General features: G+C 52.7%; 59 protein-coding genes and 1 tRNA gene (3 of these 60 cut by a window edge). 28 read left to right on the top strand and 32 right to left on the bottom strand.

The window, feature by feature from the left end:
• Positions 1 to 145, top strand: partial view of a leucyl aminopeptidase gene (locus PMIT1303_RS08800; protein WP_063398464.1) — the 3' end only. The gene continues 1,328 nt to the left of window position 1, outside the view; 145 of the gene's 1,473 nt are visible here — the last part of the coding sequence; its start codon lies beyond the left edge, outside the window; its stop codon occupies positions 143 to 145.
• Positions 146 to 449: 304 nt separating this feature from the next.
• On the opposite strand, the gene PMIT1303_RS12940 is transcribed toward PMIT1303_RS08800, so the two are convergent.
• From PMIT1303_RS12940 to PMIT1303_RS08840, 9 genes are all read right to left on the bottom strand, one after another.
• Positions 450 to 662 carry a hypothetical protein gene (locus PMIT1303_RS12940; RefSeq protein WP_074159227.1) on the bottom strand — a complete coding sequence of 71 codons (213 nt, stop codon included), beginning with the start codon at positions 660 to 662 and terminating at the stop codon, positions 450 to 452.
• Positions 663 to 774: 112 nt separating this feature from the next.
• Positions 775 to 1,446 carry a peptide-methionine (S)-S-oxide reductase MsrA gene (gene msrA, locus PMIT1303_RS08805; RefSeq protein WP_063398387.1) on the bottom strand — a complete coding sequence of 224 codons (672 nt, stop codon included), beginning with the start codon at positions 1,444 to 1,446 and terminating at the stop codon, positions 775 to 777.
• The gene (gene lpxB, locus PMIT1303_RS08810; protein ID WP_063398388.1) at positions 1,443 to 2,621 is read right to left on the bottom strand and encodes a lipid-A-disaccharide synthase; all 1,179 of its coding nucleotides are present in this window, start codon (positions 2,619 to 2,621) and stop codon (positions 1,443 to 1,445) included. The genes msrA and lpxB overlap by 4 nt, the downstream gene beginning before the upstream one ends.
• Complete coding sequence (lpxA, locus tag PMIT1303_RS08815) at positions 2,621 to 3,472, bottom strand: acyl-ACP--UDP-N-acetylglucosamine O-acyltransferase (protein ID WP_063398389.1); 852 nt, start codon at positions 3,470 to 3,472, stop codon at positions 2,621 to 2,623. The genes lpxB and lpxA overlap by 1 nt, the downstream gene beginning before the upstream one ends.
• Positions 3,473 to 3,477: 5 nt before the next feature.
• On the bottom strand, positions 3,478 to 3,933 hold the full coding sequence (gene fabZ / locus PMIT1303_RS08820) for a 3-hydroxyacyl-ACP dehydratase FabZ (RefSeq protein ID WP_197459805.1): 456 nt from the start codon (positions 3,931 to 3,933) through the stop codon (positions 3,478 to 3,480).
• Positions 3,930 to 4,787 (bottom strand): UDP-3-O-acyl-N-acetylglucosamine deacetylase, encoded by an 858-nt coding sequence (gene lpxC, locus PMIT1303_RS08825; protein WP_063398390.1) that lies wholly within the window; start codon positions 4,785 to 4,787, stop codon positions 3,930 to 3,932. Before lpxC ends, fabZ begins: the two co-directional genes overlap by 4 nt.
• Positions 4,787 to 7,075, bottom strand: coding sequence for a BamA/TamA family outer membrane protein (locus tag PMIT1303_RS08830; RefSeq protein WP_063398391.1), 2,289 nt, complete (start codon positions 7,073 to 7,075; stop codon positions 4,787 to 4,789). The genes lpxC and PMIT1303_RS08830 overlap by 1 nt, the downstream gene beginning before the upstream one ends.
• 69 nt (positions 7,076 to 7,144) lie before the next feature.
• Positions 7,145 to 7,873, bottom strand: coding sequence for a phosphoribosylaminoimidazolesuccinocarboxamide synthase (gene purC, locus PMIT1303_RS08835; protein ID WP_063398392.1), 729 nt, complete (start codon positions 7,871 to 7,873; stop codon positions 7,145 to 7,147).
• Positions 7,870 to 8,868, bottom strand: coding sequence for a hypothetical protein (locus PMIT1303_RS08840; RefSeq protein WP_063398465.1), 999 nt, complete (start codon positions 8,866 to 8,868; stop codon positions 7,870 to 7,872). The genes purC and PMIT1303_RS08840 overlap by 4 nt, the downstream gene beginning before the upstream one ends.
• Before the next feature lie 101 nt (positions 8,869 to 8,969).
• Between PMIT1303_RS08840 and purD the strand changes: the two genes are divergently transcribed.
• Positions 8,970 to 10,286, top strand: coding sequence for a phosphoribosylamine--glycine ligase (gene purD, locus PMIT1303_RS08845; protein WP_063398393.1), 1,317 nt, complete (start codon positions 8,970 to 8,972; stop codon positions 10,284 to 10,286).
• 24 nt (positions 10,287 to 10,310) lie between these two features.
• Positions 10,311 to 12,368 carry an ATP-binding protein gene (locus PMIT1303_RS08850; RefSeq protein WP_063398394.1) on the top strand — a complete coding sequence of 686 codons (2,058 nt, stop codon included), beginning with the start codon at positions 10,311 to 10,313 and terminating at the stop codon, positions 12,366 to 12,368.
• 57 nt (positions 12,369 to 12,425) lie between these two features.
• On the opposite strand, the gene kaiC is transcribed toward PMIT1303_RS08850, so the two are convergent.
• The 3 genes from kaiC to PMIT1303_RS14360 all read right to left on the bottom strand — a co-directional run bounded on the left by kaiC (position 12,426) and on the right by PMIT1303_RS14360 (position 14,563).
• Positions 12,426 to 13,892: a circadian clock protein KaiC gene (gene kaiC / locus PMIT1303_RS08855; RefSeq protein ID WP_369818718.1), complete on the bottom strand. Its 1,467-nt coding sequence runs from the start codon at positions 13,890 to 13,892 to the stop codon at positions 12,426 to 12,428.
• A gap of 102 nt (positions 13,893 to 13,994) precedes the next feature.
• Entirely contained in the window at positions 13,995 to 14,354 is a 360-nt protein-coding gene (gene kaiB, locus PMIT1303_RS08860; RefSeq protein ID WP_063398396.1) for a circadian clock protein KaiB, read from the bottom strand.
• On the bottom strand, positions 14,351 to 14,563 hold the full coding sequence (locus PMIT1303_RS14360; protein ID WP_369818719.1) for a hypothetical protein: 213 nt from the start codon (positions 14,561 to 14,563) through the stop codon (positions 14,351 to 14,353). Before PMIT1303_RS14360 ends, kaiB begins: the two co-directional genes overlap by 4 nt.
• A 458-nt stretch (positions 14,564 to 15,021) precedes the next feature.
• Between PMIT1303_RS14360 and rplU the strand changes: the two genes are divergently transcribed.
• The 4 genes from rplU (at position 15,022) to PMIT1303_RS08890 (ending at position 17,588) form a co-directional block, all read left to right on the top strand.
• On the top strand, positions 15,022 to 15,423 hold the full coding sequence (gene rplU, locus PMIT1303_RS08875) for a 50S ribosomal protein L21 (protein WP_063398399.1): 402 nt from the start codon (positions 15,022 to 15,024) through the stop codon (positions 15,421 to 15,423).
• A gap of 42 nt (positions 15,424 to 15,465) precedes the next feature.
• Positions 15,466 to 15,732 carry a 50S ribosomal protein L27 gene (gene rpmA / locus PMIT1303_RS08880; protein ID WP_011825214.1) on the top strand — a complete coding sequence of 89 codons (267 nt, stop codon included), beginning with the start codon at positions 15,466 to 15,468 and terminating at the stop codon, positions 15,730 to 15,732.
• Positions 15,733 to 15,795: 63 nt separating this feature from the next.
• Complete coding sequence (truB, locus tag PMIT1303_RS08885) at positions 15,796 to 16,773, top strand: tRNA pseudouridine(55) synthase TruB (RefSeq protein ID WP_063398400.1); 978 nt, start codon at positions 15,796 to 15,798, stop codon at positions 16,771 to 16,773.
• Positions 16,774 to 16,844: 71 nt separating this feature from the next.
• On the top strand, positions 16,845 to 17,588 hold the full coding sequence (locus tag PMIT1303_RS08890) for a YebC/PmpR family DNA-binding transcriptional regulator (RefSeq protein ID WP_063398466.1): 744 nt from the start codon (positions 16,845 to 16,847) through the stop codon (positions 17,586 to 17,588).
• A gap of 141 nt (positions 17,589 to 17,729) precedes the next feature.
• Here the strand turns inward: PMIT1303_RS08890 and PMIT1303_RS08895 are convergent, their stop codons facing one another.
• From PMIT1303_RS08895 to PMIT1303_RS08905, 3 genes are all read right to left on the bottom strand, one after another.
• Positions 17,730 to 20,696: an autotransporter outer membrane beta-barrel domain-containing protein gene (locus PMIT1303_RS08895; protein ID WP_063398401.1), complete on the bottom strand. Its 2,967-nt coding sequence runs from the start codon at positions 20,694 to 20,696 to the stop codon at positions 17,730 to 17,732.
• Positions 20,697 to 20,989: 293 nt separating this feature from the next.
• Positions 20,990 to 21,826 carry a glucosamine-6-phosphate deaminase gene (locus tag PMIT1303_RS08900; protein ID WP_063398402.1) on the bottom strand — a complete coding sequence of 279 codons (837 nt, stop codon included), beginning with the start codon at positions 21,824 to 21,826 and terminating at the stop codon, positions 20,990 to 20,992.
• Complete coding sequence (locus PMIT1303_RS08905; RefSeq protein WP_369818720.1) at positions 21,827 to 23,272, bottom strand: SpoIID/LytB domain-containing protein; 1,446 nt, start codon at positions 23,270 to 23,272, stop codon at positions 21,827 to 21,829.
• A 96-nt stretch (positions 23,273 to 23,368) separates the two neighbouring features.
• On the opposite strand from PMIT1303_RS08905, the gene rnz reads away from it, so the two are divergent.
• A complete protein-coding gene (rnz, locus tag PMIT1303_RS08910; protein WP_063398467.1) occupies positions 23,369 to 24,325 on the top strand; it encodes a ribonuclease Z in 957 nt (318 codons plus the stop codon).
• Between the two features lie 120 nt (positions 24,326 to 24,445).
• Positions 24,446 to 24,907: a photosystem II cytochrome c-550 gene (gene psbV / locus PMIT1303_RS08915; RefSeq protein ID WP_231901428.1), complete on the top strand. Its 462-nt coding sequence runs from the start codon at positions 24,446 to 24,448 to the stop codon at positions 24,905 to 24,907.
• A gap of 1,261 nt (positions 24,908 to 26,168) precedes the next feature.
• Here psbV and PMIT1303_RS08925 read toward each other — a convergent pair.
• The 4 genes from PMIT1303_RS08925 to serA form a co-directional block, all read right to left on the bottom strand.
• A complete protein-coding gene (locus PMIT1303_RS08925) occupies positions 26,169 to 26,624 on the bottom strand; it encodes a hypothetical protein (protein WP_011825201.1) in 456 nt (151 codons plus the stop codon).
• Positions 26,625 to 26,700: 76 nt separating this feature from the next.
• The gene (locus PMIT1303_RS12945) at positions 26,701 to 27,000 is read right to left on the bottom strand and encodes a ferredoxin (protein WP_011130797.1); all 300 of its coding nucleotides are present in this window, start codon (positions 26,998 to 27,000) and stop codon (positions 26,701 to 26,703) included.
• Between the two features lie 164 nt (positions 27,001 to 27,164).
• A complete protein-coding gene (prmA, locus tag PMIT1303_RS08935) occupies positions 27,165 to 28,070 on the bottom strand; it encodes a 50S ribosomal protein L11 methyltransferase (RefSeq protein ID WP_063398407.1) in 906 nt (301 codons plus the stop codon).
• Between the two features lie 14 nt (positions 28,071 to 28,084).
• Entirely contained in the window at positions 28,085 to 29,671 is a 1,587-nt protein-coding gene (serA, locus tag PMIT1303_RS08940; protein ID WP_063398408.1) for a phosphoglycerate dehydrogenase, read from the bottom strand.
• 103 nt (positions 29,672 to 29,774) lie between these two features.
• Between serA and PMIT1303_RS08945 the strand changes: the two genes are divergently transcribed.
• From PMIT1303_RS08945 to PMIT1303_RS08965, 5 genes are all read left to right on the top strand, one after another.
• Entirely contained in the window at positions 29,775 to 30,341 is a 567-nt protein-coding gene (locus tag PMIT1303_RS08945; RefSeq protein ID WP_063398409.1) for a hypothetical protein, read from the top strand.
• On the top strand, positions 30,338 to 31,129 hold the full coding sequence (locus PMIT1303_RS08950) for a photosystem II S4 domain protein (protein ID WP_063398410.1): 792 nt from the start codon (positions 30,338 to 30,340) through the stop codon (positions 31,127 to 31,129). The genes PMIT1303_RS08945 and PMIT1303_RS08950 overlap by 4 nt, the downstream gene beginning before the upstream one ends.
• Positions 31,130 to 31,207: 78 nt before the next feature.
• Positions 31,208 to 31,279 (top strand) — tRNA-Val (locus PMIT1303_RS08955).
• A 27-nt stretch (positions 31,280 to 31,306) separates the two neighbouring features.
• A complete protein-coding gene (gene murD, locus PMIT1303_RS08960; RefSeq protein ID WP_063398411.1) occupies positions 31,307 to 32,689 on the top strand; it encodes a UDP-N-acetylmuramoyl-L-alanine--D-glutamate ligase in 1,383 nt (460 codons plus the stop codon).
• Positions 32,690 to 33,096: 407 nt separating this feature from the next.
• Positions 33,097 to 34,095, top strand: a complete 999-nt coding sequence (locus tag PMIT1303_RS08965) for a hypothetical protein (RefSeq protein WP_063398412.1) — start codon at positions 33,097 to 33,099, stop codon at positions 34,093 to 34,095.
• 615 nt (positions 34,096 to 34,710) lie between these two features.
• On the opposite strand, the gene PMIT1303_RS08970 is transcribed toward PMIT1303_RS08965, so the two are convergent.
• The 4 genes from PMIT1303_RS08970 to PMIT1303_RS08985 all read right to left on the bottom strand — a co-directional run bounded on the left by PMIT1303_RS08970 (position 34,711) and on the right by PMIT1303_RS08985 (position 37,442).
• Positions 34,711 to 35,199, bottom strand: a complete 489-nt coding sequence (locus PMIT1303_RS08970; RefSeq protein WP_063398468.1) for a hypothetical protein — start codon at positions 35,197 to 35,199, stop codon at positions 34,711 to 34,713.
• Between the two features lie 214 nt (positions 35,200 to 35,413).
• On the bottom strand, positions 35,414 to 35,686 hold the full coding sequence (locus PMIT1303_RS08975) for a DUF4090 family protein (RefSeq protein WP_063398469.1): 273 nt from the start codon (positions 35,684 to 35,686) through the stop codon (positions 35,414 to 35,416).
• Positions 35,687 to 35,816: 130 nt separating this feature from the next.
• Positions 35,817 to 36,740: an AEC family transporter gene (locus PMIT1303_RS08980; protein WP_063398413.1), complete on the bottom strand. Its 924-nt coding sequence runs from the start codon at positions 36,738 to 36,740 to the stop codon at positions 35,817 to 35,819.
• 66 nt (positions 36,741 to 36,806) lie between these two features.
• A complete protein-coding gene (locus tag PMIT1303_RS08985; RefSeq protein WP_063398470.1) occupies positions 36,807 to 37,442 on the bottom strand; it encodes a 2OG-Fe(II) oxygenase in 636 nt (211 codons plus the stop codon).
• Between the two features lie 158 nt (positions 37,443 to 37,600).
• Between PMIT1303_RS08985 and PMIT1303_RS08990 the strand changes: the two genes are divergently transcribed.
• Positions 37,601 to 38,077: an EVE domain-containing protein gene (locus PMIT1303_RS08990; RefSeq protein ID WP_063398414.1), complete on the top strand. Its 477-nt coding sequence runs from the start codon at positions 37,601 to 37,603 to the stop codon at positions 38,075 to 38,077.
• Between the two features lie 149 nt (positions 38,078 to 38,226).
• Here the strand turns inward: PMIT1303_RS08990 and PMIT1303_RS08995 are convergent, their stop codons facing one another.
• From PMIT1303_RS08995 to PMIT1303_RS09010, 4 genes are all read right to left on the bottom strand, one after another.
• Positions 38,227 to 38,493: a DUF2811 domain-containing protein gene (locus PMIT1303_RS08995; protein WP_041375048.1), complete on the bottom strand. Its 267-nt coding sequence runs from the start codon at positions 38,491 to 38,493 to the stop codon at positions 38,227 to 38,229.
• Between the two features lie 364 nt (positions 38,494 to 38,857).
• On the bottom strand, positions 38,858 to 39,235 hold the full coding sequence (locus tag PMIT1303_RS09000; protein ID WP_063396429.1) for a DUF1818 family protein: 378 nt from the start codon (positions 39,233 to 39,235) through the stop codon (positions 38,858 to 38,860).
• Positions 39,236 to 39,239: 4 nt separating this feature from the next.
• A complete protein-coding gene (locus tag PMIT1303_RS09005) occupies positions 39,240 to 39,467 on the bottom strand; it encodes a DNA-directed RNA polymerase subunit omega (protein WP_041374697.1) in 228 nt (75 codons plus the stop codon).
• Positions 39,468 to 39,515: 48 nt separating this feature from the next.
• A complete protein-coding gene (locus PMIT1303_RS09010; RefSeq protein WP_063396306.1) occupies positions 39,516 to 39,800 on the bottom strand; it encodes a hypothetical protein in 285 nt (94 codons plus the stop codon).
• Positions 39,801 to 39,840: 40 nt separating this feature from the next.
• Between PMIT1303_RS09010 and PMIT1303_RS09015 the strand changes: the two genes are divergently transcribed.
• Positions 39,841 to 41,466, top strand: coding sequence for an Hsp70 family protein (locus tag PMIT1303_RS09015; protein ID WP_063398415.1), 1,626 nt, complete (start codon positions 39,841 to 39,843; stop codon positions 41,464 to 41,466).
• 131 nt (positions 41,467 to 41,597) lie between these two features.
• Here PMIT1303_RS09015 and pyrR read toward each other — a convergent pair whose 3' ends face one another.
• Complete coding sequence (gene pyrR / locus PMIT1303_RS09020) at positions 41,598 to 42,149, bottom strand: bifunctional pyr operon transcriptional regulator/uracil phosphoribosyltransferase PyrR (RefSeq protein WP_011825184.1); 552 nt, start codon at positions 42,147 to 42,149, stop codon at positions 41,598 to 41,600.
• Between the two features lie 163 nt (positions 42,150 to 42,312).
• Between pyrR and gpmI the strand changes: the two genes are divergently transcribed.
• The 4 genes from gpmI (at position 42,313) to PMIT1303_RS09040 (ending at position 45,868) form a co-directional block, all read left to right on the top strand.
• Positions 42,313 to 43,935, top strand: a complete 1,623-nt coding sequence (gene gpmI, locus PMIT1303_RS09025) for a 2,3-bisphosphoglycerate-independent phosphoglycerate mutase (protein WP_063398416.1) — start codon at positions 42,313 to 42,315, stop codon at positions 43,933 to 43,935.
• Between the two features lie 57 nt (positions 43,936 to 43,992).
• Positions 43,993 to 44,223: a preprotein translocase subunit SecG gene (gene secG, locus PMIT1303_RS09030; RefSeq protein WP_011825182.1), complete on the top strand. Its 231-nt coding sequence runs from the start codon at positions 43,993 to 43,995 to the stop codon at positions 44,221 to 44,223.
• A gap of 737 nt (positions 44,224 to 44,960) precedes the next feature.
• Positions 44,961 to 45,251, top strand: coding sequence for a hypothetical protein (locus PMIT1303_RS09035; RefSeq protein ID WP_156486986.1), 291 nt, complete (start codon positions 44,961 to 44,963; stop codon positions 45,249 to 45,251).
• Positions 45,252 to 45,367: 116 nt separating this feature from the next.
• A complete protein-coding gene (locus PMIT1303_RS09040; protein ID WP_063398418.1) occupies positions 45,368 to 45,868 on the top strand; it encodes a hypothetical protein in 501 nt (166 codons plus the stop codon).
• Positions 45,869 to 46,084: 216 nt separating this feature from the next.
• On the opposite strand, the gene groL is transcribed toward PMIT1303_RS09040, so the two are convergent.
• A complete protein-coding gene (gene groL, locus PMIT1303_RS09045; RefSeq protein ID WP_063396312.1) occupies positions 46,085 to 47,719 on the bottom strand; it encodes a chaperonin GroEL in 1,635 nt (544 codons plus the stop codon).
• A gap of 81 nt (positions 47,720 to 47,800) precedes the next feature.
• Positions 47,801 to 48,112: a co-chaperone GroES gene (gene groES, locus PMIT1303_RS09050; protein ID WP_011130818.1), complete on the bottom strand. Its 312-nt coding sequence runs from the start codon at positions 48,110 to 48,112 to the stop codon at positions 47,801 to 47,803.
• Positions 48,113 to 48,340: 228 nt separating this feature from the next.
• Between groES and atpD the strand changes: the two genes are divergently transcribed.
• The 3 genes from atpD (at position 48,341) to PMIT1303_RS09065 (ending at position 50,998) form a co-directional block, all read left to right on the top strand.
• Complete coding sequence (gene atpD, locus PMIT1303_RS09055; RefSeq protein ID WP_011130819.1) at positions 48,341 to 49,807, top strand: F0F1 ATP synthase subunit beta; 1,467 nt, start codon at positions 48,341 to 48,343, stop codon at positions 49,805 to 49,807.
• An 84-nt stretch (positions 49,808 to 49,891) separates the two neighbouring features.
• Complete coding sequence (gene atpC, locus PMIT1303_RS09060) at positions 49,892 to 50,293, top strand: ATP synthase F1 subunit epsilon (protein WP_063398419.1); 402 nt, start codon at positions 49,892 to 49,894, stop codon at positions 50,291 to 50,293.
• Positions 50,294 to 50,326: 33 nt separating this feature from the next.
• Positions 50,327 to 50,998, top strand: coding sequence for a transaldolase family protein (locus PMIT1303_RS09065; protein WP_063398420.1), 672 nt, complete (start codon positions 50,327 to 50,329; stop codon positions 50,996 to 50,998).
• Positions 50,999 to 51,101: 103 nt separating this feature from the next.
• Here PMIT1303_RS09065 and PMIT1303_RS09070 read toward each other — a convergent pair whose 3' ends face one another.
• Positions 51,102 to 51,641, bottom strand: a complete 540-nt coding sequence (locus PMIT1303_RS09070) for a 30S ribosomal protein PSRP-3 (RefSeq protein WP_063398421.1) — start codon at positions 51,639 to 51,641, stop codon at positions 51,102 to 51,104.
• A gap of 65 nt (positions 51,642 to 51,706) precedes the next feature.
• On the opposite strand from PMIT1303_RS09070, the gene PMIT1303_RS09075 reads away from it, so the two are divergent.
• Positions 51,707 to 52,492 (top strand): TIGR01548 family HAD-type hydrolase, encoded by a 786-nt coding sequence (locus tag PMIT1303_RS09075; RefSeq protein WP_074159228.1) that lies wholly within the window; start codon positions 51,707 to 51,709, stop codon positions 52,490 to 52,492.
• Positions 52,493 to 52,692: 200 nt separating this feature from the next.
• On the opposite strand, the gene PMIT1303_RS09080 is transcribed toward PMIT1303_RS09075, so the two are convergent.
• Entirely contained in the window at positions 52,693 to 53,970 is a 1,278-nt protein-coding gene (locus tag PMIT1303_RS09080; RefSeq protein ID WP_063398423.1) for an aminopeptidase P N-terminal domain-containing protein, read from the bottom strand.
• On the opposite strand from PMIT1303_RS09080, the gene PMIT1303_RS09085 reads away from it, so the two are divergent.
• Complete coding sequence (locus PMIT1303_RS09085) at positions 53,914 to 54,222, top strand: hypothetical protein (protein WP_063398424.1); 309 nt, start codon at positions 53,914 to 53,916, stop codon at positions 54,220 to 54,222. The two genes, PMIT1303_RS09080 and PMIT1303_RS09085, sit on opposite strands and share 57 nt — an antisense overlap.
• The gene (locus PMIT1303_RS09090) at positions 54,219 to 55,214 is read left to right on the top strand and encodes a CNNM domain-containing protein (protein ID WP_063398425.1); all 996 of its coding nucleotides are present in this window, start codon (positions 54,219 to 54,221) and stop codon (positions 55,212 to 55,214) included. Before PMIT1303_RS09085 ends, PMIT1303_RS09090 begins: the two co-directional genes overlap by 4 nt.
• Positions 55,214 to 56,533 carry the 5' portion of a GTP-binding protein gene (locus PMIT1303_RS09095; RefSeq protein WP_063398426.1) on the top strand. It continues 3 nt past the right edge of the window, so 1,320 of the gene's 1,323 nt are visible here — the first part of the coding sequence; it begins with the start codon at positions 55,214 to 55,216; the stop codon falls past the right edge of the window. The genes PMIT1303_RS09090 and PMIT1303_RS09095 overlap by 1 nt, the downstream gene beginning before the upstream one ends.
• Position 56,533: a 1-nt sliver of a nicotinate-nucleotide adenylyltransferase gene (locus PMIT1303_RS09100; RefSeq protein WP_011825165.1), read on the top strand. 584 nt of this gene lie beyond the right edge of the window; a 1-nt sliver of its 585-nt coding sequence is all that appears in the window; its start codon straddles the right edge of the window (only 1 of its three bases is visible, at position 56,533); its stop codon lies beyond the right edge, outside the window. The genes PMIT1303_RS09095 and PMIT1303_RS09100 overlap by 4 nt, the downstream gene beginning before the upstream one ends.

Here is a 56,533-nt window from a genome sequence, read left to right on the forward strand (position 1 = left end):
AGAGTTTGTTGAAGCCTCCATCCCATGGGCCCACATCGACATCGCCGGAACGGTCTGGTCTGAAAAGGGCCGTGGCCTCAATCCATCTGGTGCCACCGGCTACGGGGTTCGCACTTTGGTGAATTGGATTTGTAGTCAGTCTTGAGTCAAGAGGCTTTGCATTCAACTCAGCAAAAAATGAGCTGAAGAAGGAATCACAACACGAGTACAACGTTGATCGCTCAAGGTCGCGCAGGGTTGGCAATGCTCATCCCTGGAGCTAGCAACCTATGCAAAAAATTGATCAGCAAAGAGTTTTCGCTTGCTTGATCAGAATCGGGACCCTGAATTTTGATGCGGGATATTGAACTGGCTTGAATGACGAAAGGCCTTGACCTGGTATTCGATAGCGATCTCATCAAAGAAGCTTTGAGCATCAAAGCCAAAGGGAGAGGGAAAGACCGCCTAACTCATGAGGCTGCAACATTCATCACCCCATTCCTGGCATGAATCCGCTCTGAAAGCGAAAGGGTCTTGGGGCATTCCAACGCATGAATCTGCCAACGTGCTCGTTCAGAAAAAGACTCCAAAACCCTTTCCAAGTCATCGGAAGCCTGCTGCGGAGAAGGATACGGGCCAACATGCCGAGTCACTAGTCCATCCTTAACGGTCAGCAGATACATACATCTCCTACTTAAATCTCCAGTAGATGTTAAGCAGCTTTTTCAGCAGTAGGGATGGGTGGAAACCCGCATCTTCACTGCGCACTACCCGATTTCAAAGGTCATCCTGATTTTATTTTTTCCTTAGATTTGCTTGATCTGGGCGCTGCCATGGCAAGCCGGTTCGTGCGTTGTCACCCCATAGCTGATCTAGCCGACGGTCGCGGCCACAGCTGTATCGATAGAAGTTGTATTTGATGCTATTGAGCTCCGCGTAATTCTGGTGGTAATCCTCAGCCAGCCAGAATTCGCTTAAAGGTTTGATCTCAACTCTCAGATTGCTCATGGGCTCGGCCAGCTCCAAAGCCGCAGCATCAGCACTCTCACGAGCCTCGCTGGCCTGCTGATCATCTCGGGTGAAGATCACAGGTCGATAGGAGTCGCCTTGATCACAAAATTGGCCATCACCATCAAGAGGGTCAACATTGCGCCAATAGCTGCGTAGTAGCTCTGCATAGCTGATTTGAGCAGCATCAAATCGCACCCGTACGGCCTCTTGATGACCTGTGGTCTTAGAGCTGACCTGGCTGTAGGTGGGGCGCGGCAAATCACCACCTGTGTAACCACTCTCAGCAGAAATCACACCGGTTAATCCCTCCAGATCATGCTCAAGACACCAGAAGCAGCCCCCGGCAAAAACGGCTTCCTCGACTGACGCCAAAACTTGAAGCGGCAAGCCAAGTAAGGAAACACAGAGAAAGATGGCAATCCACCATCTCCTCAAAGGTCGAAACGTTGTCTTCATGTCTTTGTTAAATCAAGGATTTCCTTGGCTGCCCTATCGGTAACACCTGGAACGCCAAGCGTCTGCCGCAATCGCCGATAGCCCTCGAGCATCTCATTACGCTGGGCAGGATCCTCCAATAAAGGGATAGCGGCCTGCACAAGTGCTTCTGCAGTCAACTCATCCTGTAGTAATTCCGGCACAAGCCGTTCCTTCAGCAACAGATTCACCGGCGAGATATGGTCCACCCGAAAGCGCAAAAAGTGTCGAGCCACAAATGCTGTGATCCGACTCACCTTGTAGCCCACCACCTGAGGAACGCCACGCAAGGCCAGTTCCATATTGACGGTGCCTGATTTGCCGAGGGCAAGATCAGCCGCCGCATAAAGCATTGGTTTGAGTTCATCGGTCTGCTGAGCCGAAAGGACTCGCCCTCGAACTGCCGCTGCCTCAAGAGCCTCCTGCAAAGACGTCTCAAAACTTGCTAATCCTGCAGGAACAATTACCTCAAGGGATGGGTCACGCTGCTGCAGCAAAGCTGCTGCCTTGGCGAGAGTGGGCATCAAGTAACGAAGTTCCTGTTGCCGGGAAGCCGGTAAAAGCAACAACAATCTTTGGCCAGGCTTCAAGCCAAGCCGCTCACGCGCCAGCTGACGATCAGGCAGCACACTCACCGTATCGAGTAAAGGATGACCGACCCACGTCACCTTGGCCCCCCGCTGGGCATAGAACTCTGCTTCAACGGGAAAGATCGCCAAAATTCTGTCGGTGAAACTCAGCAGCTGAGTCGTGCCGCCATCGCCAAAACGCCAAGCCCATTCCTGAGGAGCGATGTAGTAAATGATCGGCACCCTGGGAAACCAGCGCCGCAACTTGTGCCCCAAACGCACGTTGGCCCCCATGTAATCGATCAGCACCACGGCATCGGGTGGTCGCTGCTTGAGCACGTGATCCACTCGAGACTGAAGTCGCAAAGTGGGGAGGACCAGAGGCAGGGCCTCCCAAAGTCCAATCGCACCCATCGGAGCCGTATCAGCAAGCAGTTCTGCACCAGAAGCCTGCATGCGGGGACCTCCAAGGGCCATCAACTCAAGCGGTAATGAACGCCGTTCAACCTCCTTTTGGAGAGCTTGAATCAAGAGACTTCCCTGCAAATCACCAGAGACCTCGCCAGTGCTGATCAGCAGGCGCACCATCAGCGACTCAATGACATCGCAGGCATAGGACCGCGACGTCCCTTCTCAATCGAGGCCTCCAGAAAGGCACAGAGGTGTGCAGCCGCTGGCATCAACTGCTCTTGTCGAGCAAGCCGCAACCCCTCAACAAAGACATGATCAGATCGAAACAGCAGATTCCAAATCTCCTGCAACTGGCCAAGCTCTCCTCCCTCTTGAGTCTTCAGACCACTGCGCCGCAGGCCAACGCGATTAAGACCCCTCAATCGACCTGGATGCCCTTCGGCGAGGCAGTACGGGGGTACATCGCGATCAACCCTTGTCATGCCTCCAACCATGGCAAGACTGCCAATGTGAACGAATTGGTGAATTCCCAAGCAGCCGCCGATCACGGCCCGGTCTTCGACCACGACATGACCAGCCACTTGTATTCCATTCGACATCACAATCCCATTGCCCAGCTCACAGTTGTGACCAAGGTGGCAATAGGCCATCAACAAGTTGTGATCACCGATCCTGGTCTGTTCACCTTCCTCCGTGGCCCGGTTGATGGTGACGTATTCCCTAATTGTGTTGGCATCGCCAATCACCACCTCTGTGGGTGCGCCGCGATACTTGAGGTCCTGTGGCTCAAGACCAAGGCATGCACCAGGGAAAACCCGGTTATTGGCACCAAGGGTCAAACGGCCATCGAGCACCACATGGGGACCAATCCAGGTATCAGGACCAATCTTCACGTCAGGTCCAATCACTGCTCCCGGCCCAACAATGACGCCGGAAGCGAGCTCAGCACGAGGATCCACCACAGCCGCAGGGTGAACCTGAGCCTTTTTTTCGGCAGTGATCGCTGAGAGTTTGCGCACCTCGCTCATGATCCTCAGTCCACCAAGGAAAACATCAACTCACCAGAGCAAACCAGCTGGCCCTCCACCCTGGCTTCCCCCCTGACTTTGCCAAAGCGCTGCCGCTTCAAGCTAAGCAGCTCGCAGCTAATCGTGAGCTGATCTCCTGGCACAACCGGACGGCGAAAACGAACTGCATCGATACCTGCAAACACGAATAACCCCTTGGGCAGATCGGGCATCTGGGCCACGATCAAACCACCCACCTGGGCCATCGCCTCAACAATCAAGACCCCAGGCATCAAAGGACGACCAGGGAAATGACCCTGGAACTGAGGTTCATTGAGGGTCACATTTTTGATCGCAACAGCCCGCTGGCCAGGTTCATGGAGCACAACACGATCAACCAGAGCGAACGGATAACGATGAGGCAGCAGCCCCATGATCTGCTCACTTGTCAACACAGCAGTATTAGGAGAGGGATCGGTCAAGAGACAGTCACAGGACAGACGGCAAGGAGAGCATTCGCCAGATCGTTATGGAGTCCATGGGACCCCCGATAGACGAGAACCTGAGCCTGAGGGAATCCCACAAGAGCAAGGTCTCCTATCAAGTCCAAGAGCTTATGGCGCACTGGTTCATCAGCAAATCGCAGTGGAGGATTCAACCAATGATCACCATCACAAACCAAGGCATTGTCTAGGGCCCCCCCCTGGATGAGGCCCGCCGCCAAGAGCTGATCCACCTGTTCGCGAAACCCAAATGTTCTCGCCGGAGCAATCTGTTCAGTAAACCCCTCTGGAGTGAGCTCAATCGCCAGCATCTGATGACCAATAGCAGCTTGTGGGAAATCAATCACACCAACAACATTGAAGCGTTCGGCAGGTGTCGCTGTGATCACACTGCTACCGCGATGACACACCAAAGCACGCTCAAGCACGAGCGGATCGGCACGAGGGGTTGCAGCAGGAGTAAGGCCCACCTCTGCTATCGCCTCCACCCAGCCCAGAGCTGAACCATCAAGAAGCGGTATTTCCTCACCACCGACCTGGATCTCCACATGGGTCAAGCCACAGCCCGCCAAGGCCGCAAGTAGATGTTCCACCGTGCCTAAATGGCGGTCGCCCAGTTCCAAAGTGGTGCAAAGCTGACTATTGCGAACCTGATGTGGCCCCAAAGTGACTGGTGGGTCGCTGTTGTCCAGCCAGGAGACATGAAAGCCAACTTGCGCCGAAGGCTGTAAACGCACTTCGGCGACCTCCCCACCATGAAGCCCAATCCCTCGTCTTGAGACAGCTCCGCCTAGGGTCCAAGCACGGTCATAACTCGTGGGCCAAAAAGCCACTAGAACTTCCAGCCAACCCCGAGATTAAAGCGCCACTCATCGGTGAAATCCTGTGTTGCCACCTCAAGGCGCAATGGCCCTACTGGAGTGGTAACAATCAGACCAGAACCGATCGAAAAACCAGAACCAGGCTTGTCGAGAAGTTTGCCTGGCTTACCAGGAACATTCTCTTGGGAACCTAAGTCAGTACCGCCATCAACGAAAACCTCACCAGAAACGATATTCCAAATCGGGAATCGATATTCAATCGTCGCTTCAACAAAGCTTCGTCCTACAGATAAATCACAATCACTCCAACCTCTTACGGAATTAGATCCACCAAGACAGAAAGCTTCATAAGGAGGCAGATCGCCTAAAACTGTGCCTGCCTTAACCTGAAAAGCAAGGGCCTGAGGACAATTTTCCGGTTCCCCTGGCTTAGGACGGCAGCCCTTGGCAAGTTTCAACCAATTAACTGGAATGAAATGTGTATAGCTAGTCCGAAGACGGTTAAAGGTCGGTGAATGCTCCCCAACAGATACAAATTGCTCAGTGCCGAAACTAAAGAAGTTGCCAGAAGTTGGATTACGAGGATCATTCAAATTATTATAAGTAGCCGCAACTCTTACACCAAGAAGATTGTTTTCATCTGCACAATCAAAGGCGATACAAATCACATCATCATCAGGCACACGGTCATCCTTAATGTCATCATTTGCCACACCATAAGGACGGCTTTCGCCAGAGAAGTTGATCGGTCTGACCTTCTGAATATTCAAGCCAGCCAAGACATTCCATGGTGCTTTCTTGTATGGATCACCACCATTAAGAGGTCTTGCGAAAATTATATTGCCACCAATTCTTTGCAAAGCAACAGAATTCCCTTCATAGTCAAACCAACTAGCATTTGAGTCTGCGTTCTCTGCATCAGAAACTGAATCAAATTTCCTTCCCGCAGGATTATTCTTTTCATCTATATCATATGCGTAACTAGAACCACCATCATAGTAATCTTTAAGGGTGCGAATATTGCCATTATTTTGGCTCTGAAAAACTTGCGGCACCTCACGACTTAAAAATAAAGAGGTACGAAATGACGTACGGTGAGCATCACCCTTAATCCATGGATCCGTAAATGAAATGCTTCCTAAGCCTCCATACTGACCGTAGGTAATGTTCAATGCCATATTCCAGGCACGACCAAGAAGATTGCTGTCTTGAAGTTGTATCTGGCCAAAAACACCCTGACTCTGGCTATAACCCAGACCACCTGACAACGAACCGGTGGACTGCTCAACAATGCCAAGAATGATTGTCACATTGCCAGGTTCACCAGCAACCGGTTTCAAGGTGACTTTGACATCACTGAAAAGAGATGTGCCATAGAGACGCTTAATATCAGCCTCAAGCTGATTTCGATTAAACACTTCGCCAGGCTTGATTGATATCTCTCGTGTAATCACCCAGGGCTTGGTCTTGCCATTAATCGGCTCACCCTTCTCATCGGTGGAATCACCTTCCTTATTGAGGAACTGCACTTCCACCCCTGCCACCGTGCCCTGGATCACCTTGAGCTGCACCACTCCCTGTGGAGAAACGCGCGTGGGCCCGGTGACCCGAGCCAGGGAATAGCCCTCGTTTGCGTACCACTGCTGCAACTCCTTCATACGAGCCTGCAGTTCATTGAGATTGAGAGTCCTGCCGTAGTCGGGGCTGAATGTTTCCTCAATCACAGATTCAGAAAGCTCAACATCAGGTGGATCAAGTTCCACTTTGGTGAGCAATGGATTGGGCTGCACCTGCACCACGAGCTGAACCCCTAAAGGGCCGTCACTCGGCTCAATGCGCACATCAGAGAACCAGCCCGTTGCGTAAATCGCATCGAGATCACGTTTGAGCTCATCTCGAGTCACACGACTACCGGGACGCACAACCATGGCGTCATAAGCGGCGAGTTCTACACGCTCTTGCTCCGGATGGCCTGCAATCCCTTCGATGATCACCTCGGTGATCAAGACACGAGGCTCCTCAGGCAGCTGTTCAGATGCGTTGAGAGGCAGCTCTTGCTGCTCAGCAGGGGTGACCTGAATCTGCTCGACCTCCAGGCTTTGCTCGACGACGCCTTCAGGAGTGGCCACCTCGTCCACCTGAACATCATCGTTGACCAAGATCTCCGTGGCTGGGGGCTGAGTGTCCTGCTCGGGTGTCTGAGCGCGCGCAGGAGCAGCAAGAAGCGGCAAGGCCAGAACCAGGCCAAATGCACCTCGCCGCAAGGCATCCGAGGGTCCGCTAGATAGGAAGCTGGCCATGGGTGATAGGAATCCGGCTACAAAGCCGCCAAATGTGCGCTGACATTACCTGCAGTTGAAGGGATTAGCTCATACCCCTTGGACCCGTTTGAGGATCTCCCCGTAGGCTTCAATCACTCCACCAAGGTCCTGGCGGAAGCGATCCTTATCGAGGATGCGGGCCTGGGGATCGCTATTTCGATGGTCCCAAAGCCTGCAGGTATCAGGACTGATTTCATCCGCCACCAGCAGAGTGCCTGCTCTGTTGAGTCCAAGTTCGAGCTTGAAGTCCACCAACAACAGGTCCAAGCTCTCAAAAAATGACAGCAACAGCTGATTCACCCGACGGGCCAACTGTTCGATCTCTAAACGCTGCTGCGAACTGATCAATCCAAGCAGCTGCAGCCTTGATTCGCTCAGCAGGGGATCTCCCAAATTGTCGTCCTTGTAGTAGAGGTCCAACAAAGCGGGCGAAAGCTCAGTACCGGCCTCAATCGGCGTTTGTTGACAAAGCGATCCAGTCGCCACGTTGCGAATCACAACCTCCAGGGGAATCACATCAACATGCTGAACAAGCATCCAGGTTTCGGCGGCCAGGCCGAGGTAGTGGGTGGGCACACCCTCGCGCTCAAGCATCTCGAACAGTCGTGCCGAGATCTGACAGTTCAGTCGCCCCTTGCCCTCGAGTTCAGCCCGTTTGAGTGCATTAAACGCCGTGGCGTCATTCTTGAACTCCACCAACACACGATCGGGCTGATCCGCAGCGAAGACCCTTTTGGCCTTGCCCTCATAGAGCAGAGGGCCGTGATCTGGCGTCATTTGAATTCTGATGGAACTGAAAAAGGAGGCGCACTTTGATGCGCTTCAACAGCAGCATGGCCGCCAGGCTGACGCGGCGAGCGCAGCTCTTGCTCTAGCAAAGTTGCAGCATCCTGCTGATCTAGATCCCCCCGAACCAACTCCCACAGGGTGTAGCGATCATCGAGGCGATTAGCGAGACGCTCTAGACGCTGTCGGGGCCTTAAGCCGTCACCACCCGCTGCTAAATCGAACTTCAATTGCAATCGCAGCAAGTCTTCTGCCAGCCCCCAAGCTTGATCTGCAGCCGCCTGGTCAAGGGCTGATTCCAACAGTGATGAGTGCTGATCGTTGCCTAGACCTTGAAGCAACTCAGCGGCCAGAGCAAGACGGCGGGCCCCCAATGCGTCACGCTCACGGCCAGCCAACAGCACCATGACCGCCTCAGCCGAACGATCCATGGAAAGCTCATGTTCCACCAAGAGATCAAGAGCAGCGCGTGTCAGCGGCAGGCCATCATCTCCATAGCCAACGGTGAGCTGCTCAAAATTCAAGGCCGTGAGATCGCCATTTGCCAGGCGTCGCAGAGCAAGGGCCGCCTGGGCATGATCCAAAGATGCGTTGGCCGCCTGCCAGGAGAGCAGCAACCAAGCGCGACGCTGACTGCCTGGCGCTGGGCTGATACGACTGAGCACCGTCTGCGTGCTAGCTGGAGCCTTGCAGACCATCAGCGCTTCAGCATTGGCGATCACAACCTCAAAGGGTTGAGGTGCAGGAGCAATGTCGATCAGGCGATTACGAAGTTCCTGCAGACGCAAGTTCAAGCCAAACAGGGCTGCGTCAGCACAAGCTGTGTTGAGCTCTGGTATCGCCCCATCGAGCAACACTTGCCGATAGACCAGTTCAGCCATGGGCTCCCTAGCAGGAGCACGGAGGTCAGTCGCAGAATTAAGAGGCGCAGCCTGACTGACGGCAGCCAGCAGCAGCACAGTCAGCGGCAGCGAATGAATCCCCATGGAGTTGAGTCGTTCAACAAAGATGGAAGAGGGCAACGGATTTCTCTGACGAGATCCGGCCTGCTCAAACCTAGGAGTCTTCCCCGTCCCTGCTTGTTCCTATGGCCATGTCCAGCACCCGTCCCCACCCCCTCCCTCCTTTAGAACGGCTGCTTGTGGTTGGCAGTGGTGGACGTGAAAACGCCCTTGCATGGGCACTACGACGCTGTTCCGGCATAGAAGAGGTCTGGGTCACACCAGGGAATGGGGGCACAAAAGAGCACCAGGGCTGTGGGTGCCTGGCGATCGCAGAAACCGACGTCAATGGCCTGATTGATGCCTGCCAATCGCTTCAGATCGATCTAGTGGTAATAGGGCCGGAAGCTCCACTGGCCGCTGGCGTGGCTGACGGACTGCGCAAGGCCGGGCTAGCTGTATTTGGGCCAGGGGCCGAGGGTGCCCAGCTGGAAGCCAGCAAAGCCTGGTCCAAAACCCTGATGGCTGAAGCCGGCGTGCCAACAGCAAAACACTGGACAGTGAGCACAGCAGCAGAAGCTCTGAGCGTGCTGAATCAAGTGCAACAACCCTTGGTTGTTAAGGCCGATGGTTTAGCAGCAGGCAAAGGGGTCTGCGTGGCCGACAGCATCGAAGCAACCACTGAAGCAATCCAGGAGGTCTTCAGCGGCCGATTCGGAGCGGCCGGTTGCCAATTGGTGCTTGAAGAGCGACTAGAAGGGCCAGAAGTATCCGTCTTCGCACTCTGCGATGGCCAGCGATTGTTATTGCTGCCTCCTGCTCAGGATCACAAACGTCTAGAGGACGGCGACAGGGGGCCTAACACCGGGGGCATGGGGGCTTATGCCCCTGCTCCCCTGCTCGATGCAGCAGGACTCGACCTTGTGCGCAGGGTTGTCCTTGAGCCAACCCTGGCGACCCTGAAGCAGCGAGGCATCAACTATCGAGGTGTCATCTATGCGGGATTGATGCTCACCCCCTCTGGTCCGCAGGTGATTGAATTCAACTGTCGCTTCGGCGATCCCGAATGCCAGACGCTTATGCCACTGATGGGTCCAGAGCTGGCAAAGGTTCTGCAGGCTTGTGCCCTTGGTTGCCTCGATCAAGCACCAGAGCTGTTGATCGTGGACCGCTGCAGTGCATGTGTCGTGGCTGCAGCAGCGGGCTACCCCAATGCACCTCGCAAGGGTGACCGCCTCAACATTCAGCTACAGCCAGGCCCATCCCTACAGCTTTTCCATGCTGGCACCCGCTGCACTGAAGAGGGAGATCAACTGACCAATGGCGGCAGAGTGTTGGCGGTTGTGGCTCAAGCAAGCGATTTTGATCAGGCCTTCTCAAACGCCTACCAAGGTCTTGATCAGGTGTATTTCGAAGGGATCACTTACCGCCGGGACATCGGTCACCAAGTGCGCCAGTCCTAGGGTGAAGAGACGCTGAATGGGTTGATGGCCAGCAGTACTTCGCAAGCCATCGCAGAGTGGGCTCCCCCAGGAGATGGCCAACCCCCACCAGAGCCACCCGGCTGGGGGGAACGCATCTATCTCTGGTGGGCAGAATTCAGCCTGCAAACCAAGTTGTTGGCAATCGCCACACTGGTGGTAAGCCTGCTGATGACAGGCGTCACCTTCTTCGTCCTCAACGGCATCCAAAGGGATGCAGGGATGAATGACACGCGTTACGCCAGGGATCTAGGACTCCTCCTTTCTGGAAACGTCACTGAACTTGTCGCCCAAGGACGTGACAGGGAACTGGCAACTGTTGCCGAACAATTCTGGCGCTCGCGCAGCCTTCGTTACATCTTCTTCGCCGACCCAGATGGCTTGATCTATCTGGGCATCCCCATTAGCGCTTCCCCTGTCAGCGGTGATAACGATCTGCAGCTCAACCATCGCTTGGAACTGCCAGCAGAGCTTCCATCACGACCAGAAAACGCACTGATTCGCCAGCACCTCACCCCTCAAGGTCAACTCACCGATGTCTTCGTTCCACTGGTGTGGAAAGGCGATTATCTGGGGACCCTGGCTCTCGGGGTCAACCCCAACGACACAGCACTTGCCAGCGCGGCTCTCACGCGACAGGTGACGATTGCCGTCTTCATCTCCATCTGGGTGCTTGTGATTCTCGGCGCCGTCTTCAATGCTCTAACGATCACGCAGCCTGTGAAGGAGCTTCTGCGAGGTGTAAGGGCCATTGCTTCCGGCAATTTCGAAGCTCGAATCGCTCTACCGATGGGAGGAGAACTGGGAGAACTCCTGAATGGCTTCAACGCAATGGCCTCCCAACTGGAGGCCTATGACGCCGCCAATATTGAAGAGCTCACTGCTGCCCAAGTGAAGCAGCAATCGCTGATTGCCACGATGGCCGATGGCGCTTTACTGCTCGATGAAGTTGGACAAATCGTGCTGGCCAATCCAACAGCACGGCGGCTATTTCGCTGGGAAGGTCGCAATCTTGAGGGCCAGGAACTGCTCAATGAGTTACCAGAGATCATCGCAAACGAACTGCATGATCCCCTTCAATCTCTGCTGCGCAATATCGGTGAAAGCAACGATCTGCGTTGCAGTCTTGAAGAACCATCACGCACACTTCGCATCGTGTTGCAGTCAGTACGCGATCAAAGCGGTGAAACCCTTAAAGGCATCGCAATCACAGTGCAGGACCTCACCAGAGAAGTGGAGCTCAATGCAGCCCAAAGCCGCTTCATTAGCAACGTTTCACATGAACTTAGAACACCACTGTTCAACATCAAAAGCTATGTAGAAACACTGCATGATCTCGGCGATCAACTCAGCGAAGAAGAAAAGAAAGAATTTTTAGGTGTTGCTAATTCCGAAACCGATAGGCTGGCTCGACTCGTTAATGATGTGCTCGACCTTTCGCGCTTGGAATCCGGACGAACCGTGCAGTTCGAGCCCATGGATCTTCGCCCTGCCATCGAGCAAACCCTACGCAACTATCGGCTTAATGCAGATGACAAGCAGATTCATATTGAGCTCAATACGGATGATGAGCTGCCAACAATCCTTGGAAATTGGGATCTACTACTCCAAGTGCTCGACAATTTAGTTGGCAATGGGCTCAAGTTTAGTCGTGCTGGTGGAAGCCTGATGGTGCGAGCCTACACATGGCCTGATAGCTGCAAAATGTCTCCAATCGAGAGCAGTAAATCAGCACCACATTGCGAATTTTTCTCACCACTCCCCAAGCTCCGCGTAGAAGTTGCGGACACCGGCCATGGCATCAATCAGGATGACCAACAGCACATTTTTGATCGCTTCTATCGCGTGGAAAATGCCGTGCATACAGAAGCTGGCACCGGTCTTGGGCTATCAATCGTGCGCGGCATCATCGAAAAGCATGGCGGCCAAATACGAATGGCCAGTGAGGTTGAGCTGGGCACAACCTTTTGGTTTGATCTACCTCTTGAGCAAACAGATGCCGACGAGCTTATCGTTCAGTCAGTACGAACAACTCGACAAGAAGAACAAGGTTTAGAACTCTAATTCAGCCAACAACCTGAATCAGCTAGCGTTCCTAAGGCCCTTGGCATCGAAGCAACATTAAGCGCGTTCGTCGTTAGTAATACGATGAGGAGCACCACTGAAGATCCGTTCGAAGTTAGAGAATGAGTCTTTAATCTGTGGGCCATTATCAGTAATCACATACTCACGAATTCTCTTATCATGCCAGGAGCCACGCATCTTGAATACATTCACAGCTCTGGCCATCTCGCCGCGGATCTCCACATACTGAAGCAGCAGAATAGTATCGGTGATTGTGGAGATATGGGAGTCGGTAATCGAATGACTTCCCATAAACTCTTCAGCTGTATTGGTAAAGAATCCAGCTATTTCTTCTTGCTTTGCATAACCTGTTACTCCGATCACAAACTGCCTAAAGGCATTGAGGCTCACGCCACGTGCAAGGGCAGAAAGTGAATCAATGGCCATCCTCGATGGTTTGAATTGTCCAATCGCCGATTTAATAATCTGCAGATGATCTTCCAGACCGGTCGACTCGGGATAAGCACAAATAATCTTCAACAGGCCTTGACTTTCCATCTCTTCAAAATCAATCCCCCAACTGGTGGCATTACGCAGCAGTTGGGCTCGCGACTCCTCATAGGCAAACAGAATCGCGCGTTCCTTATTTCGGAAAGCATCCTCAATAAACTTCGACACCAAAAGGGTTTTACCAGTCCCCGTTGCACCAGTAACAAGAATGATCGAATCCTTGAAGAACCCTCCACCACACATCTCATCAAGATGAGGAACACCAGAACTAATCCGCACGTTGGAGGAACGCTGCGTAAGCCGCATTGCGCCTAAAGGAAAGACGCTGACGCCGTGGGTGCCCATGGTGAATGGAAACTCACCCTTCATGTGAGTTGTGCCACGTAACTTGAGAATCTCAACGGTACGTCGACGCTTCTCAGTCTCAAGAACATTGCGTAGGATGACGACGTTATCGGAGACAAACTCCTCTACCCCATAGCGTGCAATTGGGCCATATTCATCAATCCGTTCTGTGGTCATTACGGTGGTAACACCAATCACCTTAAGACGTGCAATCAAGCGAAAGATTTCCCTACGCACCACAGAAATAGCGTCGTACTGTTGAAAAACGGCTGTCATGGAATCGATTGCGACCCGTTTCGCTTTATATTTAACGATGGCGTAATTAATCCTTTCGATTAAACCTGAAAGATCAAAGCTACCTGCAACATCCTGACCATCAGGATCCGGGGAAGCATCGAGTATGAATAATTTATCCTGGTCTACCATCTCCTGAAGATTCCAACCAAAGCTGGCGGAATTTCGCAAAATATCTGATGGAGACTCCTCGAAGGTCACGAAGATTCCCGGCTCATCGAATTGTGTAATCCCGTTGTGCAAAAAATGAAGTGAAAAGACTGTCTTGCCTGTACCCGACGTGCCACTGATCAGCGTGCTACGCCCCGTCGGCAAGCCGCCATGACAGATATCATCAAAACCTTCGATCCCAGTAGGTAGCTTCTGCACCTGCATCTGGGAGGAGCCACCGGCACTACTAGAAGACTGCATAGCTAGGACGTTCTACTCAAACGCTAGAGAGAATTAGCCATGGAACAAAGCGCTGCACCGCGAGCCTTAAGAATCTGGCGATGCAATGTCATCGTCTGCCAACGTATCCAGCGTCGATGAGCCGAGCATCTCCTCAGAGATCTCGTCATAGAGGAGGTCCAGACCAATCAAAACCCGTTCGCGATCGGAGAGGTCACCAATGATCCTGCGCACAGGTGGCGGCAGGATCTTGGCCAAGGTTGGTGTCGCCAGAATTTTGTCTTCCTCTGCAAGCTGAGGATTCTTGAGCACATCGATCACCTTGAGCGCATACACGCCACGGAACTCGTTCTCGAGGATGTCGCGCAGAGTTTTAAGCGCACGCATCGAATTAGGGGTATTCCCTGCTACGTACAACTTGAGGATGTAGGTTTTTCTTGGGCTCATAATTGCATCTCAGAAGCATCTTCTAAATCGGAACTGATTGATATCAACGAAAGGGGTACTTCTGCGAAAAGCGAGCGTTGAAGCATCACCCAAAGGTGATTTGACAGATCGAGCAAGGCGAACAGAACGCCCTGCGATGAGTCTCTCTCATTCAACTCAAGTCTGAACTGCTGCCAAAAAGCGTCAATGAGATCCATATGGATCTCCACAACCTAGGTGATCAATAAAGCAGCAAACAATGCCGATCAGCTCGCGATCTAGGGCCAGGCAAAGAGCGCAAGAATCTCGAAAATCACTCATCGATCGATCTTTGCATCAACGAAATCCTCTCCTCAAGACAAAACTGAAACTGCAACAAGCTGATCAGAGCCTCTCTAGGCCTGCGACCACAACATCCTCAGGAGATCAGGGCTGGCAAAACACCAATGACAGCAAACCTCAAAGAATGCTGGTGTGTTGAGCCGCAAGAGAAGGCCATGATCAACGACGGCTTGGTGCCGACGTTTTGACGCTCAGAGATCAGCGTTCAATCTTGACTAAAGGCGCCTAAACGCGGGAAGATCTTTGTTTGTCTCTCGATTGCGAGTCAGGCCAAATTGGTCAAAGTGGTGCGGCGCTTAACAGCCCAGCTCTGCAGATTCCGAGCCTGAACGCGTCTTAACCACCCATGGCCGAGAAACCCGCTGCAAAGCCAAAAGCCGCTGCAGCCAAAGCTGAAGCTAAAGAACAAAGTGATTCATACGCCATCGTTGAGGCCTCTGGTCAGCAGTTTTGGTTGCAACCCAACCGTTACTACGACCTAGACCGTCTGCAAGCGGCTGTTGATGACACCGTCACCCTTGAGAACGTACTGCTGATCAAAGACGGCAAGAATGACACCACAGTTGGCCAGCCTTACGTGAAGGGCGCCAGCGTTGAACTCAAGGTGATGGACCACCGCCGTGGGCCCAAGATCATCGTCTACAAAATGCGCCCCAAGAAGAAGACAAGACGCAAAAATGGACACCGCCAAGAACTCACGCGAGTGATGGTTCAATCCATTTCAATAGACGGCAAAGCGCTCAGCTAACCACCCCCTCCATACACTGCTCTTAATACCGCTTAGATCACCATGGCTCATAAGAAAGGCACAGGCTCCACACGCAACGGCCGCGATTCAAATTCCAAGCGTCTTGGCGTGAAGGCCTATGGCGGCGAAACCGTTACAGCAGGGTCGATCCTAATTCGCCAACGCGGCACCTCAGTGTTGCCAGGGGTGAACGTTGGCCAGGGCAAAGACGACACCCTCTTCGCTCTAACCGATGGTGTGGTGACCTTCGAAAGCATTCGCCGCAGCCTGCGCAACCGCAAGCGCATCAGTGTGGTTGCCTCCAGCTGAGCAATCTCAGCCTTTGCAGACAATGCGGGCAGCAGCAGTCACAAACTGAACGCTGCTGATCAGGTGACTGTGCCCTTCGGCTTTGTGGTGATCGACAAGCCTGCTGGCCTCACCTCCCACGACTGCGTCAGTCGTATGCGGCGCGTGTTTGGCATCAAGCGCGTGGGCCACGGCGGCACTCTTGATCCTGCCGTAACAGGAGTTTTGCCCATCGCCCTAGGGCATGCCACCAGGCTGCTGCCCTATCTACCAGGCGCCAAGAGCTATCGCGGCAGCATCCAACTGGGCCAACGCACCAGTAGCGACGATCAACAAGGGGATCTGATCTCCAAGCAAGCCTGGCCCGAATTGAACACAGCAGAGATCGAGGCCTATCTCGATCCGTTTCGCGGCAGGATTCAGCAACGGCCACCGCAAGTTTCAGCCGTGCATGTGCAAGGGGAACGCGCCCATGCACGTGCACGCAGGGGAGAAACGATGGAGATTCCAGCGCGAACGATCACGATTGATCGCTTGCAGCTACTCAGTTGGAACCAACAACTGGGCCAAATTGACTTCAACGTGCATTGCTCATCAGGCACATACATTCGCTCTCTCGCACGAGATCTAGGCGAATTAATTGGCTGCGGCGCTTGTCTGGGGTGGTTAAAGCGAACCCAAGCACTGGGGTTTCACGAGCAACAAGCCGTGCCACTACCCGATCGAGACAATCCAGCCCTAACGACTCCGCCTGCTGTGTTACCGCCACTCACGGCCCTTGCACACCTACCAAGACTGCAACTCAACGAAGAGGAACAGGAGAGCTGGAGCTGCGGGCGCCGCATTACCGCCCATCAAGATCAATGCCAACCAGCACCCAAACCTCTGGCCTCTGATCAGCAAGAATCTGATCCAAACCAAACTGCTCCCAACCAAACTGATCCAAGCGCAAACAAGCCCATGCTCGTGGTGATCGACTGCAGAGGCGAAGTTGCCGGAATGGCCTACTGGGAAGACAACGCAACAGTGAAGCCCAAAGTTGTGTTCAACGCACGGGGATGATCGCAACACTGTCGTTCAACCCGAACACCCCTAGCGTTAATGGTCAAGCAACAACCTCATCAGCCTCCGCCATGGCCGGCCATAGCAAATGGTCTCAAATCAAACGCAGCAAAGCGGTGGTGGATGCCAAGCGAGGAGCTGTGTTCACTCGTCTGGCACGAGAAATTTCTGTAGCAGCAAGAAGCGGCGGCGACCCCAATGGCAATTTTCAACTGCGCACCGCAATCAACAAAGCCAAAGCCGCAAGAATGCCTGCGGCCAATATTGAGCGCGCGATTGCAAAAGGCTCCGGCCACGATCAAAACGGCGCATGCCAATTGGAAGCCATCCGCTATGAAGGCTATGGCCCCGGTGGCGTTGCGGTACTGATCGAAGCATTAACCGACAACCGCAATCGCACGGCCGCAGACCTACGCCTCACCTTTAATAAACACGGCGGCAAGCTCGGCGAAAGCGGCTGCGTGGCCTACTTGTTTGAGCAACGCAGCGAAGTGTATTTGAGTGCGCAGTCTGCGCAAGGCGGGGGCAAGGTTTCAGAAGATGCATTGCTGGAAAACCTGCTGGAGCTTGAAGCTGATGGCTATCAATTGATCGACGATGGCGCTGTGGTGTATGGCCCGTTTCAAGCTTTAGAAGGTCTGCAGGCTGGGCTCAGAGATCAAGGCTGGATTGTTGAGGGATGGGAACACTGCTGGAGACCACTCACCACGGTCAGCCCAGCAGATCAAAAAAGCGAAGACCAATGCCTGCAATTGCTGGATGCACTAGATAAACTCGACGATGTGCATCACATCAGCTCAAACCTAGAGAGCTAACAAGAGAAAATGGCTAGATAACTAAGCAGCAGCAGCGCCACTAAGGCTGTGACGACAAGCTAAGGGGATAGAGCGCTAAAAAAAACCGCTGAGGCCTGATCACGACCCCAGCGGTTTCAGTTGAATGCTGAACAGTGATTCTTAGAACTGGAAGGTGACACCACCAGAGGCACGCCAATCGGTGCCGCGGTTTGCATCCCAGAACTCAAGACCTCCACGGCCATACAACTTGAATGAAGTGGTTCCGAAATTGTTGACCGTGTAATCAACTCCAGCTTCGATAAGCAGGCCGTTTTGGCTTTCTTGATTCGATTCAACTGACACCGTGTCATCAGTGAAGGTGTAGCCGATCTTCTGGGCTGCGTTGTTTTGATCCCAATCATGCAACCAACCCAACTTGAGGCTTGGAACAACCAGTGAGCTATCACCCGTCTTGATTGGGTAGGCCAGCTTCACACCAAGATCCGTTTGGAAATAGTTGGTGGTGCGGCTCTTGTAAGACAACTGAAGTGCATCACGAACAGATGATTCGCTGAAGGAATGCTCATTGTTCTGACTCCATACCGCCGTGAGTTGGGGTTCAAGCAGAACACTGCCGAGATCAAATGGTGCTCCTAAACGCACAGCTCCCAGGTAAGAGGTCGCTGATTTATCGCCAGTGGCTGTTTCATCACCCCAGCCATCAGCAATCGAAACGATCTCACGTTTTTGATCACCAGAGAAACCGGTGCCGCCCAGTAGACCCTGAACATAGAAGTTGTCGGTCCACCAATCAGCGGTAATGCCACCACCCCAACCGGATGGGTTCCAGGAGCCACCGCCAATGTCTGAGGAATTTTGAGAGAGGTTGATCTGGCCGTAGTTGGCATATGCACCAAGTTGGAAGTTCTTGGCAAGAGAAACATCCACACCAACAATGCCGCCTCCTGCACTGATGTCGTAATCGTTGTAGAGGATGCTGGTTTGATAAGCAGATGAACTACCGCCAAAACCACGGAACCAAGCACGCATGCCATCGCGTTCGGAATAATCCGCCGTTAATGAGTTGCGATCTAGATATGAAAGGTCATCAATGATCAATACTTCTTCTTCTACATCAACAAGAGCAGAACCATCTGGCTCATTTTCTACACTGACAGATTCTTCTGACTGCACATCAATATCTTCTTGAACATCAAACTGCCTCAATGGCAGGCGTTCAAAAACCGTATCAACCAACAGATTGTTGTAGGTAGCCATCGATTGACCAGGGCCATCCACATTGCGTGGAGTTAACCCTGATGTGACCAACTTTGCGAGTTGGCCGTAATCAATCATGGGCAGATCATCAATATCATCGTCATTACTTTCAAGGCCATCAATGATTTCTTCAATGATCTCGGAAGCGAGGTCTTCTTCATCACTCGATGCATCATCTTCTTCTCCGGGGATGTCGGAAATGATGTCGCATAGCGACTGATCATCTTCGCAACCAGGCAGAGAGCCGTCGTCTTTTGAATCAGGGATGCCATCGCCATCATCATCGGTGTCTTCGGCATTAGGGATGCCATCACCATCCGGGTCAACACCAAAATCAGGATCAACGACCGGGTCTTTTCCAAAATCTTTATCCACGATAATCCCTAGATCCTCTTGAATTTCATCAGCTGTCTTACTAGAAACAACAAGTACTAAAGAGCCACCTTTTAAATAAGCCTTGCGGAGTGCAGTTTCGACGCCTAGTTTATCACCAAGACCTGTAAATTTTAGTTCTCGGCTTCCTACACGGCCATACTCAAGGAATACATTCTTAGCGAGGGACTCTGTATCGTTGATATTGCCTTCAATAATTGTATATTCGCCATCTTCACAATCTTGGCACTGAGCATTATTTATATATAGTTTTCCACCACTATAGTTAATACTTTCAAAGCCTTTAATGGAAATAGTGTTAACGCCTGAAGGATAAACCCTGATTTCGCCTCCCTTCATTTCCAAGGTGTCTTGGCCTTTCCCACCATAGATCTTATTTGCCTCAATAAAGCCGGTATTGGCCAGAGTGTCATCTTCAGTGCCCATATATATATCGCCAGTAATTGTTCCGGCATTGGTCAGAGTGTCACCTCCATCGTCCATGTCTATATCGCCCTTAATTGTTCCGTTATTGGTCAGAGTGTCACCTCCACCGCCCATACCTATATCGCCGTTAATTGTTCCGGTATTGGTCAGAGTGTCACCTCCATCGTCCATGTCTATATCGCCCTTAATTGTTGATAGATTGCCATTGGTTAGAGAACTAACTCCATACATTATTATTCTGCCATTAATTGTTGAATTACTACTATTGATTAGACTATTAACTCCAGCGCCCATAGTTATGGCGCCATTAATTGTTGAATTGTCATTAGTTAGAGTATCAGCCCCATCGCCCATCGTTATAGCGCCATTAATTGTTGAGCCATTGTAATTGAACAGTTTATTATCTCCATTACCCATATCGATACTGCCTTTAATTGAACCAGTAAAGCCTGCGCCTAAGACTTTGCTCTCACCGTTGTATAGATAATCGTTTCCATCGCCCATATATATATTGCCATCAATTATTGAAACGTAATTGGAGCTAAACGGCTGATTCGTGATCGTATCATTTCCATCGCCCATATATATATTGCCAGTAATTGTTCCTTCATTTTTGATAGTATCTATTTCCCCATAGAGTTTAATATCACCTTCAATAGAAAGTGTTCCTTGGCTATACACGGTGACTTTATCCTTGTAGTTGCTGGCACTTTCAATCGTCTTGTATTTCTTAGTTGATCTTGCGAGAACAGTCGTGTTGCATTTACCTTTAATTTCCCCCCTCAAGTCCAGGCAAGGATTTTCCTCATAGTCATTATCATTAATCTTGGCCACCTCCACCTCATCATCTTCATCAGTGGCAATATCTGCTGTGCCAGCCGAACCAGAATCAGTTTCAGTGGCGACATCTGCTGTGCCAGCCGAACCAGAATCAGTTTCAGTGGCGACATCTGCTGTGCCGACCTGAGCTCGAGTTGCATCAAAAACAATCGATGGCGTAGCAGCCGCCAAAAACACAGCGACTGAAAGCAGAAGAGACTTACTACGCATTGCTGCAGATCAAGTAAAATTTTATACCTAAAAGACATTAGTGATTTTTCCAAAGAATGCAACTATGCCAATAACCTGATTCAATATTTAGATCTTAAAAATACAATTATATCCCAATAGCTTATCAGTGTTATTCAAAATCAGTGTAGACATTCAAAGCCTAGCGCCTCTTGGTCCTATTCTCATGCCTTCAACAAGGCAAAATGCTATGCCAATAACGTCCTATTGCGATGCAATAAATTAACTGCTTTTACTAATAATTCGCTTCCTTCTAAGCAACCAAAAGGTGAAACTCAAATCAACTTTGAACTGAGATTCGCTTCAGGAACTTTCTCTCCAGCAACAGCTAATTGGTCTAGCCAAAGTGAAACCCGAGCATGATTGCGCAACCAACTTGCCGGCAACTTTTCAGTGCATGGCGAATTAAGCAACTTCTTAAGAATCTCTGCTTTGGCTGAACCCGTCACGATCAAATGAATTTCATCTGCCGCGAGTATTTCTTTTAATCCAAGCGTGAGTGCTTGAGATGGCACCTGGCTGGGATCACCACCAAAAGAAGCAGCATTCTGTTGCCGAGTGGACTGCGACAACGACACCACCCGGCAAGACGCCTCTGGGCCACAAGGCGGCTCATTGAAACCCACATGGCCATTGCTGCCTAAGCCCAACAACTGCACACCAACACCACCAAAACTCTGCAACTGAGCGGCATAACTGCCAGCCTGGTGCTCTGGATTGATTGCCTCGCCATCGGGAAGATGCAACTGCTGCGGGCTCAATTGCAACGGCTTGCCTAAATGACGCGTCATATAGGCCGCAAAGCTGCGCCGATCAGCTACCTCCAAGCCCACATACTCATCGAGATTGAAGCTGCACCAGCTGCGCCGCAGATGCTCCAGCTGATCAGCTGGCCAACGCTGTAAACGGGCCACCAATTCGCCATAGATCGGCACCATCGTGCGACCAGTGGCCAAGCCAAGCGGTTTCGGCCTCTGCTCCTCAAGCCGCTGCCTTAGATGCCCCTCCAGTGCATCAACAACCGCTTCCACAAGGCTGGGCAGGTTCTCTCGCACCGTGATCGTGCTCGCGAATCCTTGCTCAGAGGCGACAGAAGGCCGCAAGAGGTTCAATTAGGCGCCTCCCATGCTCTCAACTCCTCCAGGCTGGCGAGAGCGCCACAGCAAGGCCAAGGAGGAGTTCTGTAGCTGCCGATAGGGAACAATCTCTGCACCTCGGTAGTAGTGATTAAGGATTTGGCGAAAATCTGCACCCCGTTTCGCCAGGCCATGGGCACCCCACTGACTCATGCCCACGCCATGGCCAAAACCTTGCCCCATCGCAAGCAACATCAGCGGCTGATTACGCGAGCGGCGTGTTGAGCGAACCGGCAGAGGTGGCAAAGGCGGCGGCGGGGTCAGGCCCATGAAACTGGCATTGGCATCAACGCTGGGTGCAAACAAGCTCTTGCCTGTTGCGCCATCACGCCAAGACCCCATCAACACCGTGCCAGCCCCAGCAGAGTTGCGTTTTCCAAGGCTGTGCAGAAAGCGCTGACGGCCAACGCCTGCGCCAGGCTTTGCTGACTTCGAGGCAAGCATTTCAAAGCGCACCAAGGTGCTCTTCAAGCCCAAACGCTGGCGCAGCTGCTTGCCGCTCAGCAGCAAATCACCACGAGGCCCCTGCACACGAGCCTGGCGAATTCTGCCCGTGCCCGTAGTACCCAGCACATCAATGCTGTTCACACCGCCGGTTTCGCGGAACGCTCTTCGCAACTGATGCGGCTCAAACCACACGTCCCACTGATGCACAGGGCTGTGTTGATCGTGGTCCGGCACGCTGACCAGATAAGGCAGCTGCTTGCTCCATACCGCCCCGCTCGCTTCTGTTGCCCCGCCAGAGCTGCTGTGAAAAACAGCATCGATCAACTTGCCGCCATGCACTAAAACCAGCGAATGGGTGCTTTCCACCGCCTTCAGGGTGTTGGCAGTTTCAGATTCCACACCGCGATACACCTGACTGGCAACGGTGGCCTTGAGATCAAAACCACCTGCTTTGCCGTGTTGAGCAAGGGCATAGGTGCGAGCGGCCACCGCCTGGGCCTGCAGTGCAGCCAGAGGCCAGGATTCCGGCATCTCACTGCCCACCACACTGGCCAGATAGTCCTCCACGCGCAGGTGGTTCACCACCTGCAAGCCTGCACCAACAGATCGAACCCTCAACTCACCGCGATAGCGACGCTTGCCCAGCCATATCCCGCGTGGGTCTGCACTGCGAACCCTGAGCTCACGCTGCAAAGCAAGCGATAGCGATCGCCGCGATCGCCCCTCAAGTGTCAGCTGCAGCTGACCGCGCTGCTTGCGAAGCGAAAGCGCCCTCAGCCTCTGCTCGCTCGAACCCAAGCCTGCCACAAGCAAAGGCAGCTCAGCATCAGCCCGCAGACGCAGAGCTGCTGCTTCCAGCACTAGCACCCGCATCACTGGCTCCTGCACAGCAATCACCTGGGCAGCAGGGCTTACGGCCGTGAGTGTGACCCCGCCGACCAATCCCATAGCCCATAGCGACGCGGGCAAAGCCAATCAACATGTTCAACAAGGACATTCAGTGTGCCCCGATCACAACAACCAGGCCAGGCCCCAAGCCATGGCAGCATGGTCTTAGGGGTGTTAACGGCCTTGCAGGTCACCTTTCTCGGCACCAGCTCGGGCGTACCTACACGAGCCCGCAATGTTTCTGCCGTGGCTCTGCGGCTGCCCCAACGTGCTGAGTTGTGGCTGTTTGATTGCGGAGAAGGCACTCAGCATCAGTTCCTGCGCAGCGATCTGCGTCTTTCTCAGCTCAGACGAGTGTTCGTTAGCCACATGCATGGCGACCATGTGTTTGGCCTGCCTGGTCTGTTGGCCAGCCTCGGCCTATCCGGCAACAGCAACGGAGTGGATCTCTACGGCCCCGATCCACTGGAAAGCTATCTGCAAGGCGTGCTGCGCAATAGCTCCACCAGGATCGGATACCCCCTCAAGGTTCATCGCGTGCGAGACGCAGCAGAGCAGAACCTGATTGTGTTTGAAGACAAAGACATCCTGGTGCGCTGCACCCCGCTCACCCATCGCGTGCCCGCCTACGCCTATCGCGTGGAGCAAAAACCCAAGCCAGGCCATTTCAACCTTGAACGAGCCCAAAGCCTCGGCATCCCGCCAGGCCCCGTCTATGCCGCCTTAAAGCGTGGTGAGCAGGTCAGCCTCGATGATGGGCGCGTGGTGGATGGCCGGGACTTCTGCGGACCAGATCGCCCAGGCGCCAGCATCGTGTTCTGCACCGATACGGTGTTTTCAGAAGCTGCTGTGGCACTAGCCGCAGGCGCGGACCTGCTGATCCACGAAGCAACCTTCGCCCATAGCGAAGCAGAAATGGCTTATCAGAAGCAGCATTCCACCAGCACCATGGCGGCCCAAACAGCTGCCGAAGCCGGCGTCGGGAAACTCGTATTGACCCACCTCAGTCCCCGCTATGCGCCAGGCAATCCGGTTACCCCAAATGACCTGCTACGAGAAGCGCAAGCGATCTTTTCGAACACCATCCTCGCCAAGGATTTCCTCAGTTTTGAAGTCGCTCCGCGCTGCAACAGTTCTTGATTACGGCCCTTAGAGCTCCCGCCCCGTGATACAAGGTGTTGTCGCTTCTGTCAGTAACTGGCGTATTCCATGGCCTCTCTCTTTGCATCCCTGGGACGGTCCCTGATCAAACTATTGATCGTGTTGCCCGTAATAATTGGCTTGAGCATTAGCTCTCCGGCCATGGCTGCCCAATGGGATGCCGAGACCCTCACCGTTCCCGCAGGCTCAGGCGGACAGCAGGTGACCTTCACCGAGTCAGAAATCAAGAGCGCTAGCAAGCTCTTCAAAAGCAACTGCGCCACCTGCCATAACCAAGGCGTCACCAAGACCAATCAAAACGTTGGTCTCGACCTTGAGGCTCTCTCACTGGCATCACCTGCTCGTGACAACGTGGAAGGCCTGGTCGAATTCCTGAAAAATCCCATGTCATATGACGGGGAATACAGCATTGCCGACACCCACCCAGGCATCAGCAGCAGCGATGTCTACGTTCAGATGCGCACGCTCAACGATGAGGACCTGCGCCTAATCGCCGGTTACATCCTTACGGCTGAGAAAGTACAGGGCGACCAATGGGGTGGTGGCAAGATCTACTTCTGATCGCTCAAGAAGCAAAAAACAATCAGGGGATCTCAGCCAAAGCTGGGGTCCTTTTTTTTGCCTAAAAAATTGGCAGTGATCTCCCTCGCCAGAGTCTTGTCTGCAATCGCGATCTAAAATCAATATCGATCTAAAACTCCAGTGTTTGTTCCTGTCTTAATCACTGATTGAACAAGCTGATTGGGAGATATCTCTTCTAGGAGGCAAGGCTTGTCGGGTGCTCACTCTCAGCCTCCCAGGGGAACTAGAAACTCGCCCTAGATACAAAGGAAGAGGTCGCAGGAGAAAGGGTCTGCGACAAGACTGATGTCGCCTGCTCTGTCGCTCTAGAGCTGGGTGGAAGGATTGGCTTGAAGGCTTGGCCTGAATCAGGCCGCCGATCTGCAGAACAATCGCCTCTGAGAGGCTTCGCCTGCGCTCTAAGCAAAGATCTGCTGCTCATCGCCAAGGGTTGCCGCAAAAGAAAAGCGTTTCAGCAATCAAGCCTTCTCAACAGCTTGCTCATGAACACCTTGCTCAAGAACAGCTTGCTTAAGCATTTGGATTGCAGAACTAAAAGCAAAGATGAGCCATTCAAAGAGGGCTCTCTTTAACCTCTAATTGAAGCGCCTAATCAGCTAGCCAGCATCACTTCTAACAAAAGCATGGCCTGCAGTTATCAACAACATTCTTTGGTATCTATGCCCAGGCAAAACGAAAATGAGCTATCAATCGCAAGGCAAAGCATGGCGCAGCAATACCTCCACTCGCCAACTGATTTTGAATGAATGGATGAACGAACTTCTGTATTTCTGACTGTACTTAGAACCGCTTGGATTGAGAGATGGAGACAAATAAACATCATCCCACTCCCAGTCAAACCAAGCCAAGGGAAGTTATGACACAAATGATCTCATTTCTTCTTGTGTTTAACAGACAAGCTTGTCATGATCCAAGCTGTAACTTTTAGGAGAGAATCGAAGCTTGTATTTACTAATAACCCAATCATGTCTCAACAAGGCTTTTACGCAGCCTGTTCAGCACAATCAATAGCAATTTCCAGGCTCATAATTCTATCAATACGTTCCTTCTCAGCAAATCATTTACTGCTTCTATCCGCAAAGCCTCGTTCAAAGAAAGCTGCTTTGGCTTCTGGTTGATGCAATCCAAAGCTGACAAATGCTCTATCAATAACTTCGATGAGCTGTCTAAGTGAATAGCACTAATGACAGGTTGTCCGTTGATCAAATGCCAAGCAAGTAGCCAATCAGCCCTTTGCCGATCAACACGATGGGGTTTCTTCTGTTGCAAGCAGCATCGAAGCTGGCAGCAGATTTGCTGGGTCCTTTGAAAGCTGCCCACGGCTATACCACCACTCCTGCAAACCCGGCGTCAAACGCTGAGAAAACAACGTCAGCACTGTGACTGTTGGCTTTGAACCAGGCTGCAATAGCTCGACGACATAAGACGGACAACGACGAGCCGCTACATCAGCAACAAAGCGCCGGCCCACACGTCGCCAACTTGGCTCCTTGCTCCGCCAGGCAAGGCGACAGCAAGGCCATGGCAGTTCCTCGCGATCAAACAGCCTGCAACAAGAACCGATCACACGAAAACTGTATTGCCCACCAGGACTGGTGTGAATGCTGCCGTGCGCCAACACAACATCGACATCCGCTCTGGCAGGGGCAACAGACGTCACATCTAAAACAGAGCCATCAACACCACCATGAAGCAAAAGCCACCCGCTGAGGGTGGCTGATGGGATCCCAATTCGCAAGCACTGATCGGGAACAGAGACAACTGCCCTGAGCTCAATAGAGCTCTTCCTCAGCATGGGTCTTGATGGTGCAATCAGAGGTTGGATAAGCAACGCAGGTCAACACGAAACCAGCCTCAAGCTGATCGTCGTCGAGGAAGCTCTGATCGGACTGGTCCACAGAACCACCTGTGAGCTTGCCTGCACATGTGGAGCAGGCCCCAGCACGGCAGGAATAGGGCAGGTCGATGCCCTGCTCTTCAGCAGCATCAAGGATGTACTGATCATCGGGAACCTCAATGGTCTTGTTCAGGCCCTCGCTCTCGCTGATCAAGGTGACTTTGTAGGAAGCCATGGAATGGATGGAAACGCATAGAAATCCAGAAGTAAAACGCCCCTGGATCGCTCCTTCTAACACCCTCACAGCAAAAATACAGTCTGATCGTGCAATCTGCCCGACTAAGGCCAATCAAAGAACGAGTACTGATAACCCTGGCTTATATAAAAATTTGCGCAGAATTACCGCTTAGAAACATCTAAAAGCCCCCAGCAGCCCTGCACAGTCAGGCTATTCACCCGCCATCCCAGCGCCTCCAAAACCACCTGAAGCCTTGGCGCTTGATCAACCAGCAAACCACTGAGCAAACATCGACCATTCGCACTCAACAACTGATCAAAGCTTGAAGCCAAAGCCTCAATTACAGGAGCAAGGATGTTGCAGAGCAGTAGGTCGACGACCTCTCCCTGCAACTGTGCGGACAAAGCATCCACAGAACCATGCACAACCCTGAAACGATCTAAATCGAGCTGATTGAGCTCTGCATTGGCTCTAGAGGCGCAGACAGCCTGAGAATCCGTATCAGCGGCCAGCACCTGCCTGGCCCCAAAACCCAATGCGGCGAAACCCAACACCCCACTGCCACAGCCGAGATCTGCCACCCTCAAGCCCAGCGGGGGGTTCCTCTCTAGCGCCTCCAGGCAAAGGCGAGTGCTGGGATGGCTGCCAGTACCAAAAGCACTGCCAGGGTCTAGTCGCACAACAAGCCGATCGGCATACTCCTGCGGCAGATCCAACCAAGCCGGCAAGATCAACAGACGCTGCCCCACCGGATCGGGTTGCCAATCTTGCTTCCAGTTCAAACTCCAGTCTTCATCGGCCACCTCGCACCAAGTGGGGTTGGCTAATTTCAAGCCAAATGGTTCTGCCAGAGGACGCAGGTTGATCATCAGCTGATCTCTGTCCGACTCGGACCACTCAGACGATGGCAACCATGCCAAAAGGGTGCGCTCAGCCTTCTCAGGTGCATGTTGAACAGCGATTCGAGAGATGCCCAGCTCTGTCAGCTTCCAGATGAGCGACTCTTCCAGTTCATCTGCAATGGGCAGGGCAAGACGCCACCAGCAACAAGCAGAAGCAGAGTTCATCTCATCAGCCTCGATCAGAGGGTGACCGGATGGGCTTCCTTAATGCCATTGATCGCATGGATGGTGACCAGCAAGCTGGGCGGGATTGGATCATCAATGCTCAGCACCATCACCGCATCACCGCGAACAATGCGACGCCCCACCTGCATTGATGCGATGTTGACGTTGTGTTCACCAAGCACGGAGCCCAACTGACCGATGATCCCTGGCATATCCCTGTGCCTGGTCAACAGCATGTGTCGACTAGGCGACACGTTGACCGGGAATTCATCAATGGTGGTGATGCGCAGATCGCCATTGGCAAACACTGCACCCGTCACGCTGTGACCGCCCTGGTCACCACGAGTCGTTAGTTGCAAGGACCCCCCGGCAAAATCCTTACTTGTCTCGTCCTTGACCTCCAAGACACGAATGCCACGGCCCTTGGCTTCTAAGGACGCATTCACGTAATTGATCCGATCGCCAAGGGCACTGGTCAGCACGCCCTTGAGAGCAGCAATCACCAGAGGCTGAGAGGGATGCTGAGCGAACTCCCCCTGAAGACGAACTTCAAGCTCCTGCAACTGTCCTCCGGAGAGCTGGCTCACCAACAGCCCAAGGGTCTCGGCTAATTGCAAATGAGGCTTAAGCCGCTCCATGATCTCTGCACTGAGGCCAGGGATGTTCACGGCACTACGGGCAGGCAGGCCAAGCAGGACATCTCGGATCTGTTCCGCCACATCAACAGCCACGTTCTCCTGCGCCTCCGTCGTCGAGGCACCGAGATGGGGCGTAAGGATCAAGCGCTCCTGCACAGAGCGCAGCGGCGAATCGGTAGCCAATGGCTCCTGGGCATAAACATCCAACGCAGCCCCGCCAATCACTCCAGCCGTCAAGGCATCAGCCAGAGCTGACTCATCGATGATGCCACCGCGAGCACAGTTCACGAGTCTTGCTGTGGACTTCATCTTGCCCAGCAATTCCTCATTGACCAAATTCTCGGTATCGGGAGTACGAGGGAGATGCAAGGTGATGTAGTCGGCCTGCTCAAAAAGATTCTCCAAGCTTGAGAGTCGCACCTGCATCTGTTGAGCACGGTCCGCAGAGATGAAGGGGTCGTAAGCGATGACCTCCATACCCATGGCATTGCAGACCCGGGCCACATGGGAGCCGATCTTGCCGAGCCCAACCACGCCAAGAACTTTCTTATAGAGCTCGTTACCTACATATTTCTTGCGATCCCAACCCCCAGCCATCGTGCTGGCATGGGCCTGAGGCACATGCCGAGAGAGCGAAAGCATTAAAGCCAACGCCTGTTCAGCAGCAGCAATGGTGTTGCCTTCCGGCGAATTCACCACCAAAACACCCTGCTGGGTGGCCGCCGGCACATCAACATTATCGACGCCAACACCCGCCCGACCAATGATGCGCAAACGTGCTCCGGCTTTGATCACATCCGCCGTGACCTGCGTGCCAGAACGAATCATCAGAGCGTCGTAATCGCCGATCATCGCCTTGAGGTCATCCTCTGACAGGCCCACACGCTGATCCACCTGTGCAACCTGAGCGAGGATGTCAATTCCCGCTTGGTCGATAGGGTCTGAAACCAGAACTTTCGTCATCAACCGGCGCAAGACTGCAGCAGGGCACTGTAGAGATCTACATGCTCCAAGCCCTGCAGATCACAAAACAGGGTTCAGAATTCAAAGGATTGAGGTGTGTTGTATGGCTATTTGCGTTCTTGTTCTCGCCGAAAGAGACCACGCAGATCAATTGAATGAACAACTCAAGGCAGCAGAGACCCCGCTAACCCGCTGTGAGCTGATTCAGCCGGCAACCAACTCAGAAACACAACCTGAGAGAACGGCCTCAGAACCCAAGGAATATGGCAACCCACTCCAATCGATGGACATTGATTCAATCGAGAGGCTGAGCCCCAAGCTGACCCGTAGCCGTCGTCAAAAACTGATGGCCGTCTGGTTGCTGCCGTTTGGCTTCATCCTCGGCATCGCCATCACGCTCAGTACAGATATGGATACCTTTGCCAATTACGGCACCCTGGGTGCATCAGTCATCGGTGGACTGCTGGGCCTCGTCTCAGGTTGGATGGGTAGTTATGCAGCCGCAATCAGCGTCAAAATTCCAGACGCTGAAGACGTTCGCATCCTGCGCAATCGCCATCAGCAAGGCCAATGGCTGCTGCTGCTGGAGACACCAATGGGCATCGAGTTGCCCTGGAAAGTGCTACGAGAAGCCAATCCCCTCGCATTAACGAGCCTCAGCGAACTGTGATCTTGCCGCGGCAAGAGCTACTCAAAGGTTGCCTGGATCCACAAGGCATGGAAGCCCTGCTGGTCCAGGCAGAAACTGTGTTACGGACCTGGCAGCCCAGCTGGAGTGCGTTTGTTTCTGCTCCCTTGCGGGAGCAAGCCCTACATCGGTTCTCCACCCTCACTGATCTGCACTGGCACGCCGACGGTGGTCACCCTGGCGCTGAACGCCAGCGGCTGTGTTGCTGGCGCAGTGAAGATCACCATCACCCCACTCCCTCACAAGCAGCCCCGATTCATGGTCTGCTGCTGCATGGCAACTTTTTATTTGATTCCCCCAGCCCAACAGATCTCCGCCAAGCCCTAGAGGCGATCGACGCTCAACCAGAACAACTTGGAGATCTGTGGATTCGCGGTGATCGCGGTGCACAAGCCCTTTGCACTCCTGAGTTAGCCGTCAATCTCGACGGCCGCAGCAGCAAAGTCAGAGAGGTAGAGATCACCTGTGAAGCCGTGGCAGTGGCTCAACTGCAGCCACCAGCCCATCGCCTGACCCGCCGATTGAACAGTGTTGAGGCCTCTTGCAGGATCGATGCAATCGCCTCGGCCGGCTTTGGTCTATCGCGCGCCAAGGTGGTCAATCAAATCAAGCAAGGTCACCTGCGCCTGAACTGGGAACCAGTCCGACAAACAAGTCGAGAACTTGTAGTGGGCGATCGCCTACAACTTCAGGGTCGAGGCACTCTCAAGGTGCTGGCACTGGAAATGACCAAGCGTCAGCGCTGGCGGGTGGAAATGCTGCGGCACTGAAGATTCGTATCGCCAGGCTGCTAGCTTCTCTGCTTGAAAAGCCACCGGTCACCACTCACTCTGATCGAAGGGCCCCGCGGGCGATTAGCTCAGAGGTAGAGCACTACCTTGACACGGTAGGAGTCACTGGTTCGATTCCAGTATCGCCCACTCCCCTTACAAACACAGGACTCATCGATGGCACGCACTGTGGTCGTGGGGCTTGGACGCTCCGGCATCGGTGCGGCACGACTTCTGCAAGCAGAGGGACATCAGGTCACAGTGCTTGAGCGCAGCATCGAGCCCCATCTCCAAAGCTTGGCAGCTGATCTACGTCTGCAGGGAATTGCTGTCGAGCTAGGCAAACCTCTAGAGCTGACCAGCTTCATCCCTTGGCTGGATCAACTTGATTCCGTGGTCATCAGCCCTGGCATCGCCTGGGACCACCCAACACTGACTGCACTGCGTCAACGCGGCATCGACATCGCTGGAGAGATGGCAGTGGCCTGGCGAAGCCTGAGCCATCTGCCATGGATCGCCATTACCGGCACGAATGGCAAAACAACAGTGACCCACCTGCTCAATCATGTGCTTGAAAGCAATGGCCTCAAAGCACCAATGGGCGGCAATGTTGGCCATGCCGCGGCTGAAATCGCACTCAAATGGCGGCAATCAAACGCACAGCGCTCCGACTGGCTGGTCATGGAGCTCAGCAGTTACCAGATCGAAGCCGCCCCTGAGATTGCCCCACGCATTGGCATTTGGACGAACCTCACCCCCGACCACCTCGAACGCCACGGCACCCTTGATGCTTACCGAAAGATCAAGCGTGGCCTACTGGAGCGCTCCGAGATCCGCATCTTCAATGGCGATGATCCAGATCTGCGCAGCCAAAGATCCAGCTGGGATAAGGGGCTGTGGGTGAGCAGCGAAGGGCCTGGTACTGCAAACCATCGCGCCGACTTTTGGATTGATGCGGAGGGGCTGGTCAGGGACCCGCAAGGAGCGCTTTTTGCCGCTTCGGCTTTGGCCATGCCTGGACAACACAATCTTCAAAACCTGCTGATGGTGACAGCCGCAGCCCGGCAAACGGGTTTGCCAGCAAAGGCCATCGAAGCCAGCCTGCGCTCGTTCCCAGGCGTGCCTCACAGACTCGAAGAGCTTGGGCATATCCAGCAAATGAGGGTCTACAACGACAGCAAGGCCACGAACTATGACGCCGCCTGTGTGGGCCTCAAGGCCGTCCCTGCTCCTGCCGTTGTGCTGGCAGGTGGGCAAACCAAACAGGGCGATGCTTCTGGATGGCTCAAGCAATTGGATCAGAAATCCTGCGCCGTGATCCTGTTTGGGGCTGGTGCTGCAGAACTAAATGACCTCATCAAAACGTCTGGCTTTAGTGGTGAGTTGCATTGCTGTACCAACCTCAACGCTGCTGTGACTTTGGCCATTCCACTGGGCCTAGAGCGACAAGCCGCCTGCCTGTTGCTTTCACCAGCCTGCGCAAGTTTTGATCAATACCAAGACTTCGAAGCCCGCGGCGAACATTTCCGTAGCCTGATTGCACCACATTTAACGGCCTAATCTACGGCTAACTGATCACTAGCTTTAACTTCATGACTCATTCCTCTGTTCGATAATGATGCGACTGGCGCTCTATTTGTAACGGCAATCCTACTTACTTATTGCTTACTAATCGCTAGTGCAACATTAAACCTTAATGGGCTACTTGGTTGATCTAGCCCTTGAGCCAAAGCGCAAGGCCGCCCCCACGGCCTCTAGCCGCAAGCCACTCTTCATTCAGGGCCATTGAGATCAGAGCAAAGAAAGGCAGTAGAGACTGCCATCACTTGATTTCACCTCGACATACTAAATAGAAGCATGCTCATTCATTACCACATCTAACTAGACGATTTAAATTTGATTTAATTGAGAGATAATTATATTGACTTGATTGAACAGGCTATCCTCACAGCATTCATTTAAAAAAGATGGTTGTTCATTCTTGGCAAAAAACCCTCATTGAATTTCGGGCTCTTGGTGGAGTGGCAGAAAATATCGCCCTCAGGAAAGGACCATATGGGAGAGGAGTATTCCCTGTAGATCCAGAACTTCCATCAAAAATTCAAGTTCCAGAAGACTTGCTGATTAATGCTAAATACCTATACATTGACTCCAAAGAAATAAAAATCAATCGCGACTCTCCTTATACGCCTGAAACAAAAAGATTCATAGATAATTACCTTGAATCCATTGCCTTTGAGGCTTGTACATGGGACGAGATCAATCAATTCGAGGATGGCCTTAGAGAATTGCCGCCTGAGGTTATTAACCTACTTGAAAACTTAGGGGCTTTAGACTTAAAGGCTAGGCATAAAGGCAATTGGGAGGAAGTTATATTTAATAATTTTATCCAGTCTAGATTTATAGATTACAAAAGCCAGAAATGCTTAGCCCCTATTTTTGAACTCGTCAATCACAATCATAATTTCCAAACATTCTCAACCAATGCGAATTCAGGCATTTCCACAGAAAAGAGAAAAGGTGATCATGAGTTCCTACATAGCTATTCTAAAGGTAATGATCCAATAAGGATGTTTTTTGGCTATGGCTTTAGCAGCAAAGAGCCTTTTGCATTTTCATTCCCTATCACAATCAATGTCTCTACAACTAAGAAGCCAGTTCGAATTCAAGGAGGATCAGGCATAGAAGGTTTAATCCACTTGGAGAATCAAGACAATGAGTTATTGCTTGATTATTTACCTATTGGCAATAAATTTGACCCTACTTTCCCAATCAGACAACTAACTGCAACTCTAAAGCCATTCCCTGAATACAAGCCTAGAGAAATATTGAACAAAGCGTTCACTTCCAACCAAGAAGAGATCTGCAACCTGCTATTAAAATTAGATCAATCAAATAGCAGAATAAGTTCTTTACTCAAAGAAACTCTTTGCTATCAATTATCAGCCATTGCCTATTACTGGTGAGCTGCCTGAGAGTTACTCTAGAGGTTCAGTATTGCAATGGAGGTCATCGAAGCAATCCTCCAGTTTTGTGGCAAGTCAAAGCCTTATAAAAAATCTAATAGCGCATCAGCATTTATCTTTTGCTAACCCTGATCAAGTAGCTATTTACAATAAACATGAAAAGCCCTCGTGCAAATCATGTTCCCAAGAACCATTGATGATGGCATAATAGATATTATCAAATGTTCCTAGGTGCAATTTTCTCTGCCAAATATACATAACATACTTCTAGTTTTCGTGTTGAGTTTCATTGCTGCAGCAACCTCAACGCTGCAGCAATTTTGGCCATTCCCCTCGGCCTAGAGAAACAAGCCGCCTGCCTGTTGCTTTGACCAACTTGCGGGAGTTTTGTTCAATCGCAAGATTTCGAAGCCCGTGGCGATCCTTTCCGCTGTCTAATTGCAACACAGTTAACGCCCTACTCTACGGCCAACTGATCAGTAGCTTTGACTTTATCGCTCATTCCTCTATTGAACAACCAAGGCATTTGTGATCTCTTTTTAGTCGTAAGGCAACTTACGTATCGAGTCCTAATAGCTAGTACAACTTAAAACCTTAATGGGCTGTTTGGTTGATCTAGCCCTTGAGCCAAAGCGCAAGGCCGCCCCCACGGCCTCTAGCCGCCAGCCACTCTTCGTTCGGGGCCATTGAGATCAGAGCGAAGAAAGGCCTTTCTTTCTCTTCGGGCACATCAAGCGAGCGGCTCCATAAAACCCTTGAAGCAAAACTAACTGTGATTCGATCAAAAAAGAAAGGCAGTAGAGGCTGCGATCCCTTGAGCTCTCCTCGACCTGTGAATTCAAGCTTGAGCAAGCCAATGCCAACAGAGTTAGCAATCACCAAAGGCATGCATTCATGACTGCCATTCTCTTGCCTAAGCTCTAGGCTCGCAGAAAAAAATCGAAGCATCAAAGAAGAGAAGAAGTCTTTTTTCTCTTTGCCTTGCTTCCAAACAGATACAAACTTCCAAAGTCCATTGAGTGAATTAATCTCAATCCCGCTGCCTTGCTTTCTCGCCGAGGCTTCAAGGTTTAAAAGCTCCTGTGAAGCAGGAAGACTTTTCATTCTGATGCCATGCTTGGCTTCGCGGCTAGACAAAGAACAATCAACCTCATGCTAATCAATTTAATCACACCAAGGCCTAGAGGAAAAGTCAAATCAAAACCTATTGACGAATACAAGTGTCTATTTGATAACAACTCTTGGCATAGAGGTAGCCAGCAAAAGGTTGACGATTAACAAATCGTTTATCAAAGATATCGCACTTATAAAGTCTAAATCAGCTGAAGAAAAACTCAATCTCCTTTGGCTTCAAGCCTTCCCATCCAGCAGCGATAAGACGTTGATTGAGGGTCTCTTGATCGAAATGCTTGGCACCTGAACGGACTATTCGATTACGCATCGACTTCTTGACTCCACTCCTCTTTCTCGCACCTTCTTGATCCATGACTTCTTTGTAGAGTTTGAGCATCTCCAACGGAATGGGGCTGCCATCAAGATCGATCCCTGCCTCAATCGCTTGATCAATTGCATGCGGACCAGAAAAATCCATCGGTAAGATTTGCAGACTGCTCGCGCTCATCATAGTGCGTTTAGAGCTTGCAAGAGCGAAGAAGTTAGCAAGTAAAGCCCAGAGGGAGATGCCTCATTCACGCTCTACTGAAACACTGCAATTGCTGAGATCAATTGATTGATTGAAGAACCAAATACCAAATAGGTACCGTAAACAAGGAAATCAAAGTGCTCCAAGCCACTAATGAAGCAGCAACTTGTTGCTCCTGACCGCTTGCTTCCGCTAACAACAAAACAGATATAGCTGTGGGTGTAGCCGCCTGCAAGACAAGGGCGTTATACATCAAAGTCGACAAGCCAAAAACCTTGGCAAGAGCAAACATGAAGGCTGGAAGAAACATCAGCTTTATCAGCAAGCTGGGCCCAACTAATGAAAACAAGGTTCTGTTCGTTAACTGATTGACAGAACCAAAAGAGCCCAAACGGATGCCAACAACCATTAGAGCTAGAACAATCACAATTCTGGACGGGATCCAAAGAGCAGAGGTGATTTGATCATTCCATGGAGTCAACTGAACAAAAAATGCCCCAACCAATCCCTTCGTCGCAGGACTACTAGTCAGAACACTTAAAAGATTAGTCCAAGCAGCTCTTCCCTTCAATTCAGATGAGGAGTTTGCGAAAAGTATGGGTCCTAAACTCCATACAAGTAACGTGGAGGCAAGGTCATAACCAATACTAAAACTGACTGCTTGACTTGGCAGAAGAGCCAATGAAACAGGAATCCCGAAATGGCCTGAATTCCCAAAGACACTACCCAACAGCAAACTTCGATTACCAATAAAAGTTCTGGTTTTTGGGAAAGTTCTAATGACGACTATCAGCAAACCAATCGCAAGTAAGGACATCGCAAGGGACTCAAAAAGGCGCCAATCCATCCCACTCTTGAGCAGAAGACCCATCAGGCTGACTGGTATACCAAAGTTGATAAGAGGTGGCGCTATTTGAGATGAAAGTCTTGCGTTAAAGCGACCAATCAAATATCCGAGTGCCAGCAAAGGCAACAATTCACTAAAGAGTCGCAGAATCAACATTTAATGAACTCGGTTAAAAAAAAGTTTGTCAATGTTGATCTGAGAATTTTCTTTTGAAGCAAATTCTCAAGATGCTGCCAAACGTGAAAGATAAGAGTCTCTACTGCCTGCATTAATCCAGCCTGTAGAGATCGTTTTAGTGCTTTTATGATTCACTCGACCGCGATGAATATGAGATGGGCCTGCAGGAAAAATGACTAGCTTTCCTCGCTCTGCAGGTTCATGATGTTGCTGCCAATAAAACTCTGTACCAGCCGAGTCAATATCATTGCAATAAAGGATCCAAGCAAGCATTCTATGCACAGGCTCTGTTGCCTCATCGCTGATAGTCCAATCACAATGCCAGCGCTTAAAGCCTTCACCAGGGCCATAACGTTGGATATTAAAAATCGGAATGACAAACAGAGACTGCTCTGGTGAGCAGTCTCTAAATAATGGACGCTCCTGAAGATATTGGTCGAGAGCAGCAGTAACACCCCGAACAATCACATCTGAAAGAGCAAATGCCTCTGGATCAGAACGATCAATCGCAACAAGGCTTATATCGGTTGACACTTTGGCTGCTTCTGCCTCTGATGAAGATGAGTTATTCCCGAATGCGACTCCACTATGTTGAAGATCAAGGCGCCGATCAAAGAATGACATCACCCCATCAGCAACAGCCTCGAAACCAGGGTTGCGATAGCAAGCAATCAGATCCAAAGCCACAGATTTTCAATAGGGATTGACATCAAGTTAATTACCTTTTCAAAGGAATGCCTCTACAGCTCGATTAGCTAGAAAGGTTGATAACGAATAAGACCCCGAGGAAGGGGGGCTAGCAAAACTTTATCCAAACCACCACTTTCTTTTGAGATCCCATGGCAAAACAAGACCCTAACTACTGGTTGATGAAAAGCGAGCCCGATGCCTACGGCATCGACCACCTCAAAAAAGAAGGCAACACCCTATGGGATGGGATTCGCAACTACCAAGCACGCAATTTTATGCGTTCGATGCTCCTAGGAGACAAGGCATTCTTTTATCACTCAAACTGCAAGCCTCCTGGAATCGTAGGGCTCATGGAGGTCATTGAAACCGGGCTGGTGGACCCCACACAATTTGATCCAAAAGCCAAGTACTATGACCCGAAGTCATCACCAGACAAGCCGCGTTGGGATTGCGTACGACTGCATTATCTCGGACGCTTTAGCGAACTCCTAAGTCTAGAAAGTCTGCGGGACAAATACAGCGCTGAGCAACTACCGGTGCTTCGCAAGGGCAATCGCCTCTCAATCTTACCGATTCCCAAAAGCACTGCTAATGATCTGCTGCAATGGCTTGGACCACTCCACTAAGCCTTCTTCAAAACCAATCACTGAAGGGCTGCTCTTGTCAGAACATATGCCAAGAACGTTGTTGGGGCTCGAACCACAAGCCAAATAACGACGCTTTAGCCAAGCAAGGCCCACCCTTCTGCCACTAACGAATTAGCCAGCAGCAGCATTCAAAATCCCTGCATCAGAGAATCGCTGCGAAACATGTTGGCCACGTAAAGACGTGTGATCTCTCTTGAATCCACCCCGTTCTGCACAAGGAAGCCAGCCAAAGCTGCTTTGATCAACCGATACTGATCCCAATTGGGACATGTCTCGATAAAGCCTGCCATGGCCTCTTGCAGAGGCAGAGGCAGTTCGGCCTGGAAGCTGACCACACCATCAAGCCTGGCATCCTCTACAACCTCCTCGGATTGCACCTTCTGGGCTTGCACCATCGGTTGTCTCACAGTTTCTTCTGCGATCTCTTGGACATCCCTCAAGTGCATCATGACTCCAGAACACGACACCAGTTCTCCACACCTGAACCGCTCCCGTCAAGGCCCCACCCGCGAACCCCTCTCAAGCAGTCTCATGGCGAGAACAACGCTCTGACAGCCTTCCTCAGCAAGGACATCGGCATGCAGTCTCGATGGAAAGCAAGAACGATCCACGTCAAGGGGGCAAGCACCTAAGCAGCCCTTTTTCCACATCCTTGAGCCCAGGGGGCAATTCAAGCCTGCAAGCTGTGGAAAAACTGTGAATTACCTTGCGCAAGCTCGGGGAAAGATCAATGTTCCCTCCATCGATCAGCCTCTCTAATCATTGGTCAAAGTCCCAGGCGGTTCTCATCGCAGTGGCCATCGCTTGCGCAGCAGGTACCGACCAACATCCTTCAGCGCCACGGGCCTTCTCGCCATCGCCCTGCAAAATCACCTGCAGGCTCCAGCTGTGACGATCTCCATCCAGACAAGCCCACCACGGCTGACGTTCCATCTCCAGGCAAATCGATTCCTCTGCCAGCAGCTGATCAACAAGCTGCTGATGTTGGTCAGTGAGCTCAACAACCAGAGACTGCAAACACTGCCACTCATCTTGAGTGAGCTCGAGAGCCCAGCCTTCCCCTCCAATCAGCACCGGGAAGGCTGTCCTGGCAGGGTCCCTGGCAAGTCGCCAGCCAGGCCCCTCCTGTTGAATCAACACCTCAGCCAGGCAACAGATCCGGTTGGTCCTGCTCGTCGCTTAGTTCAACGATGGCACGTGCAACCGGCTTCACACTCGATTCCTCCAAAAGGCCATCAAAATCATCGAAACGGCGCTGCTTCGCCCGAAACGCAACTCGAACCGTAGTGAGGTAGCGGTTGGTCGACTGGCGGATGAGACTCTCCCCACGCTTGGCAAGGTCTTTGGGATCCACTCCCGATGTGATCACAGAAATTTCTCATATATCCATCTCACTTTAGGCGAGCGCTGCTCAGCATTAGGCCAATAGATCACTGTGAAAGGGCACATGCATGGGATAGGTCCGTTGTAAAGAACCCGGCACCCGCAAAACAATCTGTCGGCCAAGTCCCAAGGCCGCTAAGGGAAGCCTCAGATGGGTCAGCAAAGCGCTGACTTCCTCCAAGTGCTCTTCATCCACACACTCAATCCGGATGCTCCCCCAACTACGGGTCATGCGGCAATCGAGCAACGGTTCGAGCTCAGCCTCAATGCAAGGGTCCTCTCGATAAAAAGAGAGCACCAGGCGCTGCAACCGATCCATCGTCATTGTCTCTTAACCTTGTGATGACTACAACCTGGCCATGGCCATGGACATGCCCCCTGAGGGCGAAGAAAAGCTTCAGGTTTTCCAACAAGTTGGCACCCTTGCCATTGACCTTGGGAACACCACCACGGTTGTGGCCTTCCAAGCTGAACGTGCTGCCAGCCCTCAACTCCTCGATCTCCCACCAATCAGCCGTCGCCCGGGAGAAGTCCCCAGTTTGATCTGGGCCGGCCAAAGCAATGACCCCAACCCTCTAGTGGGGCAGCAAGTGGACGAAGCAGGCCTAGTGGGGCAGGGTCACCCAAGCTTGAGCAGAGACTTCAAGCGCTGGATCGGTGCACCTCATCCAACCAAAAGCGATGGCTCTTGCCTCTCGCCAGAACAGGCCGGAGAAATCTTGCTGCAGCAGATCTGGCGCCGACTCCCTCCCCATATCGAGGTGCGACGTCTTGTGCTCACTGCGCCAGTGGAGAGCTATCGCGCCTACAGAACCTGGCTGAATCAGGTCTGCACAACACTGCCGGTCGAAGAGATCGCTCTGGTTGATGAACCCACCGCCGCTGCCATGGGTGCCGGCCTACCCCCAGGCTCCAAGCTGTTGGTGATGGACATCGGTGGCAGCACCATTGATCTCTCCCTCGTGGCCCTCGAAGGTGGTGAAGGACGGGCGGCTCCAATCGCTCAATTACTTCGATTTGCTGGCCAAGATCTCCAGGACAGCAGCAAACAAGCCCTGCGCTGCGCACGCGTGCTTGGCAAGGCTGGACTGAAGCTGGGTGGACGGGACCTGGATCATTGGATTGCCAATCATCTTTATCCCGACGTTCCGCTTTCAGAAACACTCCTCAATGCTGCAGAGAGGCTCAAATGCCGCCTTAGCCAGGTGGATCTTCGCGCTGAGGCCACCCAGCTGGAGATTGCCGCCGATTCAGAAGGCAATGAAGTCCTGCCTCTACGTCTCTGCCGCAGGGAGCTGGAAGAACTGCTCATCGCCAGAGGCTTTCTCAACAGCCTGGCCAGCCTGCTCAATGAAACCCTGGCAAGGGGGCGTGGCAATGGTTGCGAACTCAAAGACCTACAGGGGGTCGTAGCCGTCGGCGGCGGCGCACAAATCCCCCTCGTTCGCAGTTGGTTGCAGCAGCAAACGCAACCAGCCCCGCTCCTCACGCCTCCACCCATAGAGGCCGTTGCTGTTGGAGCCCTGCAACTCACACCGGGGGTCAAAGTTCAGGATGTACTGCACCGCGGAGTATCTCTGCGCTGCTGGGATCAGCGCGGTGGACAACATCATTGGCATCCGCTGTTCCTCGCCGGTCAACCCTGGCCAACAACCGCCCCCCTTGAGCTTGTGCTGGCCGCCAGCCGGATCGATCAACTGGAGCTGGAGGTGGTGCTTGCTGAGCCAGACATCAACGAGAGCCATGAGGTCATCTACATCGATGGCATGCCAACCCTGCAATCAAAGCCAGCAGAGCGCAAACTGCATCCCTGGCCAGGAACCTGCCCTACAACTTCGCTTGAACTACAACCACCCGGTCAGCCGGGGCAAGACTGCCTGAGGTTGCAATTCTCCATCGATGACGATGCCCAGCTGCAGATGGAGGGGCTAGATCTACGCAGTGGGGAGCGGCTAGGCAAGCAAAAGCTTGGCACCGTGCAGTAACTGATTGATCCACACCAACCTCAACGCAATCCAAAGGCAAGACGACCATGGGCTGAACTGACCTCTGTCATCAAGACGAACAGCGCCGATGCATGAACACAAAGTTCACCAGCTCAGCGTGTAGTCCTCTATCAAGGCAACTGGCGCAAGTAAACCCCCTCTTCTCCATCCACATCAGAGAGGCGCAATTCGATGCTTTCCGTGCGACGAGTCGGCACTTTGCGACCACAGAAATCTGGTTGAATCGGCACTTCCCGGTGCCCGCGATCCACCATCACCAACAACATCACCCGCTGAGGCCTGCCCCAGGCCTGAAGAGCTTCAAGGGCAGCGCGCACTGTGCGGCCGGTAAAAATCACATCATCCACCAACACAACCTCTCGCCCCTCAACGCTGTTGGGGAGATCGGTGGGTTGCACCATCCGAGTACCGACTCGACCCAGATCATCACGATGAAAGGTGGGGTCCAAACTTCCCTGATCAATGCTATGGCCCGCAATGGGTTCCAACTCTTTGGCCAAGACACGAGACAGATGAACCCCTCGCGTAGGAATTCCCAGGAACAAAAGCTCCCGACTATCAGAAACAGACTCGAGTACTTGAGAAGCAAGGCGCGAAAGGGTGCGACCGAGCTCCTGCTCAGAGAGGATCTCAACCCGTTCATCACTACCTTTGTCGATCATGGTCGTGACGATTAAGACGTGAGTTTATGCCGATCTTCTCCTGCCTCCAACAACAATCAATGCGTAAAAGCTGACGGAAGTCAGCACAAATGCAGACCAAGACCAAAGGAGGAAGTAACTTCAATCCGGAGAAGTCCTTAATAAGCAATAGCCGAGTGTGAACATGTCCAGCAGCAGTTCCGGAAATTCAAGGCATTTCGGCCGGGTTGCACCTGTAGTGCTGGCGATCCTTGATGGCTGGGGACATCGTGAGGAACTTGAGCACAACTCCATCCGTAGTGCTGAGACTCCAATCATGGATGCCCTATGGCATGCCTACCCCCACACCCTGATCGAAGCCAGTGGTGCCGCTGTCGGGCTGCCAGACAACCAGATGGGCAACTCTGAGGTCGGTCATCTCACCATCGGTGCTGGCCGGGTGATCCGTCAGGAACTCGTTCGCATTAGTGAAACCGTACAAGCCGGAAGGCTGGGGCAAACTCCTGCCCTGATTGCCTTAGCCGAACGGTTGCGCAAGTCTGACGGCACACTTCACCTGTTGGGACTCTGCTCCGATGGCGGTGTCCATAGCCATATCAACCATCTCTGCGGTCTTTTGCACTGGGCTGCCGCCGCTGGGCTCAACAAAGTGGCAGTGCATCTCATCACCGATGGACGAGACACCCCGACTCAAAGCGCGAGCAACTACCTACAGCAAATCGAAGACGCCATCAACGCCAGTGGAGTGGGTGAGTTAGCCAGCCTCTGCGGCCGCTATTGGGCCATGGACCGTGACCACCGCTGGGAGCGCACGATCAGGGCCTATGAGGTACTCACCGACCCAAATCAATCGATCAGCAGAGTCACTGCCGAAGACGTTCTCAGCGCAAGTTATGCCAACGGCACCACCGACGAATTCCTAGAACCCACACGTCTTAGCAATAACTACTTCAAAGACGGGGATGGCCTCGTGATGTTCAACTTCCGTCCTGACCGCGCCAGGCAATTGGTGCAAGCCCTCACTCTTCCAGACTTCGATGGTTTCCCTCGAGCCAATCAGCCCAGCCTCGATGTCGTTACCTTCACCCAGTACGAACACGATCTCCCTGTAGCAGTTGCCTTCCCAGCCGAATCACTCGACGATCTGCTCGGTCAGGTGGTCTCTGAACACGGCCTACGCCAATACCGCACCGCCGAAACAGAGAAGTATCCCCACGTCACATATTTCATGAATGGTGGCATCGAACAGCCACTAGCAGGCGAGGAGCGTCATCTTGTGCCATCCCCCCGCGTGGCCACCTACGACCTGGCTCCAGCGATGGCTGCGGACACGCTGACCGAGAGTTGTGTGAAAGCGATTGAGAGTGGCGTGTATTCACTGGTCATCATCAACTACGCCAATCCAGATATGGTCGGGCACACCGGTGTGATGGGAGCCGCTCAGGAAGCCATCAGCACCGTTGACCGCTGCATCGGCCGATTGCTGGATTCGACCGGACGAATGGGCGGCACTCTGTTGATCACGGCAGACCATGGCAATGCCGAACTGATGCAAGGTTCAGATGGTCAGGCTTGGACGGCTCACACCACGAACCCCGTGCCTGTGATCTTGGTAGAAGGAGAGAAACGCAAGCTGTCTGGCTACGGCAATGACATCCAGCTGCGTGCAGGCGGTGGCCTGGCTGACATCGCACCCACGCTGCTGCAACTGCTGGATTTACCTAAGCCCGATGCCATGTCAGGCTTAACGTTGATTCAAGCCATTGAGTCACCAACACCCTCTGCAAGACTCCCTCAACCCGTTTGAGGCGAACGATCACGAGCTGAGGTCAGAGCATGATCAACACATCCCTAGACTGAGGCCATGATTACCTCTGTTCTCTCCTGGGTCTGGGTCGCTTCTGGCGTGCTCTTGATGCTGTTGGTCCTGTTGCATAGCCCCAAGGGTGGTGGCATGGGAGGGATATCCGCTAGCGGCAGCTCCAGTTTCACAAGCACCAGCAGTGCCGAGGCAACCTTGGACAGGATCACCTGGACATGCCTAGCAATATTCTTGACTCTTGCAGTGATCCTTAGCGCTGGCTGGCTCACTTGAGCTGAGCTTTGATTCCTCCGTAGGCAAGCAAGATCATTGCCAAAAGGATTGAACAAACATGTGATGAACCTCGCCAATCCAGATCGAACTCATCACCATGTTTTTGCATGCCAAACTGAAACTTAACCCCTCCTGCATAACTCAGAAGCAAGGCAGCTAGTGGAATACACCTCAAAGCAAAAAAGAAAGTTGAGCATGGCAACAGGAAGGAAAACAGGCCTATCCAAACTCACCGCGATTTAGCATAGACATAGCTTATTCAAAAGATTACCTGCCTTAAGTTATTATTTAAATAGGTAATTGCATTCGATCAGCAACATGCGCTGGCCTAAAGCAGCAGCAGGAACGCAAAGACCATCTTGAGCACAAGAGGAATCTCATCACTGAGCCAAAAAAGCAATTTTAGTGATGCTTAATTAAGCACAGATGGCTCAAATTACATATCAAGTTATGGTGTATACGATAAGCAGCAAAGGCAATAAAGAGAGAATCTCTGATGCATAGTCGAAGAATTACAATCTGCTTCTGCGCCTTATAATGAATACAACAACAAAACGAAGGGATGAGAAGTCAAGCATCAAAGCTTCTTGCTCTCAAAAGCAAGTCAAAGCTCCTTTGCTAAAATCAGGAGGCTAAACACTATGCTCCAAATGGGATTCAAGCTATAATCAAAGTGTAGGTGATGGCGACTTGCTCTATTGATTTCTTATCGACAAGACATTTATCGGAAACCCAAAATGGCAAAGGCACCAGAGGAGAAGACGTCAAAAGCGCCAGAAGAAAAGATCACGACCGATACAATCATCTTACTTCTTATCAGGATTACTTTTATTGTTTTTGACTCATTTAAAAGGCTTGTCTCTCTGCTTAATGATGGGGTAACGAAAGACACACAAACGAATGAAAAGCAAATAGTTCCCGCCAAGGACTCAAATGATAAGCTAAAAGGATTACTCAAGAAAGAATTGGTTGATCTGGTCATTGCCTATGAGAAAGAAACAGGTATTGACCATCAAAGCGTCAAATAATTAGCCGATCCGCAGCTCAGCGAGAGGCTGCCAGCCCATACAGTGGCATTCTTGCCAGCATATCAGTGCCCCATAAATATACCTCCCCATAAAAAATCATTTGCCCTGAAAATCAAATGCCTCCCAAAGGAAAAGAACTTGCAACAATCATAGAGAAGGCCTCTCCTTTATATGACTACTGGAAATCACAACAAAATGAAGAAGACGAAAAGGCGAGATTATCAAAGGCAAGCTCAAGCAGTCCGGCATCATATCTATTCAAAGAAGAGCCATACAAATGGGAGAACCTCTATCAAAGTATTACCAGGGAGGTTGCAAGAGGTGACCGAGACTCAATCAGAGGCCTAAGGGTCATCCTCGATACGATCAACAGTTCAGAGAAAGAAAAGATGCTAAAAGCATTTGGCGACAATAACATTGTTGATGGGGAGATGCTGTTACTGGTCAAACAGGAAGGCGCAAACAAAACATCAACAAAGAAGAATTTATTTAGATTTGCGCGCATACTATTTGCGATCTTCACTAATCCATATGGCATCGAAATGAAGCGTACAAAAGCACACATTTACGAACGCACTGGTGCCGCTATCTATGCATTAAGGAAAGCGATATCATAAAAATTTCTACAGTAAGTTCGGCTTCAAATTGATCTTGTAATGCAAGCATCAAGACAGCAATGATCATGACTCTTGATCAGCACAACTCTCTAATAGTTACTACCAGCGATCGTCCTTGATATCGGCCAAAAAAAAGCACCCAGAAGGGTGCTTTTGATCTGTTCTTGATGACATGTGACATGTGACTTGTGGGACTCCGAAGAGTCCCGGCTTTGATCAGTAGTCGAAGTCACCACCCATGCCGCCACCGCCTGCAGGAGCTGCCTCCTTCTTCTCTGGCAAATCAGCAACGATGCACTCTGTGGTCAGCACCATGCCAGCAATCGAGGCCGCATTCTGCAAACCAGAACGGGTGACTTTGGCAGGGTCAACAATGCCTGCAGCAAGCATGTCGATGTAATCCCCAGTAGCAGCGTTATAGCCGTCACTGATGGGCCTGCTCTTGACGTTCTCGGCCACGACAGCACCATTGGCGCCGGCATTCTCAGCAATGCGCATCAAGGGAGCAGCCAGGGAAGCCTCCACGATGTTGGCACCGATGAGCTCCTCACCGCTGAGGTTGCTATTGGCCCACTTCTGCAGATCAGAAGCAAGGTGAGTCAGTGTGGTGCCGCCACCTGGGACGATGCCTTCCTCAACTGCTGCCTTGGTGGCGTTGATGGCGTCTTCAAGACGGAGCTTCTTGTCCTTCATCTCGGTTTCGGTGGCAGCACCAACCTTCACAACAGCAACGCCACCGGCCAGCTTGGCAAGTCGTTCCTGCAGCTTCTCTTTGTCGTAGGTCGAGTCAGTCTCGTCCATCTGCTTTTTGATCTGCTCGCAACGCCCTTTCACCGCCGTCTCATTGCCTTCGGCAACGATCGTTGTGGTGTCCTTATTGATGGTCACACGGCGCGCTGTACCAAGCATTTCCAGCTTGGCATTGTCCAATTTAAGACCGGCGTCTTCGGTGATCAACTGACCATTGGTCAGCACTGCCATGTCTTCGAGCATGGCCTTACGGCGATCACCAAACCCAGGCGCCTTCACGGCAGCCACATTCAGCACACCACGAAGACGATTGACCACCAAGGTTGCGAGAGCTTCCTTCTCAATGTCCTCAGCAATGATCAGCAGGGGCTTGCCAGTGCGGGCAATCTGTTCGAGCACAGGCACCAGATCCTGTACCAAGCCAATCTTCTTGTCAGTGAGGAGAATGTAGGGCTCATCCAGCACAGCCTCCATCCGCTCAGTGTCAGTGGCGAAGTAAGGGGAGATGTAGCCCTTATCGAAACGCATCCCCTCGGTGACCTCCAGTTCAGTGGTCATGGACTTGCCCTCTTCAAGAGAGATCACACCTTCCTTGCCAACTTTGTCCATGGCGTCAGCAATCATCTGACCCACTTCCTCGTCGTTGCCGGCAGCAATGGTTCCACACTGTGCAATGGCGTTGCTGTCACTGATCGGCTTGGCGAGCTCCTCAATCTTGGAGACGAGGAAGTCGGAAGCCTTGTCGATACCCTTCTTCAAGGAGATTGCATTGGCACCAGCCGCCACATTGCGCAAGCCGGCCTTCACCATGGCATGAGCCAAAACAGTGGCTGTGGTCGTGCCATCACCTGCAGCGTCATTGGTCTTCGAAGCTGCCTGACGGATCAGAGCAACACCAGTGTTCTCAATGTGATCTTCAAGCTCAATCTCTTTGGCGATGGTGACACCGTCGTTGATGATTTGGGGTGCCCCAAACTTTTTCTCAAGCACCACATTGCGGCCTTTGGGCCCGAGTGTGACGGCCACGGATTCGGCCAGGATGTCAATGCCGCGCTCAAGGGCACGTCGAGCTTGCTCGTTGTAAATAATGCGCTTAGCCATGGGAGGCGTTGTCCTTTAAAAATGATGGATTTGGTCAGTTGAAAGCCGGTGTCAGCTGAAAGTCAGAGTCAGCCGCAAAGCTCAGTTGACGACAGCAAGGATGTCCTTCTCGGACAACAGCACGTACTCATCTGTGCTGAGCTTGATGTCTGTACCTGCGTACTTGCTGTAAAGAACCTTGTCTCCAACTCCCACTTCGGGGGCCTGGCGGGAACCATCGTCATTGCGCTTTCCAGGGCCAACTTGAACCACCTCGCCCACCTGGGGCTTTTCCTTGGCGGTGTCAGGCAAAAGGATGCCGCCCGCAGTTTTCTCCTCTGATTCAGAGACTTTCACAAAAACGCGATCTCCGAGAGGCTTAACGGTGGAGACGCTGAGAGAAACAGCTGCCATGGGTGTATTGAAAGAGCAAGAACAGGGCGCCGAAGCACCACATAACGACCTGGAGTAGCACTCGTGGCCATTGAGTGCCAACCCTATGTGTGTTGATGCTGTGCCGACTAGTCGATCCCTGTGCGGGTCACCGAACCCTGAGAAGATCTCGCCATGCAGTGGTAATGTTGCGCCGCTCTGAAAGGGAATGCGTTAGACACGCAACCCCTTGCAAAACTCTATTTTCTTATGGCCGCTGCAGCTACCGCCACCGCCGGCACCAAGGGCGTCATTCGTCAGGTGATTGGCCCGGTTCTGGATGTGGAATTCCCTGCCGGCAAGCTGCCCAAGATCCTCAATGCCCTTCGCATTGAGGGCAAGAACCCATCCGGTCAGGATGTTGCCATCACTGCCGAAGTGCAGCAACTCCTCGGCGACCATCGAGTGCGTGCGGTCTCCATGAGCAGCACGGATGGTCTGGTTCGTGGCATGGAAGCCCTCGACACCGGCGCTGCAATTTCCGTGCCCGTTGGTGAAGCCACTCTGGGCAGGATCTTCAACGTGCTCGGCGAACCAGTTGATGAGCAGGGTCCTGTTACAACCGATGCAACTGCCCCGATTCACAGGCCATCACCAAAACTCACTGAGCTAGAGACCAAACCAACAGTTTTTGAAACTGGCATCAAGGTGATTGATCTCCTGGCTCCTTACCGTCAAGGCGGCAAGGTTGGCCTCTTCGGCGGCGCCGGTGTGGGCAAGACCGTGCTGATTCAGGAGCTGATCAATAACATCGCCAAAGAACACGGTGGTGTGTCTGTCTTTGGTGGTGTGGGCGAGCGCACTCGTGAAGGCAACGACCTCTACGAGGAATTCAAAGAATCCGGAGTGATCAACTCCGACGACCTATCGAAGTCGAAGGTAGCTCTTTGCTTCGGGCAGATGAATGAGCCCCCTGGCGCCCGGATGCGCGTTGGTCTTTCAGCTCTCACCATGGCTGAGCACTTCCGCGACGTGAACAAGCAAGACGTGCTGCTGTTCATCGACAACATCTTCCGTTTTGTGCAAGCCGGATCAGAAGTTTCTGCTTTGTTGGGTCGCATGCCTTCCGCCGTGGGTTACCAGCCCACCCTTGGTACCGACGTAGGTGCACTTCAAGAGCGCATCACCTCAACCCTAGAGGGATCGATTACCTCAATTCAGGCCGTCTACGTTCCCGCAGATGACCTCACCGACCCCGCACCAGCCACAACATTTGCCCACTTAGACGCCACAACTGTGCTGGCTCGTGCATTGGCCGCCAAGGGCATTTACCCAGCTGTGGATCCTTTGGATTCCACCAGCACCATGCTTCAGCCATCAGTTGTTGGTGATGAGCATTACCGCACAGCACGAAGCGTGCAGGCCACACTGCAGCGCTACAAGGAACTGCAAGACATCATTGCAATCCTTGGTCTCGACGAACTCTCAGAAGATGATCGCCGCACAGTAGATCGTGCCCGCAAGATTGAGAAGTTCCTTTCCCAGCCTTTCTTTGTCGCCGAGATTTTTACTGGCATGTCCGGCAAGTACGTCAAGCTGGAAGAAACCATCGCCGGCTTCAATATGATCATGTCCGGTGAACTAGACCATCTCCCTGAGCAAGCCTTCTACCTGGTTGGCAACATCGACGAGGTCAAAGCTAAGGCCGAGAAGATGGCTTCAGAAGCAAAGGGTTGAAGCCCAGCGGGGAGTGAGACATCTCCCCGCTAATCACTTTCATCCCCATTCAGTTTCTCCACGTCAAACCTAAGCCTGCGAACCATGTCTCTCACCCTCCGCGTTCTGGCACCTGACCAGAGTGTGTTCGACGGCACTGCCGAAGAGGTGATTCTTCCCAGCACCACAGGCCTGATTGGCATCCTGCCAGGCCACATATCGCTTGTCACAGCCCTGGATATCGGTGTGATGAGGGTTCGAACCAATGGGGACTGGAACTCCATTGCCCTGATGGGTGGATTCGCCGAAGTTGAAGCAGACGATGTCACCGTGTTGGTGAATGGTGCCGAACTCGGCAAGAGCATTGATGCAACAACGGCTGAAGCAGAGCTGGAACAAGCCAAGGCCAAAGTGAACCAAATGGAAGGCCAGGAACCATCAACCGAAAAAATAAAGGCACAACAGAACTTCAATCGCGCCCGAGCACGAGTTCAAGCCACTAAATAAGCAAATCCATAGGCAGCTGCTGAGGACATTGAGTTGACGCTGCAGCTCTTACTCGACAGCGCAGACCCAAGCAAATGGGAAGCATGGCTTCCAACAGGTCTCTTTAGTGGCATCACAACCAACCCAACACTGCTGAGACGAGCCCAACAACCCTGCCAACTTGATCATCTCAAGAGCTTGGCTGCTGCCGCCGAACGACTGGGTTGTTTAGAGCTGCATCTTCAAGCATGGGGAAAGCATGCCATCGAGCTAGCAGAATGCGGCGCTGCCTTGGCCCAATTAACGACTCCAGCTCTCACTGTTCACGTCAAACTGCCGATTACCCAAGCAGGAAGCCAAGCAGCAAGCACACTGATCGCAGCAGAAATCCCCATCACATTCACGGCCTGTTTTGAAGCCCCCCAGGTCTTGATCGCTGCAGCCTTGGGTGCTCAACACATCGCCCCCTACCTCGGACGGATTAACGATCAAGGCCGTGATGGCTACACCGAATTGATAGCAATGCAACGAGCCCTAGAAGGAGTTGGCAGTAGCTGCAAACTCCTGGTGGCTAGTTTGCGCAATCGTCGTGATCTCAGCCATTTAGCGGCAGAAGGAATCGACACATTCACGATCAGTGCTGAGCTGGCTGAGGAGCTGTTTGAGGTCAAGGCCACCTTGGAAGCTGCTGCTGCGTTTGAGCAAGACGCTTCCCCTGGAGCCTGAACTGCAAGCTCGCCCATGAAGCCTCCGCTTCAGTCTCCCCATTAAAAAACTCCGCCTTAAAGGCGGAACGGGTCTGCAGGCTTCATTCGATCGGCTGGCTTGATTAAGCCGTACCGCAAAAGGTGACGTCAGGAAACTTGAGCTTGGCTTCTTCGAGATTCTTACCCTTGCCCTCTTCCTGCCAGTAGTTGATCACTTCCGTGGCCTTATTGAGCACCTCAACGCGCTCGTTATCGGTGATCCAGCTCTTGCCTTCTAGCTCACCTTTAAGTGTTTCCCAGGCATCTTCGCGAGGCCAGAAAAAGTAAGCCGTAAGAGGGCTGGGACCACCGCCAACGATTTGATCAACAGCCAAAGCCACGTTGTCTGGCAACCACAGAATCTTCAGCAAGAAACGACCTTCATCGGCCTTTGGGGTATATCCAGAAGGCACACCATCAGCATCGATCGTTGCAGTCGCTAAAGCAGCACTGCCACCACGCATCACAGGACGGCCTTCCTGAGGCTCCTCCTTGGCCTGCTCCTCCTTGGGTTGCGCCTTATCTTCAACGACGTCCGTCGTGGCCTGTGGATGTGCCTCAGCCACTGCAGCGTCCGTGCTCGCGACCTCTTGATCAGCGGCAGCGCCTTCGGAAACCGTCATGCTCTCTGCGCTCAAGGAATCTGAACAAACAACTAACCTAACAGTCGCTCAACACTCTCTATCCACTGAACCTGCAAGGCCTGCTGCTGTTTGACATCGACGGCGTGATCCGCGATGTAGCAGCCAGCTACCGCCGCGCCATCCAGGAAACAGTGCACCATTACAGCGGCTGGCGTCCCAGCGTCGCTGAGATCGACGCACTAAAAACAGAAGGCATCTGGAATAACGACTGGGACGCCAGCCTGGAGCTCCTAAGACGTGATCAGAGAAGCAGTAACCAAGCCCTAGAGCTACCGAGCCGCGAGCAGCTCATAGAGGTGTTTAGTCGTTTTTATTTTGGCGGTGATCCCAATCGCGACCCCAGCAATTGGCAGGGCTTTATCCGCAATGAGCCACTGCTGGTCAATCAAAGATTCTTTGAGGAGCTGAGTTCGCTCGGCTTCGCCTGGGGGTTTGTTAGCGGTGCTGAGCCTCCTTCTGCCCGATTTGTATTGGAACAACGCTTGGGGCTCAAGCATCCAGCCTTGATCGCCATGGGCGAAGCACCTGATAAACCAGATCCCACTGGCCTGCTTCAACTAGCCAGCCAACTTGCTGGTAGGAGATTGGGTCAAGGCGTTCCAACAGTCGCCTACCTAGGCGACACGGTGGCCGATGTCCGCACAGTGATCAATGCCCGCCAGCAACAACCCGAGCAGCAATGGATGAGCCTGGCCATAGCGCCACCCCATTTGCATGGGATCGAGCAACAAGAAGCACGCAACGCCTATGAAGATCGACTGAAGCAGGCCGGCGCCGATCACATTCTGAGCTGTACAACCGATGCGATCGAGACCCTCAAAAACTGGTGAAGATGTCGTCTGGCCAGGTTCGTCCATCCCCTTAATCTCGCGCAGAGCTGCTAAGGAATTTGGTTGGAAGCATGGCTAATGCTTAAGCGCTGATGCCGCCAGCCCATGGCTCGAGCAAAACGCTTACTGCCATCTGGCTGCAGTTTCCACATCTCGCTGCGCTGCAATAGCCGGCAGTTCTTAAGTGACTCCCTTATCGCTTATCGCTGCATGGCTTCAACACTTTTCTCAGCTAACGATGTGAGCACCTCATTCCCCTGCTCACTCACCAGCACATCATCTTCAATACGAATGCCGATCCCCTTCCAACGATCAGCAATCGCAGGTTGCCCGTCTGGCACTGGCAAACGGTCACTGACATACAAACCCGGTTCCACTGTTAACACCATGCCGGGCTCAAGATCCACCGGATGCTCACCAAGGCGATAGGCGCCTACATCATGAACATCAAGACCAAGCCAATGGCCAGTGCGATGCATATAAAGGTGGCGGTAGGCCCCTTGCTCAATCAATCCATCAACACTGCCAAGCAATAAACCCAATTCCACAAGCCCTTCAACAAGCACCCGCACCGCAAGATCATGCACGCGATCAGCAGTGCCACCCGGTTTTACCTCAGCGATCGCTGCCTGCTGCGCTGCTAAAACCAGCTCATACAGAGCGCGTTGCTCTGCGTTAAAGCGTCCGTTAATAGGGAATGTACGAGTGATATCTCCGTTGTAGTAATCAACGAGCGAACAGCCTGCATCGATCAACACCAGCTCACCATCAACAAGCGGAGCATTGTTAGCGGTGTAATGCAACACGCAGGCGTTATCGCCGCCGGCCACGATCGATCCATAGGCAGGGCCGCGCGCGCCTTGCTCAAGAAAATGCTGCTCGATTACAGCCTGCAGCTGTCGCTCATTCATGCCCGGACGCGCCGTATTCCTAGCCAGCTGATGAGCTTGCGCAGAAATACGAGCCGTCTCACGCATACGCTCGATTTCCACTGCCCCCTTGCGCAACCTCAACTGATGGATGAAAGGGCAAGGGGCGACAAGACCAAGCGCCGATACGCCGCAGCGTGGAGCCTGATCGAGTTGCTTGGCCCAAGCCTCAAGAACCAGCGGCTCCACCTTTGGGTGCTTCCCCACCCTGAAGCCAATCGCTTCAGCGCCTTTGAGGTAATCGCCCAACAGCTGAGGTAATTCAGCTATTGGATGAGCTCGATCAGCACCGAACTGCGCCACTGCTCCCTCGACACCCCAACGGAAGCCATTCCATACCTCGGTCGTTGGCTCTTTGGGTTGCACAAACAGCACAAAACGCTCACCTTCGGGCCGATAGGGCAAAAGCAAAGCCACCGCATCAGGCTCATCCAGACCGGTGAGATACCAGAAGTCACTGTTTTGACGAAACGGATACTCGCAATCGGCGTGATGCGTCACGAACGAAGCCGCTGGAATTACCGCTGCCACACCCCCCAATTGCGCCATCAAGCAAGCGCGACGCTGATGGAAGATACACAGATCGATCACGGCAAGAGACACAACAGCATTTGGACGTCAGGATGGCAGCAGAACACCATGCAGGGGGAACCCTCCATGCCATCGTCCGCCATTAGCGGATCAGCACTAATCCTGATGCCTAAGACGGTCACACTGCGTGGCCATGATCAGGAGTGGCCAAAGCATTTACGACTTGTCGTGATCAACCACGACATCCTTACTCCCCCCCGCCAGGCATGAGCAACGACCTGCTGGTCTTAACGCTATTGGTCGTTGTCGTTATCACCGGTTCTGCCTTGTGCTCAGGTGTGGAGGCAGCACTGCTCACAGTAAATCCTGTGCAAGTGCATGAGCTGGCAGCACGGCCCCAACCAATCGCTGGCGCCAGACGCTTAGCCCAACTACGTCAACGGCTGGGACGCACTCTTTCTGTACTGGTGATCGCCAACAACGGCTTCAACATTTTCGGAAGCCTGATGCTTGGCGCCTTTGCGGCTTATGTCTTTGAGAAGCACAACATCAGTGATGTGGCCTTGCCGTTGTTTTCGGTAGGTCTCACATTGCTCGTGATCGTGCTGGGCGAGATCCTGCCGAAATCCCTCGGCAGCCGCCTGGCCCTCTCGGTTTCCCTCTCCAGTGCCCCAGTGCTGCACCTGCTGGGCCTGCTGATGCGCCCTGTGGTGGTGTTGCTCGAGCGGTTATTGCCAACAATTACCGCCGAGAACGAACTGAGCACGAATGAGAATGAAATCAGGCTGCTGGCAAGGCTGGGGTCGCAAAAAGGGCAGATCGAAGCCGATGAAGCTGCCATGATCGCCAAGGTGTTCCAACTCAACGACCTCACAGCCCGCGACCTGATGATCCCCCGGGTGGCAGCTCCCACCCTCGATGCTGCTGCCAACCTTGAAACACTTCGCCCTGAACTGCTCACCCACAACGCCGAGTGGTGGGTCGTGCTTGGCAAAGAAGTCGATAAAGTTCTTGGCGTGGCCAGCCGCGAAAGGCTGCTCACCGCCCTTCTGCAGGGTCATGGTCACCTCACCCCTGCAGACCTCAGTGAAACGGTGGAATTTGTACCTGAAATGATTCGCGCCGACCGACTACTCACTGGCTTCCGTCGTGACAACAGCGGCGTGAGAGTGGTGGTTGATGAGTTCGGCGGTTTCGTGGGCGTGATCGGTGCCGAAGCGGTCTTGGCCGTACTGGCCGGCTGGTGGAGGAAGTCAAGCTGATGACGCAACCCCCCTCCACTCCTGAGCGCTGTCACCTTCTACTCAGCCAGTGGGTCAAACAACTATCGCTGAGTAACCGCGAATACAACCAATTCGCTGGGGAGCTGATCGCACTGAATCGCCAACTCAAGCGATTGGAGCAGCGTCGCTTGCGAATCGCAGTGTTTGGTCGAGTAGGAGTCGGCAAATCAAGCCTGCTCAATGCACTACTGGGGCAGAACGTCTTTGCCACCGATGTAGCCCATGGCTGCACCCGTCACCAACAAGCGGTGGATTGGTGCCAACCGATTAATAATCTTGATTCTGTAGAGCTGGTCGACACTCCCGGCATCGATGAGATCGCTGCTGCCGGCAGGGCACGGCTAGCGGCGAGGGTAGCTCTGCAGGCCGATCTGGTGCTGCTGGTTCTTGACAGCGACCTCACCAGCGTCGAAGCAGCTGCCCTCAAGACCCTGCTCAAAAGCGGCAGGCCGATCGTGCTTGTGCTCAACCGCTGCGATTGCTGGTCGCCAGAGCAGCGCAATGCACTTTTGGCAAGTATTCGCAGCCGCCTGCCCGCTGCAGCTCTCCAACTCCAACTCCATGCTGTGGCCGCCGCGCCACGTGAGGCCCAGCTTCGTGCTGATGGCCTTGTGCGTAGCAAGATCTGCCCCCCTCAAGTGGAGCCGCTGCGCAAAGCCCTGATTCACCTGCTGATGGAGCAGGGTGAGTTGCTTTTGGCTCTCAATGCCTTACGCCAAGCCGACCGTTTTTACCAGGTCCTCAAGCGAGGACGGTTGCAGCGAAGCAAGGCTGCAGCCCAAGGCTTAATCGGCCGTTTTGCCGCCATCAAAGCTTCCGGTGTGGCGGCCAATCCTCTAGTGCTACTGGATCTAGCAGGAGGTATGGCTTGTGACACTGCTTTGGTCGTCAAGCTTTGCCAGCTCTATGGCCTGCAGATCGGCGGCCCTGCAGCCCGGCAACTACTCGGCCGACTCTCAAGCCACAATGCCCTTCTAGGAGGTGCTCAGCTGGGCATTCAACTGGCGCTCAGCGCAGTGCGTCAGCTGCTGCTGCTGGCAGTTCCCTTCACTGGCGGTTTAAGCCTGGCGCCAGCAGCACCAGTTGCCCTCGCTCAAGCAGCCCTCGCCGTGCACACAACACGACGCACCGGCCGCCTAGCAGCACGAGAACTACTGCTTGGCAGCCAACGAAGCGAGGCCCAACCAGCTGCACTGCTAAGGCGCCTGGCTGCCAACGACCCTCAAGTCAGGCGCTGGCTGATCGATTGGCCAGAGCTGGCGGCCAACGAAGCGTGCCAACTTCAGACCCTGCTTCCA

It is taken from the genome of Prochlorococcus sp. MIT 1303 (assembly GCF_001631965.1).
Classification (GTDB): domain Bacteria; phylum Cyanobacteriota; class Cyanobacteriia; order PCC-6307; family Cyanobiaceae; genus Prochlorococcus; species Prochlorococcus marinus_D.

Excerpts from the sequence above, each read along its gene's own strand:
- groL (WP_063396312.1), bottom strand. The coding sequence starts at position 47,719 with ATGGCTAAGCGCATTATTTACAACGAGCAAGCTCGACGTGCCCTTGAG.
- PMIT1303_RS08995 (WP_041375048.1), bottom strand. The coding sequence starts at position 38,493 with ATGGTGCAAGCCCAGAAGGTGCAATCCGAGGAGGTTGTAGAGGATGCC.
- secG (WP_011825182.1), top strand. The coding sequence starts at position 43,993 with ATGATTACCTCTGTTCTCTCCTGGGTCTGGGTCGCTTCTGGCGTGCTC.
- PMIT1303_RS08970 (WP_063398468.1), bottom strand. The coding sequence starts at position 35,199 with ATGAAAAGTCTTCCTGCTTCACAGGAGCTTTTAAACCTTGAAGCCTCG.
- purD (WP_063398393.1), top strand. The coding sequence starts at position 8,970 with ATGGCCATGTCCAGCACCCGTCCCCACCCCCTCCCTCCTTTAGAACGG.
- PMIT1303_RS08840 (WP_063398465.1), bottom strand. The coding sequence starts at position 8,868 with ATGGGGATTCATTCGCTGCCGCTGACTGTGCTGCTGCTGGCTGCCGTC.
- PMIT1303_RS08965 (WP_063398412.1), top strand. The coding sequence starts at position 33,097 with ATGGTTGTTCATTCTTGGCAAAAAACCCTCATTGAATTTCGGGCTCTT.
- lpxA (WP_063398389.1), bottom strand. The coding sequence starts at position 3,472 with ATGAGCGAGGTGCGCAAACTCTCAGCGATCACTGCCGAAAAAAAGGCT.
- atpD (WP_011130819.1), top strand. The coding sequence starts at position 48,341 with ATGGCCGCTGCAGCTACCGCCACCGCCGGCACCAAGGGCGTCATTCGT.
- PMIT1303_RS09035 (WP_156486986.1), top strand. The coding sequence starts at position 44,961 with ATGGCAAAGGCACCAGAGGAGAAGACGTCAAAAGCGCCAGAAGAAAAG.
- rplU (WP_063398399.1), top strand. The coding sequence starts at position 15,022 with ATGGCCGAGAAACCCGCTGCAAAGCCAAAAGCCGCTGCAGCCAAAGCT.
- gpmI (WP_063398416.1), top strand. The coding sequence starts at position 42,313 with ATGTCCAGCAGCAGTTCCGGAAATTCAAGGCATTTCGGCCGGGTTGCA.
- PMIT1303_RS09085 (WP_063398424.1), top strand. The coding sequence starts at position 53,914 with ATGCGTCACGAACGAAGCCGCTGGAATTACCGCTGCCACACCCCCCAA.
- kaiC (WP_369818718.1), bottom strand. The coding sequence starts at position 13,892 with ATGCAGGTGCAGAAGCTACCTACTGGGATCGAAGGTTTTGATGATATC.
- PMIT1303_RS08895 (WP_063398401.1), bottom strand. The coding sequence starts at position 20,696 with ATGCGTAGTAAGTCTCTTCTGCTTTCAGTCGCTGTGTTTTTGGCGGCT.
- PMIT1303_RS08850 (WP_063398394.1), top strand. The coding sequence starts at position 10,311 with ATGGCCAGCAGTACTTCGCAAGCCATCGCAGAGTGGGCTCCCCCAGGA.
- PMIT1303_RS09070 (WP_063398421.1), bottom strand. The coding sequence starts at position 51,641 with ATGACGGTTTCCGAAGGCGCTGCCGCTGATCAAGAGGTCGCGAGCACG.
- pyrR (WP_011825184.1), bottom strand. The coding sequence starts at position 42,149 with ATGATCGACAAAGGTAGTGATGAACGGGTTGAGATCCTCTCTGAGCAG.
- rpmA (WP_011825214.1), top strand. The coding sequence starts at position 15,466 with ATGGCTCATAAGAAAGGCACAGGCTCCACACGCAACGGCCGCGATTCA.
- atpC (WP_063398419.1), top strand. The coding sequence starts at position 49,892 with ATGTCTCTCACCCTCCGCGTTCTGGCACCTGACCAGAGTGTGTTCGAC.
- PMIT1303_RS09090 (WP_063398425.1), top strand. The coding sequence starts at position 54,219 with ATGAGCAACGACCTGCTGGTCTTAACGCTATTGGTCGTTGTCGTTATC.
- PMIT1303_RS09010 (WP_063396306.1), bottom strand. The coding sequence starts at position 39,800 with ATGGATCGGTTGCAGCGCCTGGTGCTCTCTTTTTATCGAGAGGACCCT.
- msrA (WP_063398387.1), bottom strand. The coding sequence starts at position 1,446 with ATGAAGACAACGTTTCGACCTTTGAGGAGATGGTGGATTGCCATCTTT.
- PMIT1303_RS09080 (WP_063398423.1), bottom strand. The coding sequence starts at position 53,970 with ATGGCGCAATTGGGGGGTGTGGCAGCGGTAATTCCAGCGGCTTCGTTC.
- PMIT1303_RS08890 (WP_063398466.1), top strand. The coding sequence starts at position 16,845 with ATGGCCGGCCATAGCAAATGGTCTCAAATCAAACGCAGCAAAGCGGTG.
- PMIT1303_RS12940 (WP_074159227.1), bottom strand. The coding sequence starts at position 662 with ATGTATCTGCTGACCGTTAAGGATGGACTAGTGACTCGGCATGTTGGC.
- purC (WP_063398392.1), bottom strand. The coding sequence starts at position 7,873 with ATGACGCCAGATCACGGCCCTCTGCTCTATGAGGGCAAGGCCAAAAGG.
- PMIT1303_RS09015 (WP_063398415.1), top strand. The coding sequence starts at position 39,841 with ATGGCCATGGACATGCCCCCTGAGGGCGAAGAAAAGCTTCAGGTTTTC.
- groES (WP_011130818.1), bottom strand. The coding sequence starts at position 48,112 with ATGGCAGCTGTTTCTCTCAGCGTCTCCACCGTTAAGCCTCTCGGAGAT.
- kaiB (WP_063398396.1), bottom strand. The coding sequence starts at position 14,354 with ATGAGCCCAAGAAAAACCTACATCCTCAAGTTGTACGTAGCAGGGAAT.
- prmA (WP_063398407.1), bottom strand. The coding sequence starts at position 28,070 with ATGAACTCTGCTTCTGCTTGTTGCTGGTGGCGTCTTGCCCTGCCCATT.
- PMIT1303_RS09040 (WP_063398418.1), top strand. The coding sequence starts at position 45,368 with ATGCCTCCCAAAGGAAAAGAACTTGCAACAATCATAGAGAAGGCCTCT.
- PMIT1303_RS08980 (WP_063398413.1), bottom strand. The coding sequence starts at position 36,740 with ATGTTGATTCTGCGACTCTTTAGTGAATTGTTGCCTTTGCTGGCACTC.
- PMIT1303_RS08990 (WP_063398414.1), top strand. The coding sequence starts at position 37,601 with ATGGCAAAACAAGACCCTAACTACTGGTTGATGAAAAGCGAGCCCGAT.
- PMIT1303_RS08975 (WP_063398469.1), bottom strand. The coding sequence starts at position 35,686 with ATGGATTTTTCTGGTCCGCATGCAATTGATCAAGCGATTGAGGCAGGG.
- PMIT1303_RS08945 (WP_063398409.1), top strand. The coding sequence starts at position 29,775 with ATGGCTATTTGCGTTCTTGTTCTCGCCGAAAGAGACCACGCAGATCAA.
- lpxB (WP_063398388.1), bottom strand. The coding sequence starts at position 2,621 with ATGGTGCGCCTGCTGATCAGCACTGGCGAGGTCTCTGGTGATTTGCAG.
- PMIT1303_RS08830 (WP_063398391.1), bottom strand. The coding sequence starts at position 7,075 with ATGGCCAGCTTCCTATCTAGCGGACCCTCGGATGCCTTGCGGCGAGGT.
- murD (WP_063398411.1), top strand. The coding sequence starts at position 31,307 with ATGGCACGCACTGTGGTCGTGGGGCTTGGACGCTCCGGCATCGGTGCG.
- PMIT1303_RS12945 (WP_011130797.1), bottom strand. The coding sequence starts at position 27,000 with ATGGCTTCCTACAAAGTCACCTTGATCAGCGAGAGCGAGGGCCTGAAC.
- serA (WP_063398408.1), bottom strand. The coding sequence starts at position 29,671 with ATGACGAAAGTTCTGGTTTCAGACCCTATCGACCAAGCGGGAATTGAC.